Below are 42076 nucleotides of genomic sequence, written 5' to 3'. Positions count from 1 at the left end.
AGATACGGGAAACCCAAGAGACGAATAAGACCGTCATTGCTGTAGTTGAAATTGGAAGCCCCTTTTTCAGCGAAGCAAAAAGGGGTACTTCACGTAAGAGTATTAAATAATTATATAAAGAGGGTTTTTCCCTCTTTTTTTATATGGAGAATTAGGAAGAGATGCGATTAAGTAGGTAGGCGTAATTAAATATAAGATCAAATAAGATCAAACCTCAGCCTCAATCCCTCTCCTTAGTAAGGCTACAGTGTACACACAAGTCATCGAATTACCCAAAAAAAAAGAAAAACCTCACCCTGTCAAAGATTGGACATCCCTCTCCTTAGTAAGGAGAGGGACAGGTTTTACGTAGTAAAATCAGGGTGAGGTTTCTTAAATACTTGTGTATGCACCGTAGCCTTAGTAAGGAGAGGGAAGCCGGAGGCAGGGTGAGGTTTTATGTTTAATTTGATCCACTTACTTAATCGCTTCTGTACAGGGGTTTGGAATAAAAACTTATAATTCATAACTAAATAAGTGGAGTGAAATATTGTGGTGACTATTAAATGTAAAAATATTACTTTTGATAATATCCAGGCAATTTTGTTTGACAAAAACGGTACTCTAGAAGATTCTGAAACTTATTTGCGATCGCTAGCACAAAAGGCAACAAGATTAATAGATGCTCAAATCCCTGGAACTGGGGAACCCTTGTTAATGGCATTTGGCATCAATGGCAATCTTTTAGATCCGGCGGGTTTGATATCGGTAGCGAGTCGCCGCGAAACAGAAGTTGCGGCTGCTGCATATATTGCTGAAACGGGAAAAGGATGGTTTGAATCCTTAAAAATAGCCCGTAAAGCTTTGGATGAAGCAGAAAAATACATTGAACAAACTCCTTCACCGCTATTTGTGGGTAGCTTAGACTTGTTGAAATATTTACGGAAAGCAGGCTTGAAACTCGGTATCCTCTCAGCTGCAACAACCGATGAAGTAAATAAGTTTGTAGCGCATCACCAATTAAGTGATTATATGCAGTTGGAAATGGGAGTAGATGAAGGGCCGAGTAAACCAGATCCAGTGCTATTTTTGCAAGCTTGTCAAGCTTTGGGAGTTGAACCGGGTGCTACATTGATGGTAGGTGATGCAGTTGGTGATATGCAAATGGCGCGTAATGCCAAAGCCGCAGGTTGTATTGGTATCACTTGGGTGGGTAAGTCAGATAACGTCCGGGGGGCGGATGTGGTGATTAATCAACTTGATGAAATCCAGATTTTAGAAGATTAGCAACCTTGGCGAATTTATAGAAGGTTTAATATCATTTGACTTTAATTTATCTCCCCTCTCCTTAGCAAGGCTACGGTGTACACACAAGTCTTTGGTGAGGTGATTTGCGTTCAAGTCTTATGGCCCCTAAGAAACCTCACCCTGGTTTTACTACGTAAAACCTGTCCCTCTCCTTATTAAGGAGAGGGATTAAAGATAAGACAGGGTGAGGTTTTTCCTTTGTTTTGGGTAATTCGATGACTTGTGTGTACACCGAGGAGAGGGGTTAGGGGTGAGGTTTTAAGATATACTTCAATAGATCGGGAAGCGCTATATAAGCAATCAATATAATTTATTACAGGGCGGGAAAACAACCTTGGTTTAACATAGCTAAACTACTGGTGCTGAAATTACACCCTTGATTTCTAACGCAGCTGCAACCCGTAAAATCAACGCTTCATTATATGGTGCTGCGATCAATTGCACGCCCAATGGTAAAGCATTGGGACGCTGGATTGGTACTGATAAAACGGGTAAACCGATAAAAGATAATGGTTGAGTAAATAACCCTAAATGAGGACGGACAAGAATTTCTTCCCCATCCAAAATCATAGTTTCTTGGCCAATTAGTGGTGCGGAAATTGGTGTAGTTGGGGCAAGAATCACATCCACATTTTGAAACACTTCTTGAATGCGATCGCGATACCATCTTCTAAACCTTTGTGCTTGGAGATACCAACCACTAGGAATTAACGCCCCAGCCAAAAAGCGATCGCGTGTTGCTGGATCAAAATCTTGGGGACGCGATCGCAAATTTTCCAAATGTAGATTTGCACCCTCGCTGGCTGTAATCACAAAGGCTGCTGCACGGGCGCGGTGTGCTTCTGGGATTATCACATATTCACTGACATTTAGAGCATCAGCGACTTTTTGCACTGCTGCTAAAGCTTCTAGTTCTGCACCTTGGGTAAAATAATCGCTGGCAATAGCAATTCTAATATCAGAAATATCTTGCTTAAGTTGTGGTACAACCAATTCAGGCAGACGTTTTGTGCAAATTGGATCGCGATCGTCTTCTCCCTGAAGCACATCAAAGACTGTCGCAATATCCTGCACCGATCGCGCAAAAGGGCCAATATGGTCAAAACTGCTAGAAAATAAAGCTACCCCAGCCCGAGATAACCTTCCATAAGTTGGCTTAAAACCAAAAACGCCACATAACGCCGCCGGAACCCGAATTGAACCATTCGTATCAGAACCCAGCGTCAGAGGTACTAACCCAGCAGCAACAGCCGCCGCCGAACCACCTGATGAACCACCAGCAACTCGCTGTAAATCATGGGGGTTGTGAGTAGCACCGTAATGGAAATTTTCCGTCACAAACCCATAAGCGTACTCATCCATATTCAAAGCGCCAACCAATACTGCACCCGCTTGTTTCAGCTTGGCTACTGCGGTTGCATCTTGGGTAGCTATTGGTTTTTCTGCATTGATTTTCGATCCCGCCAGAGTCGTTAAACCAGCGATATCAAAAAGATTTTTCACCGCAAAAGGGACACCCGCAAGAATTCCTGGATTATTACCTTCGGCAATTCCTCGATCAATGCGTGCTGCATCTGCTAAAGCCGCCTCAGCAGTCACAGCCGTAAAACAGTTGAGTTGATAATCCCGTGCTGCTATTCGTGCTAATGCAGTTTTAGTAACTTCCACAGCGCTAGCTTTACCTTCGCGTACAGCAGTTGATATTGTTATGGCATCGGCTGAATCAAAATTCATGCTCAAATATTTTAGATATAGCGCGTTTAGCTAAGAGTTTTAGCCTTAAGGGACTTCCAAATAAAAAAATACTCAACTATTTCCTGTGGGGTGGGCATCTTGCCCGCCTTTGTATATGGGCGGGCAAGATGCCCACCCCACAAGAATTGGGTAATTTATTTGTTAGAAGTGCTTTATGCCAATACATCGACTTGTTATGCCAATACATCGACTTGTTATGCCAATGCATCGACTCGTTATGCCAATACATCGACTTGTTATGCCAATGCATCGACTCGTTATGCTAATACATCGACTTGTTATGCCAATACATCGACTTGTTATGTCAATGCATCGACCTGTTATGCAATAATTTTGCGATCGCACTCTAATTTACATCCCTTTACCTCAATCAACCTCCGCAGCATCAAACAGTGGTTGTCTGGAGAACGGGAGACTTCACCCGACGTTGACTTTTGATAATCATCTGGATAGGACGATCTGGCCCTGTCACCAAACCACGGCGTTTAGGTCGAATTTCACCATTGTCAACTAATTCTAATTCCACGCTAGAAAGGATGTTAGCAAGTGCTAACTTCATTTCCAACTGGGCAAAAGCTAGACCAATACAACGTCTTGCACCACCGCCAAAGGGCAAATATTCATAAGGGGAAAATTGCCGTTCTAAAAAGCGTTCTGGCTTAAACTGCTTAGGTTCTGGGTAAATATCTTCCCGGTGGTGGGTTAAATAAATGGAACCAAGTACGACTGTACCCGGTTCTAATTCGTAACCGCCTAACGAAATTGGTGTTCTTACTACCCTGGGAAAAGTTAGTATACCCACTGGAGTAATCCGCAATGTTTCGGAGCAAACAGCGTTGAGATAAGGTAACTTGAAAACAGCGCTGGAATCTGGATTATCACCCAAACTATCTAATTCTTGTAGTAGCTTTTGCCGCACTGATGGTACTTTGTGAATCCAGTAAAAAGCCCATGCTAAGGCTGTCGCTGTGGTTTCATGACCGGCGGCTAAAAGAGTCATCAATTCATCGCGCAACTCTTGATCAGTCATGGGTTGATCTGCTTCATCCTTAGCGGCCATGAGTAAGCTAAGAATATCTGTGCGTGATGAATCTGGTTTTTCTCGACGTTCCCGAATTTCTTCGTAGATGAGTTCGTCAGTTTCTTGTTGACGGCGCATTTGCTTTCCCCAGAAGTTAATCGGGCCAAAATCTCTTTGTAAAGCTGGGAAATAAAGCAAAGCTACAATTAACCGAGAACTGGCCTTTTCTAAAAGTTCACCCAAGAATTGCTGTAGTTTTTCGGCGCGAGTCCCTTCATGTAGCCCAAACACAGCTTGCATAATCACCCGCATAGTAATGGCTTGGGTAGCAGAACGAATATTAAAGGGTTTACCTATCTGGTATTGGCTGATGACATTTTGGGTAACATCGGTAATCACCTCGCTATAATTTCGCATTCTTTCGCCATGAAAGGGAGGCATTAATAACTGCCGTTGGCGCTGATGTTCTGCGCCGCTAATGGTAATCACAGAATTCTTACCCAGTAAAAATTCAAACGTCCGATTCAGTTCGCCAGGCGCTTCTAATTCCTTGGTATCAGTTGTCAAAATTTGCTGTATCGCTTGGGGGTTGCTGACAATCACCAAAGGAGAAGAATTTTTGTTTAACCTGATAGAAAAAGTTTCCCCATAAGTTTTGGCGCAAGCTTCCATAAATGACATTGGATTAGCAATCCAGCGCAGCATTTGTAAAACGACTGGGATTTGCGGCCCATTTGGTAATTTCATAATTTTTTTTGCTACTTAAATATCTTTTTGTTACTTAAACTAACTGAAATTTTGGTTGCGTAAGTAAGTGGATCAAATTAAATATCAAACCTCACCCTACCTCCGGCTTCCCTCTTCTTACTAAGGAGAGGGATTGAGGGTGAGGTTTGATCTTATATTTAATTACGTCTACCTACTTAACCATTTAAAGTACTTATTCTAACGTTGCAAAAAAGCAATAAACTGTTACAACCTGAAAGATGTAAAATTTTTGTTAAATTCAACGAGCATCTACAGTTTCATCTCATCGTCATAAGGTACTCAGCATGACTGCAATCTCCCCAAAAGCATCTTCAGCGCTTCCCAATTTTTCTGAAGGAATTCAATATTTTGGTGAAGCGTTACCAGATTTTGAAACTTATGGTGCAACATCTGCTATCGAGTCGGGCAAAATAGCGATCGCATCACCTACAGATAAAGCAGCTGTATATCAAACCTTACTAGCTGCCGATGCCCTGCGCTACCTGACTTTGCAAGTTACCGCTAGCAAAGCTTCTGGGCATCCCGGCGGATTCGCCAGCCAAGCAGAAGCTTACGCATCTCTTGTCATGCTGGGATACAAGAACATTATTACTGAAGTGGGACACCACGCCCCCGGATTTTATAGTGCCATGTTCTTGGATCGTTCGCTAGAAGACATGGGAATTTTTACAGTCCAACAATTGCGCGATCGCTTCCGAGAAAAGCACGGATTATTAGGACACCTTTCTGGTTTCATTCCCGGTATTCTCGCACCTGCGGGGCCTTTGGGACAAGGGCAACACTTTGCAATGGCGGCTGCACTGTTACACAAAGATAAGTTATTCCCCTTTACAGTTGGGGATGGTGGATTAGGTGAGCCTTATATTGTAAGTGCGATCGCACATTTCCATACTGCTTATCCTGCTGTCACCAACTTCTTACCAGTGTTGGTGTGGAACGGTTACAGCCAAGAACATCACAGCATGGTTTCACTCAAAACCAATGAACAGATGCAAGCATATTGGCAAGGTAACGGTTTTGATGAAGTCGTATTAGTTGATGCCAAAGATTTTGACGATCAAAACCAACCAGGCGATTACGTTGATAGTACTGCCTTTTCCTTCGAGAAACGCCTAGCATTTACCCAAGCTGTACTTTCGGGTGTAGATCAAGCCGCGCGATCGGCACTGGGTGGTAAACTTACCGTCTTCATTATTAAACAACTCAAAGGTGCAGGAGTTCACGCGCGGGGTGCAAAATCTCACAACTTGTATCCTAAAGATACGCTAGATGCGCCGCATATTATTAGTGCATTGCAAACCCGTGCTTTATCTGCGGATGCTTGGCAATTAGTCAGAACAAATGCCGAACGCGCCGGCGGAGGCCCAGCAGCGAAAACTGTAGTGACAGAATTTGAATTCCCATTAGCAGAATTAGGCGAATTACCTTTAGAAGAATATGCAGTTGGAGGTGAAGCCAAAGTTTCCACAACCGCAATGGGACGATTGGTAGGAATAGTTGGAAAGAAAGACCAGAATTTCCTCGTCACCAACGCCGACGGTAACGAAGCATCTGGAATTGCCAACATAAACCAAGCATTAAAGATTATCCACCCCACAACCGACGACTTATATAATCAAGCACCAAACGGACAAGTTTATGAACCATTAAGTGAAGATGCTTGTGCCGGTTTAGCTGCGGGTTTAGCGTTAATGGGTGCGAGAACTTTGTGGTGTTCTTATGAATCTTTTGCCATCAACGGATTACCAATTTGGCAAACTGTAACTCAATCAATGGCAGAATTACGCCGTCAAACTCCCTCAACTATTACTTTATTCACAGCAGGTGCATTAGAGCAAGGGCGTAACGGTTGGACTCACCAACGTCCAGAAATTGAAGCTTACTTTGCTTCGTTGATGCGAAATGGAAATGTTTTCCCATTATTTCCGCCTGATGCTAATAGTATTCAAGCCTGTTATGACTGGGCGTTGAAAACTAAGAATAAGGGAATTGTAATTACTGCAAGTAAAACGCCGCTACCAATTCGTACAACTTTAGAACAAACTCGTCAGGCGTTGCGCGATGGTGCAGTGCTATTACATGAAATCGCTGGTGATAAACAAGTTGTATTTGCTGTGATTGGCGATTTAACATTAATGCCAGTATTTGAAGCTGCGGCTTTCTTAGAAACTGAAGGTATTGGTGTCAAGATAGTTTCTATCATCAATCCTCGGCAATTGTACCGTAGCCATGATACTGCATGGGATACTTGTTCTGAACCCGAAGGCGGTTTCTTAGATGATGCCAAATTTGCCGAATTATTTGATGGCGATGCGCTAATTGCTGTTACAGGAGGGGCTGCGGCGATGTTAGAACCCATCCTGTTGCGGACTACAGCCAAGCGCGATACTTTTGCGTGGAAGCGTGGGGAGACTACCGCAAGTGCTGGCGAGTTGATGGCGTTTAATGGATTGACTGCTGAAGCCTTGACGAAACGTGCGATCGCATTAGTGCATTAAGACTGCGTAGGCGTAGCCAGCTGTAGGCATCGTCTGCTTTAATTTTATCGCAAATATACGTATGTAAATGCGTATATTTGCGTTTTTTATGAGAATTTCTAAGGCATGAGATTAGTTTATAAATAAATGTAGTTAGATTTGCTGCAATTCTTTAAAATTAACAGGTTTTCAAGTCGCAAAAGCTGCTTTTCAAGTCATAAAAGCACTTTTCAAGTCGCAAAAGCTAGTTTTCAAGTCACAAAAGCTGCCTTTCAAGTCGCAAAAGCTAGTTTACGAGTCACAAAAGCTGCTTTTCAAGTCACAAAAGCTAGTTTACGAGTTCAAAACTTGATTCACAAGCCAGGAATTCACAAGCCAGGATCAAACGCGATATTTTTATGGAAAGCATGGCGTTTAATGGATTCGCTGTAGAGGCTTGATGAGAAGTGCGATCGTGTTAGTGCATTAAGGCTGAATACATATAATATCATCTAATACGCTCACCTAAGTGATTTCTTGGGTGGGTATTTGCTATTATGGGGGTTTTAATAATGAGGCTAAAGCCACTAATGATTAATTCCCGAAAATTCCAGCTACCAAAGTTTTTTCACCCCCCTCAACCTGGAAATGTTATTAATCAATACTTAATTGGTGAAAGTATAGGACAAGGTTCCTTCGGCAGGGTATATGAATGTCAAGATGAGTGGGAAAATGAACTAGTAGCTAAAGTTCTTGTGCCTCAAAACCGCAGTTATGAGCAGGTTCAGCAAGAATGGTCAGAAGAGTTAAATAAGCTAGTGGACTTACGTCATCCAAATATTACTTATGTGTATGATGCCTTTGAGTATTGTAATACTTTTTACTTGATTATAGAGCGTTGTCACTGTACGCTTAAAGAGTTGCTTGAGATGCCAGATTTAGCAGGTGAGATTTTGCTACCATGCCTTGCACGAGAGCTATTATGTGGAATTCACTTTATGCACAGCGCTGGGTACGTTCACAAAGATATCCATTCTGGAAATGTTTTTGTGTCATTGATGTACGATAGGTTAATTCCAAATAAAGAGCCAGTTTTTATGTTCAAAATTGGGGACTTAGGAATAAGTAGATTAGAAAATGATATTAATATTTTTAATACCATACTTGCAGAATGGATGCGGCCTCCAGAATCTCTTGCTCCCGAAGAATATGGGAGGATTGGACGACAGGTAGATATATACCACACAGGGTTATTATTATTAAGTTTATTAATTGGAGATATTCCATCTTTTACAGATGAAGAAATATTGGCAGGAAAGCCACGCCAATTAGCAGAAAGCCTCTCTTCACCATATAAGTATGCAATAGCAAGAGCGCTACGTAGGCACGTTGCTGACAGAACCCAAACAGCCCTCGATTTTTGGCGTGAAATATCACAGGCAAGTAAATTACAGCAGTAATCAATAATTGGTAAAAGTAAGCAATATTTTCCTTTTACAAACCTGCCTTTGCAGGTTTTATTCGTATATCCGTGACTTCAGTCGTTAAGTACTTAGTAAGATGATTTGAGGAAATGCGATCGCACTGTTCACATTAATTTATCAGGCGCGATCGCGTCACCTCACCCAAGCTTAGAATTAGTCTATAATAGTGTCATCCCAAAAAATTTCCTCAATTTAGGAGTTAATTATGGTAATTAAATTTGAAGAAATATCTAGAGATATTGATACTTTACCAGAAGAAGCTCAAATATTATTACTTGATTTTATTCAGTTACTCAAAAAACGTTATGCTCAACCAGAATCAGAAAATCATAGTCAAGAAAAAACTCTCTATGAAAAGTTTGATGAAATTGGCTTAATTGGTTGTTGTTCTGTTGACGAAGATTTATCAACAACTTATAAAGAAGTTTTATCTAATACATTGACAACTAAATATGATCATAGTTGATACAGGATTTTGGTTAGCTCTTATTGATAAAAAAGACACTTACCACGAAAGAGCAAAACAAGCTTTAAAACAATATAATGAACCTTTAATTACAACATGGCCTGTTGTAACAGAAACTTGTTATCTTTTGCTAACTCGGAAGGGAATTGACGCTGAAATTACTTTTTTAAATAGTCTGCAACAAGAATTATTTACAATTTTTAATTTAGAACTTCACCATACTGCTCGAATTATTGAATTAATGAAAAAATATGCTGATCTTCCAATGGATTTGGCTGATGCCTCCCTAGTAATTTTAGCAGAGCATTTGGGGCATGGACGCATTTTTTCAGTAGATAAGCGTGATTTTAATACCTATCGTTGGAAGCAAAGTTATCCTTTTGAAAATCTCTTATTTTGAGCTAATTATAAATAGCTTAACCCACCATTACCTGATATTTATTACCCCACCCCAACGATTCGGACTGTAAGCGATCGTAATTATGTGTAGATACAGACTATCATATACATTACACTGTTCAGATTAATTTATTAGGCGCGATCGCGCAATTTCTCTTCTACCAATGGGACGTACTTGTACGCTGTAGAGTGAAACAATTGCCACAGTCTCGCCATCCAATGTGACAAATTCGACCTCATATCCTTTGCCACCCTGATGTACTAAAACTACTGTACCTATATCACCCTCTTCTAAACTATATTCTGGGATATTACTAGTCAGAATAACTCTATCAAGTTCTTGAATCATTCTTCTCTCCATTTCAGTGGGTATGAAGTAACAAACTTAGGAATAGTTTCCCCTGTTTCAATAAACCAAGCCGAACGAATCAAAGGGTTTCTACCATCCGGTGAAAGCAGTCTACCTTCTACAGCATATCGAGTTCCAAATGGTGAATCTTCAATCTTTGTAACATCGTTATCACCAACATGATTTAGTAATGCTTTAGCAAGAGTTTCCCAATCCTCTACTGAAAAACCAAACGCAGTAAAAAATTTTTCCTTGCTGCGTCCATCGGGGTGAGTTGGCGACAACAGATACTCAGTAACTTTTCGCTGTGGCACAACTGCTAGTTCATAATTCGGCAGTTTCAACCCGCCTCTCCTACATTCTTATTTTCTTTAGCATCTCGCATAAACTATAGAAAAATTTAAATTTGAATATTCCCATAAAAATACCAAAGGCAAATGCACTTTAGCGAAAAACATATTTAGAATGATTGACTTTAAGTATTGATTACTTTATCCGCAGCACCAGTTAAGATTTCATCCATCCAAGCATTTATGCTTTTGCCAGCCTTTTTAGCAGCAATAAATATTTTGCGGTGGTGTTCTGGAGTTGTGCGGAATGGAAGTTTACCAGAGAATGGTTTATCAGGCTCCTCTCCTAGTTCTTCACAGAAAGCAAGATAATCATCAACAGAAAGTTGAAATTCTTGACGCGCTTCGTCTACAGTTTTTGCCTTAAAGGTAATTACGTCATTAATATCTAGGACTTGGCCAAAAAGTATTCCCGCTTCTACATCTACTTCTATACTAGCTGTATATCCTTTATAAGTCATCATATTTTAATTCCTGCCTTAATTAAAAATTCTCTAACAGATTTGACTGCTCCTTTATCTGTCTCATTTTGAGGATGCGGTTCGTGAAAAACAGCTTTCACATCATTTAATTTCACGCGAACCTCTACCTTGAGTAATATCAGCATCGAGAGCTATAAATAAACTTTCAATATCTTTCCAAAGAATATTAGATGGTACAGTATTTGTAAAAATTAACTCTAAAATCTGACGTTGTTTGTTATTGAGATCCATTTAATCAATACAATTACAGCCATCTTACAGTTAAGTTGAATATAGGCACAGATTTAATGATATCATATTATGATATCGTTAAAAAAATAGAAGCGTAGCGGCTTGTCGTTAGACATCGCTTGTTATGAAAGAGTGAGTGCGACACCGAATAGCCCGTCGTAGACATCGCCTTTCAGCAAACCTCAAAAATAAAGCGATCGCCTGAGTAGAACAATAATTTACTAAGCTGTTGCAAATTCTGTAAATTTTCTCACATCTGGAGGCTGAAAAGCTAACACAATATCGTTGTTACTTACACCTAATTTAATTAATTCAGTCGCTATTCCTTCTTCTGTCCAGTCTTCTTCTATGAAAATTTTTTCATTTTTAATCCGAATATGAATATGAGTATATTTAAGTCTTTTGCTACCTTGCCAATCTACAGTTAACCAGAGATAATGATCGTGATTTTCATCAAATACTAAACAATTTTCAGCAATTTTATCAGGTGATTGACGAGATAAATTATCATATTCAGTTAGCACCTGTTTAATTAACTCTCGATATTGTGTTAATTTATCCATAAAGTAATTTCCTCCCTTTCATTGTTAAAAACAATAAATTCAATTTCCTGAAGTTTAACTACTGCTTGAATAGATTTTCTTTGAAAGAAAGTATCAAATACTGTATCTCTGATTGCTAGATAAATTTTATAGTTTTTACTGGCTAGTTGTAAAATATCGCGGTATAGAATATATTGACCTAGAGCATTTTCAAAATCTCTCATGGGAGAAGGACTGATAAAACTCTTGATTTCTACAACTATTTTTCGTCCTTCTTGTTCTGCTAATAAGGCTTTTTCTACAAATAAATCAGCATAAAGTTCTGCATCTTCATACTGCAAAAAATAAGGGTCAGCTATAATTGTCCAGCCATCTTTAATTAAGGCATTTTTAACAGCATCATGGTAAATGTCTTTTGCTGGCATTTCCTTCGTAGTAATATTGGCTAGATATTAAGTTCAGTTATTATAATTATACTCACTGTCCGAGAACTTCAATATCTCATCCCCTTAAAATTACACTCCCAAAGAGCGATCGCTTTGCAGAAAATCTCAAAAATAAAGCGTAGACGCGTAGCGGCTTGTCGTTAGACATCGCTTGTTATGGAAGATTGGGCGCGATCGCAATCTACACCCCCCAAAATCGCCCAAAGTGCGTAAACGCGTTGGCGTAGGCTCTCGTAGAGAAGCAGCTTGTCGTTAGAATGGTGCAATATCTAAGCGTTAGGTTCGCGTCTGCCACGATTTTGGATCTCTGCGACCATGAAAAATTGCTGTCACTATTACTCGACTCGAAACAATTCGATAGTACACAGCATAGGGAAATCGTCGTACTATTGCTCGTCGAATATCACGGTAGGCAACTGCATAGGATTCTGGCATCTGGCAAATTAGATTCACCGTCTCGTCTACACAATCCAAAAACTCATCGCCCAGACCAGGTTTCTGGCTCTCGTACCAACTGTATGCTTCATTGAGTTCTTCTTGAACCTCTGGGCGAAATACCAGGACATAATTCATTGCTGTCCCTTAATTGATGCTTTGATTTCCTTCCAAGTCAGCACGTTGTCTGGATTTGAATCGGAATCAGCTATTCGACGATCGAGTTCTTGCTTCTGTGCATCGGTTAAATCAGGGTAAACTTGCTCATCTGCGATGCTATCCCAAATTGCCTGCACAATACAGATTCTATCTTCAACACTCAGAGTTGCAATTTCGTTCAAAGTAGCTGTGATATCCATGCTGATTAATTTAGAGTAAAAAGTAAGCGACTGGTACACCTCAAATATAACGGAGAAGATTTTGTCCATCAAATTGAACGCTGCAACTGACAATTTAACTGTCTAAAAACTTCATAACTTGCCTGTGAGCGATCGCGTGTTGGGGAAGAGTAAGCGATCGCCTTACAGAAAACCTCAAAAATAAAGCGTAGACGTGTAGCGCAAAGCCGGAGACGCTCTACCTCCGGGCTTGTCGTTAGACATCGCCTGTTGTGAAAAAGCGACTGTTTGATTTTGATAATTTTATCAAACTTAATACTTAATACTATTTATATGCAGTATTATTATGTTGTTATTAAAGTACAAACTACTTAGTGTTATAAGATTTTTAACTATAGAAGGAGTTTAACTAATGCTGATAAAGCGTCATATTCGCATTATTGTAATTATAATATTTACAATATGCTTTATAGTTACACCCACTTTACTAACAGGTTCAGAAAATAGGTTAGAAAGCGTAGCTACAGCACAAACTACCAACATTTTACCTTCTGGATATGTAGGGGTTTGGCGTGGTAGTGCAATTCAGAATAACAATACTCAGTGGTCTATCTTGATGACATTGATTGCTGAAAATGTTGATACAATCGTTGGTACAACTGCATATCCTTCCCTTCAGTGTGGCGGAGAATTAACTCTGAATCGTGTAAATAATAATGCTATTGAATTATTAGAAGATATTACTTATGGTAACTGTATTGACTATGGAATAATTACACTCAAGCGAGTATCAACTAAAAAGTTGGAGTTTGCATGGCGCTCAAAAAAAGATCCATCAATTGCTGCGGGTGAAGTGCAAAAAATTAGTAGCAATTGAAATAAAAAAATACCACAGATGAACTACATACAAATTATATTTCATCTGTCACTACATAATATAACGCATTATCAATGAATCTCTTTCTTCCTTTGCGCCTACCCTGCGGGAATGCCTAAGTACGAATGCGTGAGATTTAAAAATTTGGTTACTTTACTGTGAAAATTGCTGTAAATTTCAATTATTCAAAAAACAATTCTTCACAATTTCTTCTAAACCAATGTCATTACTTGCTCATATTCTTCTTTATGGCTTTGCAAAGCATCCCAAAGATCAACTTTTTGCTGAAGATTAAGCCAAAGTCTTGGGCCATTTCCTAAAGCTTTACCAAGACGTATTGCTATGTCTACTGTAATTGATGTTTGACGATTAATAATCTCCTGAATTGCTTGATTAGATACTCCTAAAACTTCTGCAAAATTTGCGGTCTTAATATCTAAATCATCTAAAATATCTGCAATTACTTCACCAGAATGTATTGGTATTACTAATCTAGTATCAGTAATATCTTGCCAATTATCCATATTCTCCTCAAGACGAACATCATGCATACACTATAAAATTAGCTGAGATTGAACTAAATTTACATAAATCGCGCTTGGAGATTTTCAAAACATTTCTTAACTCACTGCATATTCTGTAAACTGTCTCATAAAAGGAGACTGGAACCCTAACACAATGTCATCTTTGGGAACTCCCGCAGCTACCAAATTAGCTGCAATATCATCTTCTGTACCATTCCACTGAAGCCAAATTTTACCACCTTTAATATCAACATGAATAATACAACTATGTACCCAGTCTTGACCTTCCCAACCTACATGAACTATTTGATAATGGTCACGTACTGTATCAAAAATTGTTTCAACTTCTATATTTCCGTAAGCTGGTTTCTGCTCACTATATTCATGTAATATCTGTTGTACAAGCTGGCGATATCGAGTTAATTTATCCATTGGAAAATCACCTCTTGCCCTACATCATATTATAAATTTTGATAGCCAATTTACTTAAGTTATTAACTATTACCAAATAGCTTCTAAGTTTAAAATAAATCTCGGCAAAACACCTTCACCTGATACCATAACAGGAGAATCCAACACCTCAACCTGTTGTCCTTGCCGATAAATCTCCACTTGCCGCGATTTACGATTAATTAACCAACCCAAACGCACACCATTACCTATGTATTCCCTCATCTTTTCCTGAGCAACTTTCAAACTATCACTTGGCGAAAGTAACTCAATTACAAAATCAGGAGAAATGGGAGGAAACTTTTGTTTTTCTTCTTCAGTTAAAGCATCCCATCGTTCTAACTTTATCCAAGAAGCATCAGGTGAACGATCTGCACCATTAGGTAATTTAAAACAAGTAGAAGAATCAAAAGCGATGCCACTAGCATCAGTATCTGACCAATTAAATAATTGTTGATTTAGTCTACCATTACGATTTCCGGTTTCTCCCCCGGTTGGTGGCATGATAATTAATTCTCCGGTTGCAGTGCGTTCAAACCTCAAGTCACGGTTTGCCTGACATAGATTAAAAAACTGCTCATCTGTCAGTTCCAATACTGATTGAAGGTTGACGGTTAAAGCATTCATAGTCATATCTCGGATTGAAAAGTTAAGGCAGGCATAACGCCTGCCCATGTAATCCTATTCTATTCCTTCAATCCGGTCTTCAACCTCTTGGTACAACTCACGCAGACGATCTAAATTATCCTCGCTAGTCTCCCAATAACCGCGTCCATTCACTTCCAACAAAGTTGATACAATCTTGCGGAAAGAATGGGGGTTGAGGTTCAACAACCGTTTCTGCATTTCTTCATCTTTGATGAAGGTTTCGTTAGTATCCTCGTAAATCCAGTTATCCACAGCACCGGCTGTCGCACTCCAACCTGTTGTATTCACCAACCGCTTGGAGAGTTCGCGCACACCTTCGTAACCGTGAGACAGCATCCCCTCGTACCACTTAGGATTTAACAATTTGGTACGCGCATCCAAACGCACGGTTTCTGATAATGTCCGCACTTGGGCGTTAGCTGTGGTTGTATCTGCAATATAAGATGCTGGTTTTTTACCATCACCGCGCAGACTTGCCACCAGCTTAGTGGGATCTGAATCAAAGTAGTGGGAAACATCCGTTAAGCTAATCTCCGAAGAATCCAAATTTTGGAAAGTTGCATCAGCAGTTTTCAATGTACTTTCAAAAATCTGCCGGGATTCATCCATAATTCCGGGGTTATCGGAATTGAACGAGAAAGATTTCCGGTTAAGATACATTTCCTGCAACTCGGCTTCGCTATCCCAAGTGCTGTTTTCTACCGCCAAGTTGATATTTGACGAGTAGGAACCGGAAGCGTTGGAGAAAACGCGAGTTGCTGCTTGACGCAGATTAATCCCCATTTCTTCAGCTTGTCGCAAAGCATGTTTGCGAACAAAGTTCATATCTAGGGGTTCATCCGCCTCAGCCGCCATCTTCACGCCTTGATCTAGCAGGTTCATTTGGTTGATGAATAAGTCGCGGAATACACCAGAACAATTGATTACTACATCAATTCTGGGTCTTCCCAACTCTTCTAAAGATATCAATTCCAACTTGTTCACCCGTCCCAAGGCATCGGGAACTGGACGCACGCCCACCATCCACATAATTTGGGCTAGGGATTCACCGTAAGTTTTGATGTTATCGGTTCCCCAGAGGACGCAAGCGATGGTTTCTGGCCATTTTCCTTCGTTTTCAGACTTGTTACGGATCAAAAGCCTGTCTACAACGATTTTGGCTGATTGGATTGCTGCTGTTGTTGGGATGGATTGCGGATCGAGTGCATGGATATTCTTACCTGTGGGCAATACATCCGGGTTGCGGATGGGATCGCCACCAGGGCCGGGCAAGATATACTCGCCTTCCAAGCCTCTGAGTAATGCGCCTAATTCGTTATCGGCACAAACTTGTTGCAGGCAGAATTCCAAATACTCAAATAGGGGTTTTAGGGCGGCGGTGTCAACTTTGGGATAACCTGCTTTATGCAATGATTCTACCCAAGGTTCCTTTTTACCCATGTTGAAGAAATTCAACCGGGAAACTAGAGAAACTCGTCCTTCCGCGTCGATTTGCTCTTGGACAAGGGCGGTAACTGCTGCACGGGTTGCCAAGGTGATATCTTGCAATAACTGGACATCTTCTAAAATGCCTCTGTCATTACTTTGATAAATATCGTCAATATTACGCCCAATGCTATTAGCGATAATTCCGGGTAAGCCTTGAAGTCCTTCTTCTTGACGATCTAGACTAGCAATATTTACCAGAGTTGCGATCGCTTCTTCTGCACTTGGCGGTTTACCAATTACGTGTAATCCACAAGGCAACAACCGTGACTCGATCTCCATCAACTTGCGGTAGACGTTGCCAACAATATTATCCCGCTCATCGGTACTCATGTCTCTGGCATCGGTTTCTGGCAGGTTAATATCCTTATCCAGATTCACGATTCGGCATTTATCCATGATGCTGTTAACAATGGAAACACCGCGTCCACTATCTTTTAAGGTTTGGTAGGAAGCGATTAACTCGCTCAGTTCCTTCAAACCTTTGTACAAGCCAGCATTTTCTGCCGGCGGTGTCAAGTAAGAAATTGTTTCGGCATAACTCCGGCGTTTAGCAATTGTCGCCTCACTCGGATTATTGGCTGCGTAGTAATACAAGTTGGGAATTGAACCAATTAAGTTATCTGGATAACAGTCACCAGACATCCCCATCTGTTTACCTGGCATGAATTCTAAAGAACCGTGTGTACCAAAGTGTAGTACAGCATCAGCTTTCCAAACTTGCTCTAGGTAAGTGTAGTAAGCAGCAAAACCGTGGTGAGGACTAGCTGAACGGGAGAATAACAGCCGCATCGGATCGCCTTCGTAACCAAAGGTGGGTTGCACACCGATGAAGACGTTACCGAATTGCTTACCATAAATCAGCAAGTTTTGCCCGTCGCTGTTAAGGTGTCCGGGAGGTGGCCCCCAGTTTTCTTCTAGGCGGTGAGAGTAAGGGGTTAGCGCCTCATACTCAGGAACGGACATTTTGTAAGCAACGTTCAGTTCTGGGCTATTGTACTGCGCTTGGGCATCGTGGATGACTTCTTGCAGCAATGCTTCGGCTGATTCTGGCAATTCTGGTAAATCGTAGCCGTTATTTTTGAGGGCTTTCATCACCTCGTAGATGGAACCGAATACATCCAAGTACGCGGCGGTTCCCACGTTGCCTTTATCTGGCGGGAAACTGAAAACGGTGATGGCGACTTTTTTATCTAGTTTCGGCTTGCGGCGGAGGTTTGCCCATTTTAAGGCACGTTCGGCGACAGCTTCAACCCGATCGCGCAGTGCGATCGCTTTCCCTGTAGTTCCATCTCTACCAGATAATACAATCGGCTCAATTGCCCCATCTAATTCGGGTATTGCAATTTGCAAAGCTACCTGAATTGGATGTAACCCTAAATCGCTATCCATCCACTCTTCTGTGGTTTGGAATACTAAGGGTAATGCCACCATGTAAGGACGGTTTAAGCGTTTGAGTGCCTCAATTGCCTTGGGATGATCTTGTCTAGCTGGGCCACCCACTAAAGCAAAACCAGTCAGCGATATCACTGCATCTACCAACTGTATTTTGGTAATTGGTTCGTAGAAGTAAGCCTCAACAGGTTTGGAGAAATCCAAACCACCAGCAAACACAGGTAATACCCGTGCGCCCATTGCTTCCAACTCCTGCACCATTGCTACATAATGGGCATCATCACCTGTAACTAGGTGAGTGCGTTGCAATACTAACCCGACACAAGGAGCTAGGGGATCTTTGAGATCGCTAGAAATATCCTTACGAGCTGTATACCAATTGAGGTATTCTCTGACATCTTCAAACATACTGGGAGCCAAAGGATGCCAAATCCCTAAATCGGGATAAACCACCGGCTGTTCATAAGTAGAAGGTGCAAAATCTTGTTTATCTAAACCTTTAAATACGTATTTATCAGCTAGCATTAGCAAGAAGTTTTCCAGGTTTTCTGGAGAACCACCTAGCCAATACTGAAAACTGAGCATGAAATTTCGGGCATCCTGTGCTTTATCCATTGGGAGAAACTTCAGCACTTGGGGCAGAGTACGCAAAAGCTTCAGCATCCCATCTTGGAATCCCGCACCGGATTTTTCTTTGCGTTTCCGCATGAATTGCGCGATCGCACTTTTTGACTGACCCAACTGTGCTAAAGAAAAGCTGCCCATTTTATTTAGGCGCATTACCTCTGGCATGGAGGGAAAGACAACAGAAACGTCCAGGTGATCGCGGTGTGGTTCTACTGCTGCTACTACTTTCTGTGCTAAGTCTTCGATGAAAATGAGGGAAGCGATGAAGATATTCGCATTCTCAATTTCTCGTTTGAACTCCTCGTAATTTTCAGGGTCGCGGAGTTCCTCAATCAAGTACCCACTGATTTCAATCGCCAAGTTGGGGTTGTTCGCGTTAATGGTGCGAACAGCTTGCGACAAAGCACTCTGGTACTGGGACTCAAGCACGACATAGACCACCTTGATTAAACTACGTCCGCGTAAGTTATCAGGCGCAATGTGTCTAATGGTGGACTTGACGTGTGTGAACATGCTTCTACGGCTCCTTTGATGCGTGTTCTCTACTGGAAGTTCCTAGCGGCATCATCAGCCACAAGTAACTTGTGATCTTTAGGCAATATCTGTTTTTTATCAGAAAACTCTTACCCAGTAGGCATTTTATCGTCTTTATGACACAAATCGATATAAAAAACGAAATATTTCTTTGTAATTGTTGACTTTACATAAAAGTATTGGCTCACATATTTGTAAATTTTTTGTAATATTTATAAATAACTAAATAACTATTAATAAATGCTAGATTGAAAAATAAAACCCGCTTGTGCGGGTTGTCAAATTGATATGTTTAGAGAAATGCGTCGGTGTAAGCTGAAAATACTTTAATTTGCATCCTCAAAAAAATAAATCTCTTGTGGGGTGGGCATCTTGCCCGCCCTAGCTGTGCAAATTAAATGCACGACAGCTTAGTCGGTCGTAGAAATCGCCTAATTACTATATTTCTTAACTAAGAATAAAGTTTAGCTTCTAAACTGTTTCAAAATCTTCTTCGGATCGTTCTTATCTCCCTTCAGAAATTTCCAAGCAGCAAAACCTACGCCAAATGCAACTATCGCAGATTTTATGGCAATTTCAAATGACTTTGAATTCCTAATTACCATTTTTCAGACCAATAGATAATTTCTGAGGCCGAACTATTAATTGCAACGCCGTAACTATCTCCATGATTCCACTTGAAGCCAGGTCTACCTTTGTCGTCTGTATTTAATACCAATATTTCATAAGTAGCTGGAAAAGATTCCATAGGAGAGTCACTGGTGTAGAAAAAAGTTGTCGGTACACCGTTAGGCTGATTTATGTGGTCATTTGTGTTACCACCTATATATTTGTGCTTTGCACTACTTCTGTATTGTGAGAGCAATTTTTCTATCTTGTTTGGTGGCTCTTTCATCCTAATTTGAAAGAAACTATTTCCTTGTAAAAATTCAGGAGAGTAAGCAATCCGAACGCCTTTAGCATCAGTGGGAATATCATTAGGAAAATGTTTTACTTGGTCATTGTCAGACCATAGTTTATGACGAATTTCTTTGTAGCGTGATGTATCAGTTACTATTTTAGGTTTGCTAGTACTGCTAAAAGTTGTTCTCATAAAAAAGCTTCCCCCGACAATACTAAGACTAGCAAGGGCTAATAGAAATTGCGATCGCTTTATCATCGAGTTGGGTGTGCCTAACCTTTAGAATCATATACCCAACTAATAAACCAAATTAGTACTATTGCGGAGATGCCATCGGAGATATTAGCAGAAACTTCGTGTATTCAGGGCAAATTCGAGATAATTGTAAAATTATTGTGAAGCTAGTCAATGATTACCTAGTCAAAAACCGTAGGTTCTCGTCATTCAGACAAGTACTACAGGCGTAGCTAGAGAAATCAACACCACAGCCATCTATTTTTTTCAATTCTTCCTGATTCAGCAATAACTAAGGCGGAGATATAAATAGTAGATGCACCTTAATTAAATCACAGCCCTCGGCTTTTAGTTGAGGGCTTTTTTTATGTTTATATTTTTAAGTTTGGAATAAAATAAATTTGGTTAAAAGTCTAATTTTCCCGGATATGGTAATCAATAAAGTGGATTAATAAATGGTAGATGCACCCTAATAAATTACAGCCCTCAGCTTTTAGTTGGGGGCTTTTTTATGTTTATATTTTTAAGTTTGGAATAAAATAAATTTGGTTAAAAGTCTAATTTTCCCGGATATAGTAATCAATAAAGTGGATTAATAAATGGTAGATGCACCCTAATAAATTACAGCCCTCAGCTTTTAGTTGGGGGCTTTTATTATTTAAATATAGATGGTAGTAAACCAGGAGCTAACCATATTGCATAACCAATAAATCCAAACATCAAGGTAATCAAAATAGTAATTCCGTAGCTGATGCAAATTAATAAACCGTCAGATTCGATAGTGGCAACAGTCAAAAGTAAAATGCCTATAGTAGGGATAGGATTTGTAAACGGAATTGGTAATATCAGTAATACTGTTAACAAAGAAATACAAAACCCATTAATTCGCCAAACTAAAGGATTATGGGCTATTTTTTCAAATCGGGGACGGGCGATTTTCTGTAAAATTTTGGTAAGATGTCCCAAATTTTGCAAAAGTAATTGGGCGAAGGGACGAGGAAATTTGTAGTTGGCAATTCTTTTCGGTAGCCAAGGCGATCGCCTCCCTAAAACCATTTGCACTGATAATAGTAAACAAGCACCACCAAAAGGGCCAGTTAATCCTGGTGGCATAGGAAATAAAAAGGGCAAGACTAATAATGTAATTACCAGACTGAACCCTCGTTCTGAGGTTTCCGCCAGAACATCACCTAGAGTAAGTGGTTGTTCAGCCAGGCGTTGCAACAGGGACTTTATATCTTGAGAAAATCTCAGATGCATTTGGCGTGAGTTGATGCGAGTTTCCACATTTTTCGCAGAGGGAGATGACGATAATAACTCCTAACTCCTAACTGCTTATTTCTGGGGTACTAAAACAGCTATAGCTTTAGATATAACTCTAAAATGAGCAGGAGTGTAAGTAGTGATTTCACCATCTGTATTAATAGGACGCGGTTTGTGAGTATATACTTTTATTTCTTGACCTTGAAGAGAACGTACATTCTCCCAATGTATATGTCGCCCTTGCCGCATGGCAGGGAGTAGAAGTATAATCTGCCACCAGTGTTTTATCTCCAAGCTGTAGAGGTCTAGCCTTTCATCGTCTATTGTGGCATCGTCAGCCACAGCCATACCGCCGCCGTAATAACGGCCGTTACCCACAGCAATTTGTACTGTTTTTACGCGAACTGATTCACCATTGATTACAATCTCCGCAGTAAAAGGTCTAGCTTCCCAAATCACTTGTAATGCAGTGGCGGCATAAGCAAATACTCCCCAACGGCGTTTGACTTCTTTGGTAAGTCGTTGAGTAATTTTTACACTTAATCCCAAACTAGCAACGTTAAAAAAGTGCTTGCCGTTAATCCAACCTAAATCGATGCGGTGTAAATTTCCATCTGCAATAATTTTGCAAGCTTCGCTGAGGGAATTCGGAATTTCTAAAGTCCTTGCTAGGTCGTTGGCAGTTCCTAAAGGCAAGATTCCCAAGGGCAACTGAGTATCAACTAAAGCATCTACTGCTGCATTAAGAGTGCCATCTCCTCCACCAATGATTACTAAGTCAACTTGATGCTGATAGCGAAATATAACTTCAGCAAGATGTTTCGGGTCTTCTGTAGACTCCTCAATTAAATCAAAGCCGAGTGTCTTCAGATATTCAATCGCTCCCGACAGACTCTTTTGCCCTTGGCGGGCATGACGATTTACTAACAGCAGTGCGCGGGAACTCATGGGTAGTACCTTTTGTAGTTGATATGTCCAATTATCCGCATCTATGTATTCTGCTTTAAGTTGACTCTAAAAAAGTGTTTAAATTGTTATGATGTTCATCAAAAAATCGTTTATTCAATGCTTATTATGTTATTGTAAACAATTTTCAATTTCTATTTTATCTCTATTAACGCTTTTTATGATGATACTCAGGAAATTATGATTTTTACCCACTAAGTGACTGCATTTAAATCTTTTTCTTGTCAATAAAGATTTTATTGTGGAGTAATTTGTTCTTGGGAATCACCTTAGAATAAAAATGTGTTGTATCACAAGGTTTTGCTCCTTCTAATCTCCCTTAAAAAAGGATACAGAAATTTCTCAAAGTCATTTCTGCTGTTTAACTGGATTCATCCATATTTCTAAGTGACTAAATACTTGTGAAAAAAGTAATGTCAAGCATAAATAAACCACTGCTACGCCTGCGTAAATCTCAAAAGCGCGATAGTTCTCAGCAACAATTAACTGTCCTTTACGTAGTAATTCTTCCAACCCAATTACAGAAACCAAGCTAGTATCTTTCAATAAACTGATAAAGTCATTACCCAAAGGTGGAATCATCCGCCGGAAAGCTTGGGGAAAAATGACATAACTCATAGTTTGTATAGAACTCAAACCTAATGATTGTGCTGCTTCTGCTTGTCCTGTTTCAATGGATTGAATCCCTCCACGCACAACTTCGGCAGTGTAGGCAGCGTTATTCAAGCTTAAAGCAATTACTCCAGCAGTGAGCCGATCGAAAGTAAATGTAAAACCAAGTTCTTGCGAAATTGCTGGTAAACCAAAATAAATCATAAAAATTTGCACCAGCAAAGGTGTTCCCCGAAAAAAATCTACATACGCCCTCGCTACCCAACGTATAGGTACGATGCGAGAAAGTCTGAGAATACCAATTAGGGAACCTCCAATTAAACCAAAAACTACAGAAATTATTGTTAATTGTAACGTTACCAATGCTCCCTGTAATAAAGTTGGAAAAGCTTGTAAAATCACACTTATTGAGGTAAGTATTTTAGGTGCGCCAGTGCTATTTTGGTTCTCAAATGGTGATTTAGCTGGTAGTAATGGCGGCTCGACTTTAAACCATTTTTGATAAATCTTGGAATAAGTGCCATTTTTAAACACTCTATCTAAACCATCATTTATTAATGCCAAATTCGACGAATTTTTAGCTGTAGCAATACCATAAAACTCTTCCGTCAGTAATTGCTGTATTACTTTTATTCCCTGAAGATTGCCCGTATTAATAGCATATAAAGTCACTGGTGCATCATTGATTACCGCATCCACATTACCATTGGCCAATTCTTGCAGGGCTAAAGGTGCTGAATCAAAACTGCGAATTTGGACTCCGGGAATACTCTTAGCTTTTGCAGCCCCAGTTGTACCAATTTGGACTGCGATTTTTTTATTTTTGAGACTGTCAAAGCCAGTAATATTTTGATCGTCTGCGCGGATTGCGATCGCTAACCCAGCTTTAAAATAAGGACGGGAAAAAGAAATCGTCTTCGCCCTCTCCTCTGTAATCGTGATCGAACTAATCGCTGCATCTACTGTTTTGGCTTGCAAAGCCGGGATTATACCATCAAAAGGCATACTTTGAAAATCTACTTTAAAGTTAGCAGAGGAAGCCAATGCATTCATCAAATCAATCGAAAAACCCTGCAACTCACCACCTTCTTTTTTAAACTCAAAAGGTGGAAACGCCGGTTCTGTAGCAACCCGCAAAGTTTTCCCCGCACTAGAGTTCACAGCACAGCCAGCCAATAAAAAATAACTCAAACTAACAACCACACACCAGCGCAGCCAACGCCCAAAACCAAATTTAGCCATATTGTTTTCTCTTCCCTCTGCGGTTCGTTAAAAACCTTACAATCAACTGTAGAGCAGCTTGACACAAGTAATGAACAATACCATCCCCGCCATTATTTTTGACAATATCGAAAAAAACTTTGGTTCCCTCAAAGTCCTCAAAGGAATCACTGGTGAAATTAACCGGGGAGAAGTCGTTGCAGTTATCGGTTCCTCCGGTTGTGGTAAAAGTACACTACTACGCTGCTTTAATCGCCTAGAAACCATTGACAACGGGCGTTTAATAATCAACGGTATCAACTTATCTAAACCCACAGTCAACTATAACCAACTGCGACAACTACGAACACAAGTAGGTATGGTTTTTCAACAGTTCAACCTGTTTCCTCATCTCAGCGTTCTGGAAAATATGACACTCGCACCTCGGAAAGTTTTAGGTAAAACCCCGAAAGAAAGCGCCCAAATAGCGAGATTATATTTAGAAAAAGTTGGCTTACATGACAAAGCATCTGCTTATCCCGAACAACTTTCTGGCGGACAAAAGCAACGAGTAGCGATCGCCCGTAGCTTATGTATGAATCCCCAAATCATGCTATTTGACGAACCCACCAGCGCCCTAGATCCCGAACTCGTGGGCGAAGTTTTGCAAGTGATGCAACAATTGGCATCAGAGGGGATGACAATGGTGGTTGTCACCCATGAAATGCAATTTGCAAAAGAAGTAGCCCATCAGGTAATATTCTTAGACAAAGGTATTGTGACAGAAAAAGGTTCAGCTTATGAAGTACTGACCAATCCCCAAAGCGATCGCCTGCGTATTTTCCTCAGTCGCCTTCAAGTAATTCGTAATTCGTAATAGAGCCTCTGGCACGCTCCGCGAACGTAATTCGTAATTAAAGACTTGCTTTAAACTCCTCACTCAGCACTCCTCACTCCTCACTCCCTACTCCCTACTCCCTACTCCCTACTCAGCACTCTTAAAGGTATTCGCGCAAGAACTCAAAAGGATCGTCTTCCCAACAAGGCTCAGGTATCAGCCAAAACAAACTACCACTGATGTCGGCTTCAATTTCATCACCGTCGTCTCTATCAAATAGTTCTATCAAAGCTGTCCAATCACGTTCTCTCAGAGATGTTAACGATGGGGCATATACCTGGAAATTATTTGAGTAATTCACGCGCAAAATTGTGCTTGACAGCCGTAAAAATTTAGTATAGAAACTTGTAAATAATCAGATTTTAGCTTTGACAACCGTAATTGAATAGGTATTTTGATACTAATAAATACGGTTTACTTTCATAAGTGTCTCACAATTTAAATAGGACTGCTATAGTATTTGTTACATAATTACAAGCTGAATTTACTCAGACCGCAAAAATCCTTGAGGCTGCGATTCGACTAATTCCACGCCAAACACTTCAGCAAAGCATTGTCCTACATAAAAACGCGCTTCTTGACAAGTAATACTTGGAATCCATTCGGCTAAACTACCTACGGGTTTATCAGAAATTCCACAGGGTACAATGCGCTCAAAGCCTGACATATCTGGGCAAACATTTAATGCAAAGCCGTGCATGGTAATCCAACGGCTGACTTTAATCCCAATAGCCGCAACTTTTCGCCCTTGTAACCAAACACCAGTAAAAGCCGGAATTCTTTCTCCCTGCAATCCATAAACTGCCAATACACGAATTATGACTTCTTCGAGTTGGCGTAAGTACCAATGCAGGTCTTTACGATAACGTTGCAGATTTAAAATCGGATACCCCACCAGTTGACCAGGACAATGGTAAGTAACTTCGCCGCCTCGTTCAACTCGATGTACATCATATTCACCTTTATCAATGTCAAACTTGAGAAAATCTGAGTTACTTCCTTGTCCCAGAGTGTAAACAGGTGGATGTTCTAGCAAAATTAACACGTCATCTAGACTCGGCTCATGAATGCGCTCATTGAGGAGCGATCGCTGCCATCCATGAGCATCTAAGTAAGGCATTAATCCTTGGTTATACAGCAAACAACGGTTATCGTGTGTTTTCATACTATAGATAATGCCAAAAATCAACTGTATTAAGGACGAAATATATTTCAATTTACAGGATTTGAATCAATAAATGTTAAGTTTTGCAAAGGATTTTAAAGGAAAGTCAAGGGAACATGCATTAGAAAATACAAAGTGCTAGCTTGAATATACAACCTCAATAGGTTTTAGGAGGAATTCTCTGCAATAAGCATCATGCCAAGACAATAAGAACGATAAACTGGCTGATGACTCTAATAATCTTGTTTTAAATATAAACAAGATCGGCTTTTACAAATACTCTTGTTGTTGATCAACAATGAGCAAACCTCAACCGGACACAGAAGGAGCAACTATCAAAAGTTCTGTAAGCGTTGTTTTAATAGAGAAGACAGTTACCGGAGCAACTACTCAAATTTCCTCACCAAATAGTTCTATGTGGGAATCCAATTGGATATCAGCGCAGAGATGAGGAGGAAAAACAAGAGTATAATGAGTAGAAACTCACATGCAGTAAGCTTAGAGATGGCTTAACAGCAGTACATAAAAACAGTTCACAATTTGTTTTGGCGGGAGTAATAGACCTTACCGCAATTTCTTTTCATACAAAGCAAATTCACACATCAAATATTCAGTGGGAGAGTTTACATGAAGCTTGTCATCCACAGCAAAAATATTGAAATCACCGATGCGATTCGGGAATATGTACATCAAAAGATTGAAAAAGCAGCTAGTCACTTTCAGAACATTACAAATGAAGTGGATGTGCATCTGAGCGTAGCCCGGAATCCTCGAATTAATACTAGACAAGCAGCTGAAGTAACCATTTACGCTAATGGTAGCGTTATTCGTGCCGAGGAAAGTAGCGAAAATCTATATGCCAGCATTGACTTAGTTGCAGATAAAATTGCCCGTCAGCTGCGGAAATATAAAGAACGTCGTCAAGATCAGAAAACTCATGCCCAACCAACAGAAGTAGTTGTTGCAGAGTCGGTAGTTCCAGATTTAATTGGCGATCGCACCCCCGAACTACCCAACGAAGTCGTCCGCACCAAATATTTTTCCATGCCACCGATGACCCTTGCAGAAGCCTCAGAACAACTGCAACTCGTGGGACACGACTTTTATATGTTCCGCAATTCTGAAACTGGAGAGATTAATGTAATTTACGAACGCAACCACGGCGGTTATGGTGTGATTCAACCCCGCAATGGTAACGGTCATACAAACGGCAAAAATGGCAAGTCAAGCCACACTAATATTGTCATGCCGGAAAAGTTGCATTCTAAATAGGGAATGGGGCATGGGGCATGGAGGGATGAGGTGAGTTGCAGTAAGCTTTTCCCCAATATCCAATGCCCAATGCCCAATGCCCAATGCCCAATTCCCTATTTCACAAGCTGTTGCAAAGTTTTCAATGCTTCTTCAACATGACCTTTAAAGTTAAACATTGAATCAAACACATATTGCACAACTCCTTGTTGGTCAATGACATAAGTAACGCGACCAGGGAATAAGCCAAAGGCTGCTGTTGCACCATATAGCTTCCGTACTTGGTCGCCTTTGTCAGTTAATAAGGTAAAAGGTAGATTATATTTTGCAGCAAATTTTTGGTGAGATTCGCTAGAGTCAGCACTCACACCGACAACTTCAGCGCCAGCACTTTTAAACACTTCATATTGATCGCGAAAAGCGCAAGATTCAGCCGTACATCCGGGTGTGTCATCCTTGGGATAAAAATATAGGACAACAGCCTTTGTGCCGCGAAAATCTTGAAGGCTAACTGTTGAGCCATTTTGAGCAGGTAAAGTGAAATTAGGAGCAGTATCTCCAACTTTGATTGGCATAACAACTGGTGATAATTACTTAATAAAATTTTACCTTGTATCCAAGTCTATAAACTTTGCTTGATTACCTGCATCAAGCGGGGTAGCTTAGTACAGCATTCCATTAATTGAAAAAACGTAGCGAATAAAAATTAGCAAGACTCTGCGTACCTTTGCGTTTACTTTGCGTTCCTCTGCGTTTAAAAACGCTACGATTTTAGGCAAAGCTGTACTTAGATACTCATTTAACATAAAATTCCCCTTATGCGCCTGACTTCACTGGATGTTTTTCGCGGCATTACGATCGCTGCGATGATTCTCGTCAATATGGCGGGAGTCGCAGATGATGTATATCCTCCCTTAGCCCACGCCGATTGGCACGGTTGCACACCAACTGATTTGGTATTCCCTTTCTTTCTCTTCATTATTGGTGTAGCGATGACTTTCTCGCTGTCGAAGTACACTGAAGGTAATAAACCCACTTCAGTTGTTTACTGGCGGATATTACGCCGCGCCGCCATTCTCTTTGCCTTGGGATTGCTACTAAATGGCTTTTGGAATCAAGGTGTTTGGACTTTTGATTTCAGTAGCATCCGCTTTATGGGGGTGTTGCAGCGCATCAGTATTACCTATCTGTTGGCTTCCTTGATAGTTCTCAACCTTCCGCGCAAAGGTCAATGGATACTTGCAGGAGTGATACTCATCGGTTACTGGCTAACAATGATGTATCTACCAGTACCAGAATATGGCGCGGGAGTTCTGACACGAGAAGGTAATTTTGGCGCTTATATTGACCGGATAATTATTCCCAAAGCACATCTTTATAAAGGTGATGGTTTCAAATTTATGGGAGATCCAGAGGGACTATTCAGTACTATTCCCGCGATCGCAAGCGTCCTCGCTGGCTACTTCACAGGTCAATGGATACGTAGCCAACCTGTACAATCACGCACAAGCATCGGCTTAGGATTATTTGGAGTTGGTTGTTTAATTATCGGTTGGGCGTGGGGGTGGACATTTCCCATCAACAAAAAGCTGTGGACAAGTTCTTACGTAGTCTTTACTAGCGGTTGGGCATTACTTTTGCTAGCGGCTTGTTATGAACTCATCGAAGTCCGCCTGAATCGTCGCTGGAGTAAACCTTTTGAAATTATGGGCTTAAATGCGATCGCACTTTTCGTTCCATCGGTTTTGTTGATTAAAATCTTAGTGAAAACCACCATCGGCACGGGTAAAGACGCTCCCAGTACCTACAATTGGATTTACCAGAACCTTTTCGCATCTTGGGCGGGACTTCTGAATGGTTCTCTGTTATTTGCCATAGTCACCGTGTTGTTGTGGTGGGCTGTTGGTTTTCTGATGTATCGACAACGTTGGTTTCTCAAAGTGTAAATTTGAAACCAGGCATTAGAAAATGAAGATTTTAATTGTTCTTTACGTTTTAGTGTTATCAAGGTTACAACAGATATCAAGTGATAGATTTGTAACTCTTTAGGAACAAAGGCAATCGCAGCTTTATCTATACTCTTAATCAACTCATTTCCGTTCTTCTTACGGAACTGATTAAAGTTCTGGTGTCTCGCTTCTTGAATTCTGAATAAAGAAGCGTATACAGACTTATCTGTGCGTTGAAAATTCTTATTTCTTCTAATTAACTAAATTAATCCAGAGCAAAATTGTGAGGTAATGAATGCATCGCATAAAACTTTGGGTATTTTTGCCAGCTACCCTGATATTCGGCTGCTCAAATCAACTGTTTCAATCTAGCCCGTCTGTGGCAAACTCTAACCCAGCAGTAGTTAAACCAACCAGTCAAAATTTATTAGCATATATGAATGACCTTTCACCGCTAGAACAACAGGTAATTGTTGAAACAAATAAGGTACGAACAAATCCCCAGTCTTACGTGCCGATTTTGGAAAACTATAAAAAGCGCTTTGAGGGTAACAAAATCAAGATTTCTAATAATACTTATTTGCAAACTCAAGAAGGAGTCAAAGCAGTTGATGAAGCGATCGCATTTCTGAAATCTGCAAGTCCTGTAGGAGCGTTGAGTGCCTCAAAAGGTATGTCTTTGGGAGCAAAAGACCATGTTAAAGACCAAGGGACAACAGGTACTATAGGTCATGATGGTAGCGATGGTAGCGACCCCTTTACTCGCATCAACCGCTATGGTACATGGCAAACAACCGCAGGTGAAAATATCAGTTATGGCTCAAACACTGCCCAAGATATCGTCATGCAATTAATTGTTGATGATGGCGTGCGCGATCGCGGTCATAGAAAAAATATTTTTAACGGTGCTTTTAAAGTATCTGGCGTTGCTTATGGAACTCACAAATCATATAGAACAATTTGTGTAATTGACTACGCTGGTGGGTATAGTGAAAAATAATTTGAACTAGCGAGTGGGGACAATACAGTTCGGTTAAAATCCCCCCGCTTTCTTTTTACGAATATTAACCACTCAGTGGCAGCAATCAGATGGTGATATTATCGTCCCCTTGCTGATTAATCATTAATCGCAAAATTGATAATCCTAAAATTATCAAAAATAGCACTAACCCAATTGTACAAGCATAACTAATTTCCAAATTACTAAAAGCTTGCTCATATAGATAATAAACAATTGTTTTAGAGCTACTGAGTGGCCCCCCTTGGGTCATAATATATACTTCTTCAAAAACTTTGGTCGCAGAAATAGCCGAAATCACCGCTACTAATGCTAAATATGGCTTCATCAAAGGTATAGTAATATCCCAGTGTTTGCTAATACCATCAGATCCATCAATGGCTGCGGCTTCGTACACATCAGCAGGAATTGATTGCAACCCCGCTAAATAAATTACCATGTAGTAACCTAGTCCCTTCCACACGGTTACAGCCATGACGCTGGCCAGAGAAATTGGTACAATACCAAAAATTTTTGCTGGGCTAGTTAACCAAGGAATACCTTCTGGAAAAAGACCCAAAGCTTTTAGTAACTGATTAAGTAATCCGTTTTCTGCATACAGCCATTTCCAAGCTATTCCCGCAACTACCATTGAAATTACCACTGGGGTGTAATACGCTGCCCTAAACCAATTCATCCCCCGCAGTTTCTGATTTACCAAAATTGCCAGCACTAAGGGAGCAATTACTAAAATTGGGACTACACCCACAAGATATAAAAAAGTATTTTCCAAGGTTTTCCAAAAAACTGCATCCTTGCAAAGTTTGAAGAAATTGGCGAAACCTATCCATTGTGGCGGCTGGGCGATATCTTCATAGCTAGTAAAGCTGAGGTAAAACGCTTGCAGTGCAGGCAAAAAGACTGTTAACCCCAAAAGAATCAAGGCGGGTAGTAAAAATAAATAAGGCGTAAGTCGCTGTTTGATGAATATCCAATTTTTAGGTGTCAATTGATTCATATAAAATCTAATAGTTGTTTTCGCTTTGTCAGCAATAATTTGAAGATGTGAGTAGATTTAAGCTTCAATATTCTAAAGGCATATATTTGCAATCTGCTGTAATAGCTCAGAGATAAACGATGATGGAAACTCAGCACAACCCGCCCATTGAACATCAAAATGTCCCCATAAACCACCGTGGGCTACATGAATTTTTGTATAGTTCTGACGAGGAACACGCCGCCATTGAGGTGAGTATAACCCCTGAAATGGCAAATGATGGGACTGAACTCATTGACCTTGAAGCTTGGAGTGCATCTGCTCAAAACGCTAAAATTGCGGGTGTTTACGCAGTTTTAGATGCAGAACGCCGCACGCAGTACATCGGCTATTCTCGGAATGTGTTGCTTTCTCTAAATAGTCATGTCACCCAAAATGGTCAGGAAAAGTGTGCTTTGGTGCGCGTGCAAGCATTCAAGTTTCCCAAGCGTCAAGATATGGAAGATTTGCGAGATGCGTGGATAGCAGAACTCGAAACCACACCACCTGGTAATGCAACTGATGGCGAAATGTGGGCTAGTACAGTAGGGGAAGCTGCAAAGGCGGTAATGTCGGAGGCGGAACGTCAAGCCTACGAGGAGAAAAAGCTAAAACTGCGGAAAGCAATGGCTGACACAACCCTCTCTAAAGAGTTAGAAACAATAGATGCGAGTATAGCCGAACGTCAGCGTCAGCTTGAGGCTGCTGTGACAAATGATGACTGGAGTGTAATTATCGACGCACAGACACAAGAAACCAAGTCTTAGGATGAGTTTCAGGCGGGGATTTAAACCCCGACTGAAAATGTCTTTAATTTTGAATTTTGAATTGTTAACCCTGTCCAGCTTTTGGCGATCGCAAAATAATTATGGGATATTCAGGGTGTTTTTTTCTTAGTCCCCAGTCCCTACTCTTTTTTATCCTCATCTCCCAACATTTTGAGTAATTTCCTCGCAGCCAGAATACCCACAACTCCTGCACCTACTATTCCCACTACCTGCACCACTTTTTTACCTACATCATGAGGGTTGAGATGCTGATGAAAAATCTCTTCATCTACCCATTCTGTAGTGGCTTTAAAATCATGAATTGGTGTTGGTAATAGCGTTAAATAAGTGGCTTGACGGATTAAATGTGCGGTTTCGCCTGCAACTTCAAAAACATTTAAAAGGTTAGCAGCAGCATCATTTATCCCCAGTTTCAAGAGAGTTCCACGAATGTTAACCTTAACTGGTTTGAGTTCTTCTCCTAGAGCGATCGCTTTCAAATTATGGGCAATATTAGCTCCTTGTTGATAAGCCACTTGAGCGGTAGGCGGTAGTGAATTATCCTGAACTGCTGCACAATCACCCCCGACAAACACTTCTGGAAAATCAAGCAGTTGCAAGGTGGGAGTAACTAAAGGGCGATCGTGGCGATCTCGATGTTCTTTAGAAATTGGCAAATCTTTAATTAGTGGATGGGTAGAAGTGCCAGCAGTCCAGATTGTAGTGGATGTTGGCAATGTTTTAACTTCATTATTGCTTTTATATTCAATTGCGTTGGAGTGAATAGTAGTGACTTCTGCACCCGTAAGGATTTCAACTGGTACAGCCCGTTTTTGTAATTCTTTTTCAGCAATTGGACGCAGTGGATTGTTAACATCGCCATCAAGGATTTTTTCACCATGATTAAGCAGTACTATGCGAATTTCACTTGAATTACCTCCCAAAGCGCTATACCACTGCGGGAGAAAATCAGCTAAAGTTGCTGCCATTTCCACACCACTAGCACCACCACCAACGATGACTACTGTTAATAGTTTTCGGCGTTCTTCTGAATTTTCAGTTTGAATTGCTTTTTGTAAACAGTCACGTAAATGCCCCTCAAGAGCGATCGCATCTGCTTGTGTCCAGAAAGGAAAGGCGTATTCTTTACCACCCTCAACCTGATGATAGCCAGTAACACTGCCCAAAGCTAATACTAAGTTGCTGTAATTATAAGAGTTTCCTGAACTTAATTTGACTTCCCGTTGATGCAAGTCTATCGATTGCACTGCATCTTGAACAAAGATGACACCACTATCTTTAAGTAGTTCCGAAAAGCGCGGGACAACCTGAAAGTTATCCATCTCGCCATCGAAGTATTCATATAGTAGTGGCTTAAAGCAAAATCGCTCATCTTTATCAATCAAGATCACAGAATGCGGATAATTTTTGTGAGCTAGGTGTAAGGCTGTAAATAGTCCGGTAAAACCACCGCCGACAATCACAGTTTGATCGACTGGGCTGTTCATAAAATCTCTCCCAAATCTTGTTAAATCAGGATTTTCCTAGATGAAAAACAAAGCTATCACAACAGCGCTGATGATTACAGCCAATGCAATAGCGTATTCAACTCTGCGACTAAAAAATCCTACAGCAGCAATTAGAGCGATCGCTAGCCCAATAATGCCAGCATATTGCTCTTTTTGTAATCCGTGAGCAATTAATGGGTCTTTACCTGGTGCTGGAGTTTCTTGAATTGCTTTTGGGGCGAGTTCTGAAGCTGGTATGTCTTGCAAGTATAAATTCATCAAATTACTCCTTAAATAACTGTGGTTTCTGAATGTTTTTATGCCCGCCAAAGGTATATAAGCGAGAAAAGAAAGACCCAAATTACATCAACAAAGTGCCAAAATAAAGTAGTCGCACTTGTACCAAAGTGAGTCTTATTATAATTGCCTGGAATGAATGAGCGAATCAGCATAATTATCTGAAGCACAACACCAGCTAAAACATGTAACCCGTGGAAGCCTGTTAGTAAGTAAAATGTCGAACCAACTAATCCTGTAGTAATCTTGAAATCGATATTTTTCCACTCAATTAACAGACCAACTAAGAAGTAACTTCCCATTGCGATCGTTATCAACCATAGCCAGCGAAATTTCTTAAGATGATTACGTTTAAGGGCATTTTCTGCTATTTGAATGACAAAGCTACTAGAAAGTAATACTACCGTATTAATAACCACAAGCCTAGACAATTCCGGGCCAGAAATACCAGGTGGCAACCAGTTTTTAGTAGTTAGTCGCAGAACAACATAAGTAAAAATGAAACTCAAAAATATGATGCTTTCCGACAATAGGAAAATAGCAAATCCGAACAATCCTTTACCATGCTGATCTTCATGATTACCGCCCCCAGTTGGTAGGAAGCGTTGTAACCAATTTGGCAAGCGTTCCCGCCACAAATCAAAACGGATAGGACTTTCATCTATATGAGTTGGGGGACGTTGCATAATTCAATTGAGAATTGGGCATTGGGCATTGGGCATTGGGCATTGGGCATTGGGCATTGAAGAATTTATATATAACTATATTTCTTTCCCAGTAACCAGTTCCCAGTACCCAGTCCCCAGTACCCAGTGTCTTCATTCACTATTATCGGCATTTACGATTACTGAGTACTTTGGATTGCCGTAGTCATAAGGAGGTCTTGTCACTGTTGGAATCTCCTCAAAGTTATCTCGTGGAGGTGGTGAAGAGGTTGTCCATTCTAATCCAGTAGCGTGCCAAGGATTATCAACTGCCCTCGGCCCGTAAAGCCAAGAGCCTACTATGTTAGCAATAAAAGGCAGCGTGGATGCTCCTAGTAAAAATGAAGCTAGGCTAGCGATGATGTTCCATCCCTGATACTGTGGATCATAGGAAGAAACTCGGCGGAGCATCCCTTGTAAACCTAATGGGTGCATGGAGAAAAAGGTAATGTTGGCAGGAATAAAAGTCAGCCAAAAATGCAATTTGCCCCAACCCTCGGCGTACATTCTGCCAGTGATTTTGGGAAACCAGTAGTAAATTGCCGCGAAGATTGCCATTGTGATGGTGTTAAAAACGATGTAGTGGAAGTGTCCCACAACAAAGTAGGTGTTATTAACATGGATATCAAAGGGGGTGGCAGCAAGCATTACACCAGTAACACCGCCAAAAATAAACATGCCTCCACCTCCCATCGCAAACAGCATTGGTGTCTCTAGATGTAGCTTGCTTCTCCAGATGGTGGCTGTCCAAGCGAAGGCTTTAATACCAGTGGGTATGGCAACTAACATTGAGGTAGCCATGAAAGTCATCCGCATCCAGCCGGGGGTGGCGCTGGTGAACATGTGATGTACCCAAACGAAGATGCTGATTAAAGCAATACCTAATGTAGCGATCGCAACTGACCGATAACCAAATAGGGGATTGCGAGAAAATGCAGGTAAAATCTCAGCAAATATACCGAAGGCTGGTAGTGCCATGATATAGACTGCTGGGTGCGAGTAAAACCAAAATAAATGTTGGTAAATGATCGGATCGCCATTCCCATCCGGTTTAAAAAACTGTGTCCCGAAGGAGAGGTCAAGTAATAGCAGTATCAATGCAGCTGTCAAGGCAGGTAAATTAACTAGTTGCAATAACTGGGCACTGAAAACCGACCAAACAAATACAGGCATCCGAAAAAATGTCATCCCTGGGGCCCGCATCCAAAAGATGGTAGTAACAAAGTTGACAGCCCCCATGATGGAAGAGATACCGATCAAAACTAGGCTGACTATCCAAATAAATTCGCCGTTAATAAACTGATCCCCTGGAACTTGCAGACTAACTGGCGGATAAGACCACCACCCAGCTTGTGCAGTCCCGTTTGGCAGGAAAAAGCTAGATAGTAGTAAAAGACCAGCTGGTGGCAAAATCCAAAAGGATATGGCGTTGAGCAAGGGAAAAGACATATCCCGCGCTCCAATCATTAGCGGCACTAAGTAGTTAGAAAGACCTGCATTGAAGGGAATAATCCACAGGAAAATCATGATTGTCCCGTGCATGGTGAACAAACCGTTATAAAGCGGGCGATCGACCAAATTGGATTCTGGGGTGAGCAACTCAGCCCGAATCAGCATCGCCAATAACCCACCAATCAGGAAGAAAATGAAGGTCATCACCATGTACTGAACTCCAATCACCTTATGATCGGTGTTGAAGCTGAAGTATTCCCGCCAAGTATTACCCTGCTGGTTCGGCGATTCTCGATCCCCGGTAATGTCTTGACTAAAGTCATGTGTCATTATTTAATTTCCTTCTATTGGCAATGCCAGGTTGAGCAGGTGTGACGGTGTACCAGCCGCTATTAAACAATGTTTTTGGTGGTTGGATATTTTCGGCAACTGCCTGATTTACTGGAATTTGTTCGCTAGTAGCGGTTTGCGTAAGCCACTGATTATATTGCTCAAGGGATTCAACGTATACATCCGTTTCCATTAAGGCAAAGTAAGTACCGCTAAATTGAGAATCTTTCAGCCGATATTTGCCTGGGCGAATCGGTGTTAACACGATATCAATTTTCCGCCCTGGAATAATATCTTGCTTTAAGCGAAATTCAGGGACATAGAAACCGTGGATCACATCCTGCGCTTGCAGATTTAAGCGAGTGCCGCGATTGATCGGCAAATGTAGCTGATTACTAGTAACATTATTGGGATAACGAAAAGACCAATCCCACTGCTTAACGAAAACATCAATAGTTTCAGATGCAGGTTTGGGGCGATCGGTTGCGGCGTAAGCGGGCGCAGATTCTAGGGGTGTATGCAAATGGACGATTTGGTTTAAACCTAAAATATTTAACTGCTGATAAATATTGAAGCTTTGGAAAGCAATCCACACTACTAACAAAGTCGGGGTTGCTGTCCACAATATTTCTAGCTTTGCATCACCTCTAGATGGGTGTCCTTCGGTGTAGTCTTCAGGGGGGGCGCGATGGAATGCGATCGCATACACCATTACGCCAACTAGTCCAAGGAAGATAAATGCTCCAATTGAGACTAAGAAGCTAAATAAATCATCGACTCGTTGTGCTTCTGCTGTCGCTTGGGGAGGCATCCAAGAAAACGCTTGCTGTCCAATCCACCGACTGATGATGAGTAGCACTGCTACATAAACCGCTATCAATACATATTCAAAAACACTAAACATAAAATTCGCTAAATTCTCGTTTAATTATTTGCTGTAAACATTTTTGGAAATTGTATTAGCAGCAGTAACATGAATCCCAAATTCTTCTCCTAATTGCGCCCCCAAAGTTCCGTGAACGAATAATATGCCTACTATTGCAATCCCTGCTAACAAGTAAGCCCACTGCACTTGTCTGGAAGCATCCTTACGCCAGAGGTAGCGTTGCAAACCTCTCCATACAGTCATGGCTACAATGATCGCCAACAGGAAAACGCCACCCAAACCATGTAAAAGCATTGTCAAACCAGGACTTAACCCCCAAGCACTCTTTTGATCGACTGGTGGATTTGCCAAAAGTAGCTCAAAAAAACCAGCAGCAACTGTGAAAAATGTGATTGTTGCTGCTGCGATGAGATTGTACCAGCCGACATCAAAAAAGCTAGAACGGATGGTGGCCAATCCCAAAAATTTGAAAATTGGTTTTTCTAAAGAAAACAACACTCCTGCTATATCAAAAATGATGGCAATGATGAACAAACCCAGTGTTAGATGCACGAACTGCGGATGTACAGGAATTTCGTAGGGTAATCCGTTAGCACCCAATCGCAATCTCAACTGATCGATCAGTTGTGAGTTCATGGTGAAACTCCCTGTTTTAAGGCTTGAACTACAGGCTCGACGTGCAAACCATATACCCAAAACAGTTTGCTCCCTAAATATACTTGTAAGGATACTAAGCACACTAACAATGTTACAGCACCAAGGTAAACAGGTGGTACTCTTCGGGGGTTGCGGTTGCGAATCACAAAACGCCAAGCTGCGATCGCGGCAACAATCGCAGCAAGTGACCAACCCAAGACTGTATGATAATTCAGTGTTGACTGGGCTGCTGGCTGGGCTTGTGCTAATCCTGCTTCAAATTGGCCAAAGATAATCGCCATGAAAATTGCGATCGCAGCAACAAACATATTCCAGAAACTCACCTCAAACAAACGCACGTTGCGGGTGAAATACCCCACGACATCGCAGAAGAAAGAAAAAAACACCATCGCAATTACAAAGTGAACAACGATCGGGTGTAAAGGATCAGGGTATGGTAGATTCTGGCTATTGAGAGGTAAGGCAGACATCGTTTTTTCCTTGGAATATCAGGCGCTATAATTACTTGGATTTTTGGTAAAAATAAAAGTCAGTATTCACTGTTTCGAGATTTTTAATTTTGCAGATGCTGACAAAAATATAAAATTCCTAACAATTAATATCTAAAAAATAGAGCAAAAAGCTACTGTCTTAGGGATGATTTACCTACAAATCAATTATTGATTTATTATGAGACACATTTTTCTAATTTATCAAGAAAAGTAGATGGCAAGAAAAATTTATTAAGTCTTATTATACAAAATCAATTTAATAAAATAAGATATTTGTCAACGGTACATTTAGCTGACATACAAGTAGTAAAAGAGTGTCAAACTCTTATTAACAAAGTAACAGAGTTATGCTGACACAGCAGAAATTGCACAAACTTGTAAACCTACAGGTGTATGAATAATCACAGATTCCACGCCAAATACTTGGGCGATTGCATAAGGTGTCAAAACTTCTTCAGGTTTACCAACTTCCCAAAGATGACCTTGTTTTAATAAAGCAATGCGAGAACTGTATCGTGCCGCTAAGTTTAGTTCGTGTAGAACTGTCACAATAGTTAATTCCTGTTTTTGATTCAGATTTTTCAGTAGTTCTAATAGTTGTAATTGATAGTTGATATCTAAGAAAGTTGTAGGTTCATCTAATAGTAAAACCTTTGGTTCTTGCGCCAGTGCTAAAGCTAAAAAAGCGCGTTGCCTTTCACCACCGGAGAGTTCTTCAACTAAGCGATCGCTCAATTTTTCTAGTTGCGTCTTTTTAATTGCAGCTTCCACTTTAACCCAATCTTGGGCGTTTAATTCCCATTGCCACCAAGATTGATGTGGCGTGCGTCCTAAACTTACTAATTGTCGCACTGTTAAGCCCACGGGAACTGTTTGTTGTTGAGGCAATAAAGCTAGTTTCTGTGCAACTAAATTTGGTGGTTGCGAATGAATTGCTTTACCATCAAGTAGCACTGTTCCCTGTTGTGGGGAGAGAATACGACTCAGCAATTTAAGTAAAGTAGATTTACCTGAGCCATTAGCACCAACTAAACTCAACCATTCTCCTGTTTGCAGAGTCAGGTTAATGTCTTGAACAATTGGGACTGTGGTGTAACCGCCTGTAAGGTTTTGCAGTTGGAGTGGCATTTGCTGAAATTCAACAAGATGAAACTTAATTTTATATTGATGGGTAAAAAAGTTCGTAGTAAGGACTTCATTCCTTATTTTCTAAGTACTAAAGTGCTTACTACAAACTTTTCATTATTAGCTTGACAGACTACTACTTTGATGGTATTTTACTGAATTTTTTTCCCGGAAGTGGAATTCTACTTATTGCCGCACAATAAGCCAAACCGAATTAACCCACGTTGATAACCGCGACGCATTAATCCTAGCGATAATGCCCCTTGGATGGTAGTCCAACCAGCATTTAGCAAGCCCCAAAGTGCTTGGGGAGTGAATGCAGAATCAATCACCACATTCCAAAAGGGTGCGACAGCAGTTGACCAATCAGCAGTGCGGATATTATGTAATGGTAGTTGATGTGCGATCGCTTCATACTCTGGCAAAGAAATCACATAAGGTAAACAATACACCCGATAAATATCCTGCAAGTGCTTTTCCTCATCTGCCGTTAGTGGAGACTCATCAGTTGGTCGATGGCACCAAGTCACCATAATTAACTTACCACCAGGCTTTAATACTCGATAGCATTCCTGGAGAAACTTGGTTTTATCTGGCATGTGTTCGCCACTTTCCAGCGACCAAACTAAGTCAAAAGAATCGTCAGCAAAGGGCATTGCTTGAGCATTTGCGACTTGGAATTGTGTTTTCAGACTCAAATTAGCTTCCAAGGCGCGTTCTGTTGCTCTTGCTGTTTGTACAGGACTCAATGTAATCCCTGTAGCCTTAGCATTAAACTTCTGTGAAAGGTATAAAGAACTACCGCCGATGCCGCAACCCACATCTAGGATATTTTCTGCTGCTTCTACCCCTGCCCAATTGAGCAATTCTTCGATTAAATCAATTTGAGCCTGACGACGGTCTTTCTTCTGAGTCCCATCGGCACCATAATAGCCGTGGTGCATGTGTTCGCCCCATATCTGTTCCCATAGACCAGATGAAGCATCGTAAAATTGCTGAATTTGCTCGTAAAGTGTTGCACTCATGAAAAAAGCAGTGTTAAGACAAAGCCGAATTTAAAAAAACATACAGATAGGCTACCATGTATATTTTTAATTAAATCAGGGTATTTTTGCTTCTAGAGAAAGTTAGAAGATTTTCGTGAAATTTTATTATTAATTGAAAGTTAGGAGTTATTAACTATCAAGGAAAATAAAAGCACCAGTATTGAGAATTTATGCTGAATTCTCAATACTGGCGGATGACTTCTTCGTTTATTTGTAACTCGGAGTTTTTTATTGTCTAGGACTTGTTGAGGTAGACTGTGGTTCAACTGAGATAGGGACATTAACAGGGTTTGCTGGAGTTTCTGATTGATTTAGCGTTTGTGGCTCAGGTGTTGGTATTCCTACATTAGTTGTGTTGTCTGGAATCTGAGAAGGAGTAGCTGTTTGACTGACTTGAGGCTGTTGTTGCTGAATTTTCTGGGCAATTTGTTGCATTAGTTGTTCTATTTTCTCAGCTTGCTCAATGTTGCCTTGCTCACGATACTCCTTACGGGCACGTTTCAATACTCCACCAGCTTTCTGGATCTCGCCCTGATTATATAAAGTAACTCCCAAGTTATAGTAAGCTGAGGCGTTTTTAGGATTTAGGAGAATAGCTTGCTGATAAACAGAAATAGCCTCAGAAGCTTGACCTTGAGTTGCTAGCAAATTTGCCATATTGTTGTAGGCTGTGGCATTTTTAGGATCTAGCTGTAAGGCTTGACGATAAGTAGCCATCGCTTGCTCTGTTTGACCTTGTTGTTGCAAGGCGATCGCTAAGTTAAAATAAGCGTTGGCATTGCTACTATCTACATTGATTGCTTGCTGGTATGCTGCGATCGCTTCCTGTATATGTCCTTGTTCATACAGCGCCAAACCCAGATTATACTGCGCTGCTACCCTTGTGGGATCTATCACAATACTCTGCCGATAAGCTGTAATCGCTGCGTCTTTTTCTCCTTGTCGGTACAACACTAACCCTAAGTTATAATAAGCTTCGCTAAAATTAGGAT

General features: G+C 40.7%; 45 protein-coding genes and 1 pseudogene (1 of these 46 running past the window's edge). 13 read left to right on the top strand and 33 right to left on the bottom strand.

The genetic code is table 11. The annotated features are described in order from the left end of the window. Positions 1–531 precede the first annotated feature (531 nt). The gene (locus V7K98_RS10390; protein WP_335021390.1) at positions 532–1266 is read left to right on the top strand and encodes an HAD family hydrolase; all 735 of its coding nucleotides are present in this window, start codon (positions 532–534) and stop codon (positions 1264–1266) included. 369 nt (positions 1267–1635) lie between these two features. Here the strand turns inward: V7K98_RS10390 and V7K98_RS10385 are convergent, their stop codons facing one another. Then, entirely contained in the window at positions 1636–3021 is a 1386-nt protein-coding gene (locus V7K98_RS10385; protein ID WP_335021388.1) for an AtzE family amidohydrolase, read from the bottom strand. Positions 3022–3120: 99 nt separating this feature from the next. Here V7K98_RS10385 and V7K98_RS10380 point away from each other — a divergent pair, with 99 nt between their 5' ends. Further along, entirely contained in the window at positions 3121–3480 is a 360-nt protein-coding gene (locus V7K98_RS10380; protein ID WP_335021386.1) for a hypothetical protein, read from the top strand. Here the strand turns inward: V7K98_RS10380 and V7K98_RS10375 are convergent. Further along, the gene (locus tag V7K98_RS10375; RefSeq protein WP_335021384.1) at positions 3428–4810 is read right to left on the bottom strand and encodes a cytochrome P450; all 1383 of its coding nucleotides are present in this window, start codon (positions 4808–4810) and stop codon (positions 3428–3430) included. The two genes, V7K98_RS10380 and V7K98_RS10375, sit on opposite strands and share 53 nt — an antisense overlap. A gap of 305 nt (positions 4811–5115) precedes the next feature. Between V7K98_RS10375 and V7K98_RS10370 the strand changes: the two genes are divergently transcribed. From V7K98_RS10370 to V7K98_RS10355, 4 genes are all read left to right on the top strand, one after another. Then, complete coding sequence (locus tag V7K98_RS10370) at positions 5116–7329, top strand: phosphoketolase (RefSeq protein ID WP_335021383.1); 2214 nt, start codon at positions 5116–5118, stop codon at positions 7327–7329. A gap of 530 nt (positions 7330–7859) precedes the next feature. Then, complete coding sequence (locus V7K98_RS10365) at positions 7860–8747, top strand: serine/threonine protein kinase (protein WP_335021382.1); 888 nt, start codon at positions 7860–7862, stop codon at positions 8745–8747. A gap of 229 nt (positions 8748–8976) precedes the next feature. Continuing rightward, positions 8977–9237, top strand: coding sequence for a DUF2281 domain-containing protein (locus tag V7K98_RS10360; protein WP_335021380.1), 261 nt, complete (start codon positions 8977–8979; stop codon positions 9235–9237). Next, the gene (locus V7K98_RS10355; RefSeq protein ID WP_335021378.1) at positions 9224–9637 is read left to right on the top strand and encodes a type II toxin-antitoxin system VapC family toxin; all 414 of its coding nucleotides are present in this window, start codon (positions 9224–9226) and stop codon (positions 9635–9637) included. Before V7K98_RS10360 ends, V7K98_RS10355 begins: the two co-directional genes overlap by 14 nt. Before the next feature lie 123 nt (positions 9638–9760). Here the strand turns inward: V7K98_RS10355 and V7K98_RS10350 are convergent, their stop codons facing one another. From V7K98_RS10350 to V7K98_RS10315, 8 genes and pseudogenes are all read right to left on the bottom strand, one after another. Further along, positions 9761–9985 carry a DUF4926 domain-containing protein gene (locus V7K98_RS10350; RefSeq protein WP_335021376.1) on the bottom strand — a complete coding sequence of 75 codons (225 nt, stop codon included), beginning with the start codon at positions 9983–9985 and terminating at the stop codon, positions 9761–9763. Continuing rightward, positions 9982–10329 (bottom strand): DUF6883 domain-containing protein, encoded by a 348-nt coding sequence (locus V7K98_RS10345; protein WP_335021374.1) that lies wholly within the window; start codon positions 10327–10329, stop codon positions 9982–9984. The genes V7K98_RS10350 and V7K98_RS10345 overlap by 4 nt, the downstream gene beginning before the upstream one ends. 131 nt (positions 10330–10460) lie before the next feature. Beyond that, complete coding sequence (locus tag V7K98_RS10340) at positions 10461–10796, bottom strand: type II toxin-antitoxin system HicB family antitoxin (protein ID WP_335021402.1); 336 nt, start codon at positions 10794–10796, stop codon at positions 10461–10463. Beyond that, positions 10796–11048, bottom strand: a pseudogene (locus tag V7K98_RS10335) (type II toxin-antitoxin system HicA family toxin). Before V7K98_RS10335 ends, V7K98_RS10340 begins: the two are co-directional and overlap by 1 nt. Positions 11049–11269: 221 nt before the next feature. Further along, positions 11270–11611 (bottom strand): XisI protein, encoded by a 342-nt coding sequence (locus V7K98_RS10330; RefSeq protein ID WP_335021372.1) that lies wholly within the window; start codon positions 11609–11611, stop codon positions 11270–11272. Then, a complete protein-coding gene (locus tag V7K98_RS10325; protein WP_335021369.1) occupies positions 11599–12015 on the bottom strand; it encodes a XisH family protein in 417 nt (138 codons plus the stop codon). Before V7K98_RS10325 ends, V7K98_RS10330 begins: the two co-directional genes overlap by 13 nt. Before the next feature lie 297 nt (positions 12016–12312). Beyond that, positions 12313–12609 (bottom strand): type II toxin-antitoxin system RelE/ParE family toxin, encoded by a 297-nt coding sequence (locus V7K98_RS10320; protein ID WP_334858860.1) that lies wholly within the window; start codon positions 12607–12609, stop codon positions 12313–12315. After that, positions 12606–12830, bottom strand: a complete 225-nt coding sequence (locus tag V7K98_RS10315; protein WP_335021367.1) for an addiction module protein — start codon at positions 12828–12830, stop codon at positions 12606–12608. Before V7K98_RS10315 ends, V7K98_RS10320 begins: the two co-directional genes overlap by 4 nt. A 391-nt stretch (positions 12831–13221) precedes the next feature. On the opposite strand from V7K98_RS10315, the gene V7K98_RS10310 reads away from it, so the two are divergent. Beyond that, on the top strand, positions 13222–13686 hold the full coding sequence (locus V7K98_RS10310) for a hypothetical protein (protein ID WP_335021365.1): 465 nt from the start codon (positions 13222–13224) through the stop codon (positions 13684–13686). A gap of 212 nt (positions 13687–13898) precedes the next feature. On the opposite strand, the gene V7K98_RS10305 is transcribed toward V7K98_RS10310, so the two are convergent. From V7K98_RS10305 to V7K98_RS10270, 8 genes are all read right to left on the bottom strand, one after another. After that, the gene (locus tag V7K98_RS10305; RefSeq protein ID WP_335021363.1) at positions 13899–14237 is read right to left on the bottom strand and encodes a HigA family addiction module antitoxin; all 339 of its coding nucleotides are present in this window, start codon (positions 14235–14237) and stop codon (positions 13899–13901) included. Positions 14238–14306: 69 nt separating this feature from the next. Further along, entirely contained in the window at positions 14307–14642 is a 336-nt protein-coding gene (locus V7K98_RS10300) for a XisI protein (RefSeq protein ID WP_335021361.1), read from the bottom strand. 69 nt (positions 14643–14711) lie between these two features. After that, positions 14712–15287, bottom strand: a complete 576-nt coding sequence (locus V7K98_RS10295; protein WP_335021359.1) for a Uma2 family endonuclease — start codon at positions 15285–15287, stop codon at positions 14712–14714. A 54-nt stretch (positions 15288–15341) separates the two neighbouring features. Then, positions 15342–19328, bottom strand: a complete 3987-nt coding sequence (locus tag V7K98_RS10290) for a magnesium chelatase subunit H (RefSeq protein WP_335021357.1) — start codon at positions 19326–19328, stop codon at positions 15342–15344. Positions 19329–19947: 619 nt separating this feature from the next. After that, positions 19948–20508, bottom strand: a complete 561-nt coding sequence (locus V7K98_RS10285; RefSeq protein ID WP_335021355.1) for a hypothetical protein — start codon at positions 20506–20508, stop codon at positions 19948–19950. Between the two features lie 630 nt (positions 20509–21138). Beyond that, positions 21139–21744, bottom strand: coding sequence for an exopolysaccharide biosynthesis protein (locus tag V7K98_RS10280; protein WP_335021354.1), 606 nt, complete (start codon positions 21742–21744; stop codon positions 21139–21141). 75 nt (positions 21745–21819) lie between these two features. After that, entirely contained in the window at positions 21820–22695 is an 876-nt protein-coding gene (locus tag V7K98_RS10275) for a lipid kinase (RefSeq protein ID WP_335021352.1), read from the bottom strand. Between the two features lie 366 nt (positions 22696–23061). Next, entirely contained in the window at positions 23062–24567 is a 1506-nt protein-coding gene (locus V7K98_RS10270; RefSeq protein ID WP_335021350.1) for an ABC transporter permease subunit, read from the bottom strand. Between the two features lie 70 nt (positions 24568–24637). Between V7K98_RS10270 and V7K98_RS10265 the strand changes: the two genes are divergently transcribed. Beyond that, a complete protein-coding gene (locus V7K98_RS10265) occupies positions 24638–25402 on the top strand; it encodes an amino acid ABC transporter ATP-binding protein (protein ID WP_335021348.1) in 765 nt (254 codons plus the stop codon). A 121-nt stretch (positions 25403–25523) separates the two neighbouring features. On the opposite strand, the gene V7K98_RS10260 is transcribed toward V7K98_RS10265, so the two are convergent. After that, a complete protein-coding gene (locus tag V7K98_RS10260; protein ID WP_335021346.1) occupies positions 25524–25724 on the bottom strand; it encodes a hypothetical protein in 201 nt (66 codons plus the stop codon). Positions 25725–25907: 183 nt separating this feature from the next. After that, positions 25908–26588 carry a lipoyl(octanoyl) transferase LipB gene (gene lipB / locus V7K98_RS10255; RefSeq protein ID WP_335021344.1) on the bottom strand — a complete coding sequence of 227 codons (681 nt, stop codon included), beginning with the start codon at positions 26586–26588 and terminating at the stop codon, positions 25908–25910. 627 nt (positions 26589–27215) lie between these two features. Between lipB and hpf the strand changes: the two genes are divergently transcribed. Together hpf and V7K98_RS10245 are read left to right on the top strand one after the other, a co-directional pair. Then, a complete protein-coding gene (hpf, locus tag V7K98_RS10250; RefSeq protein ID WP_335021342.1) occupies positions 27216–27860 on the top strand; it encodes a ribosome hibernation-promoting factor, HPF/YfiA family in 645 nt (214 codons plus the stop codon). Between the two features lie 3 nt (positions 27861–27863). Then, positions 27864–28001 carry a hypothetical protein gene (locus V7K98_RS10245; RefSeq protein ID WP_335021340.1) on the top strand — a complete coding sequence of 46 codons (138 nt, stop codon included), beginning with the start codon at positions 27864–27866 and terminating at the stop codon, positions 27999–28001. Here the strand turns inward: V7K98_RS10245 and V7K98_RS10240 are convergent. Then, the gene (locus V7K98_RS10240) at positions 27956–28414 is read right to left on the bottom strand and encodes a peroxiredoxin (protein WP_292699630.1); all 459 of its coding nucleotides are present in this window, start codon (positions 28412–28414) and stop codon (positions 27956–27958) included. The two genes, V7K98_RS10245 and V7K98_RS10240, sit on opposite strands and share 46 nt — an antisense overlap. Positions 28415–28657: 243 nt before the next feature. Between V7K98_RS10240 and V7K98_RS10235 the strand changes: the two genes are divergently transcribed. Beyond that, positions 28658–29785: an acyltransferase family protein gene (locus V7K98_RS10235; protein WP_335021336.1), complete on the top strand. Its 1128-nt coding sequence runs from the start codon at positions 28658–28660 to the stop codon at positions 29783–29785. 298 nt (positions 29786–30083) lie between these two features. Beyond that, positions 30084–30788 (top strand): CAP domain-containing protein, encoded by a 705-nt coding sequence (locus V7K98_RS10230; RefSeq protein ID WP_335021334.1) that lies wholly within the window; start codon positions 30084–30086, stop codon positions 30786–30788. 85 nt (positions 30789–30873) lie between these two features. On the opposite strand, the gene V7K98_RS10225 is transcribed toward V7K98_RS10230, so the two are convergent. Next, positions 30874–31803, bottom strand: a complete 930-nt coding sequence (locus V7K98_RS10225) for a carbohydrate ABC transporter permease (protein ID WP_335021332.1) — start codon at positions 31801–31803, stop codon at positions 30874–30876. A 119-nt stretch (positions 31804–31922) separates the two neighbouring features. Here V7K98_RS10225 and V7K98_RS10220 point away from each other — a divergent pair, with 119 nt between their 5' ends. Next, positions 31923–32588, top strand: a complete 666-nt coding sequence (locus V7K98_RS10220; protein ID WP_335021330.1) for a GIY-YIG nuclease family protein — start codon at positions 31923–31925, stop codon at positions 32586–32588. Between the two features lie 140 nt (positions 32589–32728). On the opposite strand, the gene V7K98_RS10215 is transcribed toward V7K98_RS10220, so the two are convergent. The 11 genes from V7K98_RS10215 to V7K98_RS10165 all read right to left on the bottom strand — a co-directional run. Continuing rightward, the gene (locus tag V7K98_RS10215) at positions 32729–34096 is read right to left on the bottom strand and encodes an NAD(P)/FAD-dependent oxidoreductase (protein WP_335021328.1); all 1368 of its coding nucleotides are present in this window, start codon (positions 34094–34096) and stop codon (positions 32729–32731) included. Between the two features lie 36 nt (positions 34097–34132). Further along, positions 34133–34375 (bottom strand): hypothetical protein, encoded by a 243-nt coding sequence (locus V7K98_RS10210; RefSeq protein WP_335021326.1) that lies wholly within the window; start codon positions 34373–34375, stop codon positions 34133–34135. A gap of 38 nt (positions 34376–34413) precedes the next feature. Next, a complete protein-coding gene (locus V7K98_RS10205; RefSeq protein WP_335021324.1) occupies positions 34414–35079 on the bottom strand; it encodes a cytochrome c oxidase subunit 3 in 666 nt (221 codons plus the stop codon). After that, the gene (locus tag V7K98_RS10200) at positions 35051–35215 is read right to left on the bottom strand and encodes a hypothetical protein (protein ID WP_335021322.1); all 165 of its coding nucleotides are present in this window, start codon (positions 35213–35215) and stop codon (positions 35051–35053) included. Before V7K98_RS10200 ends, V7K98_RS10205 begins: the two co-directional genes overlap by 29 nt. Then, positions 35212–36879 (bottom strand): cytochrome c oxidase subunit I, encoded by a 1668-nt coding sequence (locus V7K98_RS10195; RefSeq protein ID WP_335021320.1) that lies wholly within the window; start codon positions 36877–36879, stop codon positions 35212–35214. The genes V7K98_RS10200 and V7K98_RS10195 overlap by 4 nt, the downstream gene beginning before the upstream one ends. Then, positions 36869–37783: a cytochrome c oxidase subunit II gene (locus tag V7K98_RS10190; protein ID WP_335021319.1), complete on the bottom strand. Its 915-nt coding sequence runs from the start codon at positions 37781–37783 to the stop codon at positions 36869–36871. Before V7K98_RS10190 ends, V7K98_RS10195 begins: the two co-directional genes overlap by 11 nt. Before the next feature lie 24 nt (positions 37784–37807). Further along, on the bottom strand, positions 37808–38401 hold the full coding sequence (locus tag V7K98_RS10185; RefSeq protein WP_335021317.1) for a DUF2231 domain-containing protein: 594 nt from the start codon (positions 38399–38401) through the stop codon (positions 37808–37810). Beyond that, positions 38398–38892, bottom strand: a complete 495-nt coding sequence (locus V7K98_RS10180) for a DUF2231 domain-containing protein (RefSeq protein WP_335021315.1) — start codon at positions 38890–38892, stop codon at positions 38398–38400. The genes V7K98_RS10185 and V7K98_RS10180 overlap by 4 nt, the downstream gene beginning before the upstream one ends. Before the next feature lie 366 nt (positions 38893–39258). After that, positions 39259–40041 (bottom strand): ABC transporter ATP-binding protein, encoded by a 783-nt coding sequence (locus V7K98_RS10175; protein WP_335021313.1) that lies wholly within the window; start codon positions 40039–40041, stop codon positions 39259–39261. A 179-nt stretch (positions 40042–40220) separates the two neighbouring features. After that, a complete protein-coding gene (locus V7K98_RS10170; RefSeq protein ID WP_335021310.1) occupies positions 40221–41063 on the bottom strand; it encodes a methyltransferase domain-containing protein in 843 nt (280 codons plus the stop codon). Positions 41064–41312: 249 nt separating this feature from the next. Then, on the bottom strand, positions 41313–42076 hold the 3' portion of the coding sequence (locus tag V7K98_RS10165; protein ID WP_335021309.1) for a tetratricopeptide repeat protein. It continues 349 nt past the right edge of the window; the window shows 764 of its 1113 coding nt (coding positions 350–1113); its start codon lies beyond the right edge, outside the window; its stop codon occupies positions 41313–41315.

Source organism: Nostoc sp. (assembly GCF_036917435.1).
Taxonomy (GTDB): Bacteria; Cyanobacteriota; Cyanobacteriia; order Cyanobacteriales; family Nostocaceae; genus Nostoc.
Note: the sequence above shows the minus strand (reverse complement) of the source record. Positions and strands in the feature narration are given on the sequence as shown.

What these genes read in the sequence shown, in the direction of transcription:
- V7K98_RS10385 (WP_335021388.1), bottom strand. Translation starts at nt 3,021, where the DNA reads ATGAATTTTGATTCAGCCGATGCCATAACAATATCAACTGCTGTACGC.
- V7K98_RS10375 (WP_335021384.1), bottom strand. Translation starts at nt 4,810, where the DNA reads ATGAAATTACCAAATGGGCCGCAAATCCCAGTCGTTTTACAAATGCTG.
- V7K98_RS10370 (WP_335021383.1), top strand. Translation starts at nt 5,116, where the DNA reads ATGACTGCAATCTCCCCAAAAGCATCTTCAGCGCTTCCCAATTTTTCT.
- V7K98_RS10365 (WP_335021382.1), top strand. Translation starts at nt 7,860, where the DNA reads ATGAGGCTAAAGCCACTAATGATTAATTCCCGAAAATTCCAGCTACCA.
- V7K98_RS10360 (WP_335021380.1), top strand. Translation starts at nt 8,977, where the DNA reads ATGGTAATTAAATTTGAAGAAATATCTAGAGATATTGATACTTTACCA.
- V7K98_RS10355 (WP_335021378.1), top strand. Translation starts at nt 9,224, where the DNA reads ATGATCATAGTTGATACAGGATTTTGGTTAGCTCTTATTGATAAAAAA.
- V7K98_RS10350 (WP_335021376.1), bottom strand. Translation starts at nt 9,985, where the DNA reads ATGATTCAAGAACTTGATAGAGTTATTCTGACTAGTAATATCCCAGAA.
- V7K98_RS10340 (WP_335021402.1), bottom strand. Translation starts at nt 10,796, where the DNA reads ATGACTTATAAAGGATATACAGCTAGTATAGAAGTAGATGTAGAAGCG.
- V7K98_RS10330 (WP_335021372.1), bottom strand. Translation starts at nt 11,611, where the DNA reads ATGGATAAATTAACACAATATCGAGAGTTAATTAAACAGGTGCTAACT.
- V7K98_RS10325 (WP_335021369.1), bottom strand. Translation starts at nt 12,015, where the DNA reads ATGCCAGCAAAAGACATTTACCATGATGCTGTTAAAAATGCCTTAATT.
- V7K98_RS10320 (WP_334858860.1), bottom strand. Translation starts at nt 12,609, where the DNA reads ATGAATTATGTCCTGGTATTTCGCCCAGAGGTTCAAGAAGAACTCAAT.
- V7K98_RS10315 (WP_335021367.1), bottom strand. Translation starts at nt 12,830, where the DNA reads ATGGATATCACAGCTACTTTGAACGAAATTGCAACTCTGAGTGTTGAA.
- V7K98_RS10310 (WP_335021365.1), top strand. Translation starts at nt 13,222, where the DNA reads ATGCTGATAAAGCGTCATATTCGCATTATTGTAATTATAATATTTACA.
- V7K98_RS10305 (WP_335021363.1), bottom strand. Translation starts at nt 14,237, where the DNA reads ATGCATGATGTTCGTCTTGAGGAGAATATGGATAATTGGCAAGATATT.
- V7K98_RS10300 (WP_335021361.1), bottom strand. Translation starts at nt 14,642, where the DNA reads ATGGATAAATTAACTCGATATCGCCAGCTTGTACAACAGATATTACAT.
- V7K98_RS10295 (WP_335021359.1), bottom strand. Translation starts at nt 15,287, where the DNA reads ATGAATGCTTTAACCGTCAACCTTCAATCAGTATTGGAACTGACAGAT.
- V7K98_RS10290 (WP_335021357.1), bottom strand. Translation starts at nt 19,328, where the DNA reads ATGTTCACACACGTCAAGTCCACCATTAGACACATTGCGCCTGATAAC.
- V7K98_RS10285 (WP_335021355.1), bottom strand. Translation starts at nt 20,508, where the DNA reads ATGATAAAGCGATCGCAATTTCTATTAGCCCTTGCTAGTCTTAGTATT.
- V7K98_RS10280 (WP_335021354.1), bottom strand. Translation starts at nt 21,744, where the DNA reads ATGCATCTGAGATTTTCTCAAGATATAAAGTCCCTGTTGCAACGCCTG.
- V7K98_RS10275 (WP_335021352.1), bottom strand. Translation starts at nt 22,695, where the DNA reads ATGAGTTCCCGCGCACTGCTGTTAGTAAATCGTCATGCCCGCCAAGGG.
- V7K98_RS10270 (WP_335021350.1), bottom strand. Translation starts at nt 24,567, where the DNA reads ATGGCTAAATTTGGTTTTGGGCGTTGGCTGCGCTGGTGTGTGGTTGTT.
- V7K98_RS10265 (WP_335021348.1), top strand. Translation starts at nt 24,638, where the DNA reads ATGAACAATACCATCCCCGCCATTATTTTTGACAATATCGAAAAAAAC.
- lipB (WP_335021344.1), bottom strand. Translation starts at nt 26,588, where the DNA reads ATGAAAACACACGATAACCGTTGTTTGCTGTATAACCAAGGATTAATG.
- hpf (WP_335021342.1), top strand. Translation starts at nt 27,216, where the DNA reads ATGAAGCTTGTCATCCACAGCAAAAATATTGAAATCACCGATGCGATT.
- V7K98_RS10245 (WP_335021340.1), top strand. Translation starts at nt 27,864, where the DNA reads ATGGGGCATGGGGCATGGAGGGATGAGGTGAGTTGCAGTAAGCTTTTC.
- V7K98_RS10240 (WP_292699630.1), bottom strand. Translation starts at nt 28,414, where the DNA reads ATGCCAATCAAAGTTGGAGATACTGCTCCTAATTTCACTTTACCTGCT.
- V7K98_RS10235 (WP_335021336.1), top strand. Translation starts at nt 28,658, where the DNA reads ATGCGCCTGACTTCACTGGATGTTTTTCGCGGCATTACGATCGCTGCG.
- V7K98_RS10230 (WP_335021334.1), top strand. Translation starts at nt 30,084, where the DNA reads ATGCATCGCATAAAACTTTGGGTATTTTTGCCAGCTACCCTGATATTC.
- V7K98_RS10225 (WP_335021332.1), bottom strand. Translation starts at nt 31,803, where the DNA reads ATGAATCAATTGACACCTAAAAATTGGATATTCATCAAACAGCGACTT.
- V7K98_RS10220 (WP_335021330.1), top strand. Translation starts at nt 31,923, where the DNA reads ATGATGGAAACTCAGCACAACCCGCCCATTGAACATCAAAATGTCCCC.
- V7K98_RS10215 (WP_335021328.1), bottom strand. Translation starts at nt 34,096, where the DNA reads ATGAACAGCCCAGTCGATCAAACTGTGATTGTCGGCGGTGGTTTTACC.
- V7K98_RS10210 (WP_335021326.1), bottom strand. Translation starts at nt 34,375, where the DNA reads ATGAATTTATACTTGCAAGACATACCAGCTTCAGAACTCGCCCCAAAA.
- V7K98_RS10205 (WP_335021324.1), bottom strand. Translation starts at nt 35,079, where the DNA reads ATGCAACGTCCCCCAACTCATATAGATGAAAGTCCTATCCGTTTTGAT.
- V7K98_RS10200 (WP_335021322.1), bottom strand. Translation starts at nt 35,215, where the DNA reads ATGAAGACACTGGGTACTGGGGACTGGGTACTGGGAACTGGTTACTGG.
- V7K98_RS10195 (WP_335021320.1), bottom strand. Translation starts at nt 36,879, where the DNA reads ATGACACATGACTTTAGTCAAGACATTACCGGGGATCGAGAATCGCCG.
- V7K98_RS10190 (WP_335021319.1), bottom strand. Translation starts at nt 37,783, where the DNA reads ATGTTTAGTGTTTTTGAATATGTATTGATAGCGGTTTATGTAGCAGTG.
- V7K98_RS10185 (WP_335021317.1), bottom strand. Translation starts at nt 38,401, where the DNA reads ATGAACTCACAACTGATCGATCAGTTGAGATTGCGATTGGGTGCTAAC.
- V7K98_RS10180 (WP_335021315.1), bottom strand. Translation starts at nt 38,892, where the DNA reads ATGTCTGCCTTACCTCTCAATAGCCAGAATCTACCATACCCTGATCCT.
- V7K98_RS10175 (WP_335021313.1), bottom strand. Translation starts at nt 40,041, where the DNA reads ATGCCACTCCAACTGCAAAACCTTACAGGCGGTTACACCACAGTCCCA.
- V7K98_RS10170 (WP_335021310.1), bottom strand. Translation starts at nt 41,063, where the DNA reads ATGAGTGCAACACTTTACGAGCAAATTCAGCAATTTTACGATGCTTCA.